The sequence below is a fragment of the Lysinibacillus sp. NPDC092081 genome, from assembly GCF_044755845.1.
In the GTDB taxonomy this organism is placed as follows: Bacteria; Bacillota; Bacilli; order Bacillales_A; family Planococcaceae; genus Lysinibacillus.
Window position 1 is genome coordinate 57,672 of sequence record NZ_JBIVRU010000010.1, and the last position, 57,671, is coordinate 115,342.

The 57,671-nt window shown below is 37.5% G+C and carries 60 protein-coding genes and 1 pseudogene (2 of these 61 cut by a window edge); 53 read left to right on the forward strand and 8 right to left on the reverse strand.

The window, feature by feature from the left end; genetic code table 11:
• Both ACIQLB_RS15185 and ACIQLB_RS15190 read left to right on the forward strand, forming a co-directional pair.
• Window positions 1-123 carry the end of an ABC transporter permease gene (locus ACIQLB_RS15185; RefSeq protein WP_400727252.1) on the forward strand. It extends 609 nt beyond the left edge of the window, so 123 of the gene's 732 nt are visible here — the last part of the coding sequence; its start codon lies beyond the left edge, outside the window; its stop codon occupies window positions 121-123.
• A 68-nt stretch (window positions 124-191) separates the two neighbouring features.
• Window positions 192-1,100 (forward strand): NAD(P)H-dependent flavin oxidoreductase, encoded by a 909-nt coding sequence (locus ACIQLB_RS15190; protein ID WP_400727255.1) that lies wholly within the window; start codon window positions 192-194, stop codon window positions 1,098-1,100.
• A gap of 58 nt (window positions 1,101-1,158) precedes the next feature.
• On the opposite strand, the gene ACIQLB_RS15195 is transcribed toward ACIQLB_RS15190, so the two are convergent.
• Complete coding sequence (locus tag ACIQLB_RS15195; RefSeq protein WP_400727258.1) at window positions 1,159-2,091, reverse strand: DUF1385 domain-containing protein; 933 nt, start codon at window positions 2,089-2,091, stop codon at window positions 1,159-1,161.
• Between the two features lie 169 nt (window positions 2,092-2,260).
• Here ACIQLB_RS15195 and ACIQLB_RS15200 point away from each other — a divergent pair, with 169 nt between their 5' ends.
• The 14 genes from ACIQLB_RS15200 (at window position 2,261) to ACIQLB_RS15265 (ending at window position 11,355) form a co-directional block, all read left to right on the forward strand.
• Entirely contained in the window at window positions 2,261-2,686 is a 426-nt protein-coding gene (locus tag ACIQLB_RS15200; RefSeq protein ID WP_400727261.1) for a hypothetical protein, read from the forward strand.
• 60 nt (window positions 2,687-2,746) lie between these two features.
• Window positions 2,747-3,181, forward strand: a complete 435-nt coding sequence (gene aroQ / locus ACIQLB_RS15205; protein ID WP_400727264.1) for a type II 3-dehydroquinate dehydratase — start codon at window positions 2,747-2,749, stop codon at window positions 3,179-3,181.
• 2 nt (window positions 3,182-3,183) lie between these two features.
• On the forward strand, window positions 3,184-4,245 hold the full coding sequence (locus ACIQLB_RS15210) for a M24 family metallopeptidase (RefSeq protein ID WP_400727267.1): 1,062 nt from the start codon (window positions 3,184-3,186) through the stop codon (window positions 4,243-4,245).
• Between the two features lie 17 nt (window positions 4,246-4,262).
• The gene (gene efp / locus ACIQLB_RS15215; RefSeq protein ID WP_400727270.1) at window positions 4,263-4,820 is read left to right on the forward strand and encodes an elongation factor P; all 558 of its coding nucleotides are present in this window, start codon (window positions 4,263-4,265) and stop codon (window positions 4,818-4,820) included.
• Window positions 4,821-5,020: 200 nt separating this feature from the next.
• Entirely contained in the window at window positions 5,021-6,028 is a 1,008-nt protein-coding gene (locus tag ACIQLB_RS15220; protein ID WP_400727273.1) for an NAD(P)H-dependent flavin oxidoreductase, read from the forward strand.
• Window positions 6,029-6,200: 172 nt separating this feature from the next.
• Window positions 6,201-6,410 (forward strand): hypothetical protein, encoded by a 210-nt coding sequence (locus tag ACIQLB_RS15225; RefSeq protein ID WP_008179863.1) that lies wholly within the window; start codon window positions 6,201-6,203, stop codon window positions 6,408-6,410.
• Window positions 6,411-6,415: 5 nt separating this feature from the next.
• Window positions 6,416-6,793: a hypothetical protein gene (locus ACIQLB_RS15230; RefSeq protein ID WP_400727276.1), complete on the forward strand. Its 378-nt coding sequence runs from the start codon at window positions 6,416-6,418 to the stop codon at window positions 6,791-6,793.
• Between the two features lie 12 nt (window positions 6,794-6,805).
• On the forward strand, window positions 6,806-7,717 hold the full coding sequence (locus ACIQLB_RS15235; protein WP_400727279.1) for a stage III sporulation protein AE: 912 nt from the start codon (window positions 6,806-6,808) through the stop codon (window positions 7,715-7,717).
• Window position 7,718: 1 nt separating this feature from the next.
• Window positions 7,719-7,862: a hypothetical protein gene (locus tag ACIQLB_RS15240; RefSeq protein ID WP_199777723.1), complete on the forward strand. Its 144-nt coding sequence runs from the start codon at window positions 7,719-7,721 to the stop codon at window positions 7,860-7,862.
• Between the two features lie 62 nt (window positions 7,863-7,924).
• On the forward strand, window positions 7,925-8,344 hold the full coding sequence (locus tag ACIQLB_RS15245; protein ID WP_400727283.1) for a hypothetical protein: 420 nt from the start codon (window positions 7,925-7,927) through the stop codon (window positions 8,342-8,344).
• Complete coding sequence (locus ACIQLB_RS15250) at window positions 8,345-8,902, forward strand: SpoIIIAH-like family protein (protein WP_400727286.1); 558 nt, start codon at window positions 8,345-8,347, stop codon at window positions 8,900-8,902. It begins immediately after the preceding gene.
• Between the two features lie 202 nt (window positions 8,903-9,104).
• On the forward strand, window positions 9,105-9,602 hold the full coding sequence (gene accB / locus ACIQLB_RS15255; protein ID WP_400727289.1) for an acetyl-CoA carboxylase biotin carboxyl carrier protein: 498 nt from the start codon (window positions 9,105-9,107) through the stop codon (window positions 9,600-9,602).
• A 13-nt stretch (window positions 9,603-9,615) separates the two neighbouring features.
• Window positions 9,616-10,974 carry an acetyl-CoA carboxylase biotin carboxylase subunit gene (gene accC, locus ACIQLB_RS15260; RefSeq protein WP_400727292.1) on the forward strand — a complete coding sequence of 453 codons (1,359 nt, stop codon included), beginning with the start codon at window positions 9,616-9,618 and terminating at the stop codon, window positions 10,972-10,974.
• 156 nt (window positions 10,975-11,130) lie between these two features.
• Window positions 11,131-11,355, forward strand: coding sequence for a hypothetical protein (locus ACIQLB_RS15265; protein ID WP_400727295.1), 225 nt, complete (start codon window positions 11,131-11,133; stop codon window positions 11,353-11,355).
• A gap of 245 nt (window positions 11,356-11,600) precedes the next feature.
• Here ACIQLB_RS15265 and ACIQLB_RS15270 read toward each other — a convergent pair whose 3' ends face one another.
• Window positions 11,601-12,029 (reverse strand): hypothetical protein, encoded by a 429-nt coding sequence (locus ACIQLB_RS15270; protein WP_400727297.1) that lies wholly within the window; start codon window positions 12,027-12,029, stop codon window positions 11,601-11,603.
• 225 nt (window positions 12,030-12,254) lie between these two features.
• Here ACIQLB_RS15270 and ACIQLB_RS15275 point away from each other — a divergent pair, with 225 nt between their 5' ends.
• The 3 genes from ACIQLB_RS15275 (at window position 12,255) to ACIQLB_RS15285 (ending at window position 13,899) form a co-directional block, all read left to right on the forward strand.
• Window positions 12,255-12,416 carry a hypothetical protein gene (locus tag ACIQLB_RS15275; RefSeq protein WP_249105571.1) on the forward strand — a complete coding sequence of 54 codons (162 nt, stop codon included), beginning with the start codon at window positions 12,255-12,257 and terminating at the stop codon, window positions 12,414-12,416.
• A gap of 292 nt (window positions 12,417-12,708) precedes the next feature.
• Entirely contained in the window at window positions 12,709-13,164 is a 456-nt protein-coding gene (locus tag ACIQLB_RS15280; RefSeq protein ID WP_400727300.1) for a hypothetical protein, read from the forward strand.
• Window positions 13,165-13,488: 324 nt separating this feature from the next.
• The gene (locus ACIQLB_RS15285; protein WP_400727303.1) at window positions 13,489-13,899 is read left to right on the forward strand and encodes an Asp23/Gls24 family envelope stress response protein; all 411 of its coding nucleotides are present in this window, start codon (window positions 13,489-13,491) and stop codon (window positions 13,897-13,899) included.
• A gap of 84 nt (window positions 13,900-13,983) precedes the next feature.
• On the opposite strand, the gene ACIQLB_RS15290 is transcribed toward ACIQLB_RS15285, so the two are convergent.
• The gene (locus tag ACIQLB_RS15290) at window positions 13,984-15,153 is read right to left on the reverse strand and encodes an MFS transporter (RefSeq protein WP_400727306.1); all 1,170 of its coding nucleotides are present in this window, start codon (window positions 15,151-15,153) and stop codon (window positions 13,984-13,986) included.
• Window positions 15,154-15,783: 630 nt separating this feature from the next.
• Between ACIQLB_RS15290 and nusB the strand changes: the two genes are divergently transcribed.
• The 16 genes and pseudogenes from nusB to ACIQLB_RS15370 form a co-directional block, all read left to right on the forward strand.
• The gene (gene nusB, locus ACIQLB_RS15295) at window positions 15,784-16,164 is read left to right on the forward strand and encodes a transcription antitermination factor NusB (protein ID WP_400727309.1); all 381 of its coding nucleotides are present in this window, start codon (window positions 15,784-15,786) and stop codon (window positions 16,162-16,164) included.
• A gap of 33 nt (window positions 16,165-16,197) precedes the next feature.
• The gene (gene folD, locus ACIQLB_RS15300) at window positions 16,198-17,064 is read left to right on the forward strand and encodes a bifunctional methylenetetrahydrofolate dehydrogenase/methenyltetrahydrofolate cyclohydrolase FolD (protein WP_400727312.1); all 867 of its coding nucleotides are present in this window, start codon (window positions 16,198-16,200) and stop codon (window positions 17,062-17,064) included.
• A 160-nt stretch (window positions 17,065-17,224) separates the two neighbouring features.
• Window positions 17,225-18,040 carry an undecaprenyl-diphosphate phosphatase gene (locus tag ACIQLB_RS15305; protein ID WP_400727314.1) on the forward strand — a complete coding sequence of 272 codons (816 nt, stop codon included), beginning with the start codon at window positions 17,225-17,227 and terminating at the stop codon, window positions 18,038-18,040.
• A 718-nt stretch (window positions 18,041-18,758) separates the two neighbouring features.
• On the forward strand, window positions 18,759-20,111 hold the full coding sequence (xseA, locus tag ACIQLB_RS15310; protein WP_400727317.1) for an exodeoxyribonuclease VII large subunit: 1,353 nt from the start codon (window positions 18,759-18,761) through the stop codon (window positions 20,109-20,111).
• A 2-nt stretch (window positions 20,112-20,113) separates the two neighbouring features.
• Entirely contained in the window at window positions 20,114-20,347 is a 234-nt protein-coding gene (gene xseB / locus ACIQLB_RS15315) for an exodeoxyribonuclease VII small subunit (RefSeq protein WP_053483717.1), read from the forward strand.
• A gap of 3 nt (window positions 20,348-20,350) precedes the next feature.
• A complete protein-coding gene (locus ACIQLB_RS15320) occupies window positions 20,351-21,232 on the forward strand; it encodes a polyprenyl synthetase family protein (protein ID WP_400727321.1) in 882 nt (293 codons plus the stop codon).
• Between the two features lie 164 nt (window positions 21,233-21,396).
• Window positions 21,397-23,298: a 1-deoxy-D-xylulose-5-phosphate synthase gene (dxs, locus tag ACIQLB_RS15325; RefSeq protein WP_400727324.1), complete on the forward strand. Its 1,902-nt coding sequence runs from the start codon at window positions 21,397-21,399 to the stop codon at window positions 23,296-23,298.
• Entirely contained in the window at window positions 23,298-24,116 is an 819-nt protein-coding gene (locus tag ACIQLB_RS15330) for a TlyA family RNA methyltransferase (RefSeq protein ID WP_400727327.1), read from the forward strand. The genes dxs and ACIQLB_RS15330 overlap by 1 nt, the downstream gene beginning before the upstream one ends.
• 100 nt (window positions 24,117-24,216) lie before the next feature.
• Window positions 24,217-24,666, forward strand: a complete 450-nt coding sequence (ahrC, locus tag ACIQLB_RS15335) for a transcriptional regulator AhrC/ArgR (protein WP_053483721.1) — start codon at window positions 24,217-24,219, stop codon at window positions 24,664-24,666.
• 35 nt (window positions 24,667-24,701) lie between these two features.
• The gene (gene recN, locus ACIQLB_RS15340) at window positions 24,702-26,393 is read left to right on the forward strand and encodes a DNA repair protein RecN (protein WP_400727330.1); all 1,692 of its coding nucleotides are present in this window, start codon (window positions 24,702-24,704) and stop codon (window positions 26,391-26,393) included.
• 120 nt (window positions 26,394-26,513) lie between these two features.
• Entirely contained in the window at window positions 26,514-27,461 is a 948-nt protein-coding gene (locus tag ACIQLB_RS15345; RefSeq protein WP_400727333.1) for a SpoIVB peptidase S55 domain-containing protein, read from the forward strand.
• Between the two features lie 329 nt (window positions 27,462-27,790).
• A complete protein-coding gene (gene spo0A / locus ACIQLB_RS15350; RefSeq protein WP_400727336.1) occupies window positions 27,791-28,582 on the forward strand; it encodes a sporulation transcription factor Spo0A in 792 nt (263 codons plus the stop codon).
• Between the two features lie 183 nt (window positions 28,583-28,765).
• Entirely contained in the window at window positions 28,766-29,041 is a 276-nt protein-coding gene (locus tag ACIQLB_RS15355) for a hypothetical protein (protein ID WP_400727339.1), read from the forward strand.
• Between the two features lie 352 nt (window positions 29,042-29,393).
• A complete protein-coding gene (locus ACIQLB_RS15360; protein WP_400727342.1) occupies window positions 29,394-29,564 on the forward strand; it encodes a hypothetical protein in 171 nt (56 codons plus the stop codon).
• Between the two features lie 884 nt (window positions 29,565-30,448).
• Window positions 30,449-30,796, forward strand: coding sequence for a site-specific integrase (locus ACIQLB_RS15365; RefSeq protein WP_400727345.1), 348 nt, complete (start codon window positions 30,449-30,451; stop codon window positions 30,794-30,796).
• Between the two features lie 1,742 nt (window positions 30,797-32,538).
• Window positions 32,539-33,249, forward strand: a pseudogene (locus ACIQLB_RS15370) (transposase); the annotation flags it as partial.
• Window positions 33,250-33,855: 606 nt separating this feature from the next.
• Here the strand turns inward: ACIQLB_RS15370 and ACIQLB_RS15375 are convergent.
• Entirely contained in the window at window positions 33,856-34,008 is a 153-nt protein-coding gene (locus ACIQLB_RS15375) for a hypothetical protein (protein WP_400727348.1), read from the reverse strand.
• Window positions 34,009-34,047: 39 nt separating this feature from the next.
• Window positions 34,048-34,713: a hypothetical protein gene (locus ACIQLB_RS15380; RefSeq protein WP_400727351.1), complete on the reverse strand. Its 666-nt coding sequence runs from the start codon at window positions 34,711-34,713 to the stop codon at window positions 34,048-34,050.
• 635 nt (window positions 34,714-35,348) lie between these two features.
• Here ACIQLB_RS15380 and ACIQLB_RS15385 point away from each other — a divergent pair.
• The 4 genes from ACIQLB_RS15385 to ACIQLB_RS15400 all read left to right on the forward strand — a co-directional run bounded on the left by ACIQLB_RS15385 (window position 35,349) and on the right by ACIQLB_RS15400 (window position 38,613).
• On the forward strand, window positions 35,349-35,729 hold the full coding sequence (locus ACIQLB_RS15385) for a PH domain-containing protein (RefSeq protein ID WP_400727354.1): 381 nt from the start codon (window positions 35,349-35,351) through the stop codon (window positions 35,727-35,729).
• A 75-nt stretch (window positions 35,730-35,804) separates the two neighbouring features.
• A complete protein-coding gene (locus tag ACIQLB_RS15390) occupies window positions 35,805-36,002 on the forward strand; it encodes a hypothetical protein (protein WP_400727357.1) in 198 nt (65 codons plus the stop codon).
• A gap of 321 nt (window positions 36,003-36,323) precedes the next feature.
• Window positions 36,324-37,895, forward strand: coding sequence for a flagellar assembly protein A (locus tag ACIQLB_RS15395; protein ID WP_400727359.1), 1,572 nt, complete (start codon window positions 36,324-36,326; stop codon window positions 37,893-37,895).
• Complete coding sequence (locus ACIQLB_RS15400; protein WP_400727362.1) at window positions 37,888-38,613, forward strand: glycerophosphodiester phosphodiesterase; 726 nt, start codon at window positions 37,888-37,890, stop codon at window positions 38,611-38,613. The genes ACIQLB_RS15395 and ACIQLB_RS15400 overlap by 8 nt, the downstream gene beginning before the upstream one ends.
• Before the next feature lie 70 nt (window positions 38,614-38,683).
• On the opposite strand, the gene ACIQLB_RS15405 is transcribed toward ACIQLB_RS15400, so the two are convergent.
• Window positions 38,684-38,920 carry a DUF2627 domain-containing protein gene (locus tag ACIQLB_RS15405; protein WP_132356638.1) on the reverse strand — a complete coding sequence of 79 codons (237 nt, stop codon included), beginning with the start codon at window positions 38,918-38,920 and terminating at the stop codon, window positions 38,684-38,686.
• Window positions 38,921-39,219: 299 nt separating this feature from the next.
• Here ACIQLB_RS15405 and ACIQLB_RS15410 point away from each other — a divergent pair, with 299 nt between their 5' ends.
• The 10 genes from ACIQLB_RS15410 to ACIQLB_RS15455 all read left to right on the forward strand — a co-directional run bounded on the left by ACIQLB_RS15410 (window position 39,220) and on the right by ACIQLB_RS15455 (window position 52,654).
• Window positions 39,220-40,314 (forward strand): Leu/Phe/Val dehydrogenase, encoded by a 1,095-nt coding sequence (locus ACIQLB_RS15410; RefSeq protein ID WP_400727366.1) that lies wholly within the window; start codon window positions 39,220-39,222, stop codon window positions 40,312-40,314.
• A 144-nt stretch (window positions 40,315-40,458) separates the two neighbouring features.
• Window positions 40,459-41,886, forward strand: a complete 1,428-nt coding sequence (lpdA, locus tag ACIQLB_RS15415; RefSeq protein WP_400727369.1) for a dihydrolipoyl dehydrogenase — start codon at window positions 40,459-40,461, stop codon at window positions 41,884-41,886.
• A gap of 117 nt (window positions 41,887-42,003) precedes the next feature.
• Window positions 42,004-43,020, forward strand: coding sequence for a thiamine pyrophosphate-dependent dehydrogenase E1 component subunit alpha (locus ACIQLB_RS15420; RefSeq protein WP_400727372.1), 1,017 nt, complete (start codon window positions 42,004-42,006; stop codon window positions 43,018-43,020).
• Window positions 43,020-44,003 carry an alpha-ketoacid dehydrogenase subunit beta gene (locus tag ACIQLB_RS15425; protein ID WP_400727375.1) on the forward strand — a complete coding sequence of 328 codons (984 nt, stop codon included), beginning with the start codon at window positions 43,020-43,022 and terminating at the stop codon, window positions 44,001-44,003. The genes ACIQLB_RS15420 and ACIQLB_RS15425 overlap by 1 nt, the downstream gene beginning before the upstream one ends.
• A gap of 290 nt (window positions 44,004-44,293) precedes the next feature.
• Window positions 44,294-45,637: a dihydrolipoamide acetyltransferase family protein gene (locus tag ACIQLB_RS15430; RefSeq protein ID WP_400727511.1), complete on the forward strand. Its 1,344-nt coding sequence runs from the start codon at window positions 44,294-44,296 to the stop codon at window positions 45,635-45,637.
• 132 nt (window positions 45,638-45,769) lie between these two features.
• Window positions 45,770-47,461: a methylmalonyl-CoA mutase family protein gene (locus tag ACIQLB_RS15435; protein WP_400727378.1), complete on the forward strand. Its 1,692-nt coding sequence runs from the start codon at window positions 45,770-45,772 to the stop codon at window positions 47,459-47,461.
• The gene (scpA, locus tag ACIQLB_RS15440) at window positions 47,458-49,611 is read left to right on the forward strand and encodes a methylmalonyl-CoA mutase (protein WP_400727381.1); all 2,154 of its coding nucleotides are present in this window, start codon (window positions 47,458-47,460) and stop codon (window positions 49,609-49,611) included. The genes ACIQLB_RS15435 and scpA overlap by 4 nt, the downstream gene beginning before the upstream one ends.
• Entirely contained in the window at window positions 49,611-50,708 is a 1,098-nt protein-coding gene (gene meaB, locus ACIQLB_RS15445) for a methylmalonyl Co-A mutase-associated GTPase MeaB (protein WP_400727383.1), read from the forward strand. The genes scpA and meaB overlap by 1 nt, the downstream gene beginning before the upstream one ends.
• Window positions 50,709-50,836: 128 nt before the next feature.
• The gene (locus ACIQLB_RS15450) at window positions 50,837-51,277 is read left to right on the forward strand and encodes a BrxA/BrxB family bacilliredoxin (RefSeq protein WP_049664240.1); all 441 of its coding nucleotides are present in this window, start codon (window positions 50,837-50,839) and stop codon (window positions 51,275-51,277) included.
• A gap of 399 nt (window positions 51,278-51,676) precedes the next feature.
• Window positions 51,677-52,654: an aromatic acid exporter family protein gene (locus ACIQLB_RS15455; RefSeq protein WP_400727387.1), complete on the forward strand. Its 978-nt coding sequence runs from the start codon at window positions 51,677-51,679 to the stop codon at window positions 52,652-52,654.
• A gap of 20 nt (window positions 52,655-52,674) precedes the next feature.
• Here ACIQLB_RS15455 and prli42 read toward each other — a convergent pair whose 3' ends face one another.
• Window positions 52,675-52,770, reverse strand: coding sequence for a stressosome-associated protein Prli42 (gene prli42, locus ACIQLB_RS15460; RefSeq protein WP_370081649.1), 96 nt, complete (start codon window positions 52,768-52,770; stop codon window positions 52,675-52,677).
• 125 nt (window positions 52,771-52,895) lie between these two features.
• On the opposite strand from prli42, the gene mce reads away from it, so the two are divergent.
• The 3 genes from mce (at window position 52,896) to ACIQLB_RS15475 (ending at window position 55,973) form a co-directional block, all read left to right on the forward strand.
• Window positions 52,896-53,309: a methylmalonyl-CoA epimerase gene (mce, locus tag ACIQLB_RS15465; protein WP_337989624.1), complete on the forward strand. Its 414-nt coding sequence runs from the start codon at window positions 52,896-52,898 to the stop codon at window positions 53,307-53,309.
• A 5-nt stretch (window positions 53,310-53,314) separates the two neighbouring features.
• Window positions 53,315-54,862: an acyl-CoA carboxylase subunit beta gene (locus ACIQLB_RS15470; RefSeq protein ID WP_400727391.1), complete on the forward strand. Its 1,548-nt coding sequence runs from the start codon at window positions 53,315-53,317 to the stop codon at window positions 54,860-54,862.
• Between the two features lie 145 nt (window positions 54,863-55,007).
• Entirely contained in the window at window positions 55,008-55,973 is a 966-nt protein-coding gene (locus ACIQLB_RS15475) for a hypothetical protein (protein ID WP_400727394.1), read from the forward strand.
• Between the two features lie 464 nt (window positions 55,974-56,437).
• On the opposite strand, the gene ACIQLB_RS15480 is transcribed toward ACIQLB_RS15475, so the two are convergent.
• The gene (locus tag ACIQLB_RS15480) at window positions 56,438-57,208 is read right to left on the reverse strand and encodes a YheC/YheD family protein (protein ID WP_400727397.1); all 771 of its coding nucleotides are present in this window, start codon (window positions 57,206-57,208) and stop codon (window positions 56,438-56,440) included.
• Window positions 57,209-57,526: 318 nt separating this feature from the next.
• Between ACIQLB_RS15480 and aepX the strand changes: the two genes are divergently transcribed.
• Window positions 57,527-57,671: the 5' portion of a phosphoenolpyruvate mutase gene (aepX, locus tag ACIQLB_RS15485; RefSeq protein WP_400727400.1), read on the forward strand. Its footprint extends 758 nt past the window's final position; 145 of the gene's 903 nt are visible here — the first part of the coding sequence; its start codon is at window positions 57,527-57,529; its stop codon lies off the right edge, out of view.

A 57,671-nucleotide genomic window follows, 5' to 3' on the forward strand; every position in this document is an offset into this window, starting at 1 on the left:
GCAGTACTTAGTGGAGCATATTCAGATGTTTTCGTTCCGTTCGCTATCGTTTTAGGTTATACGGCCTTTATTTTTATGATTGCTACCCTGTTATTTCAACGTAAGATGCGGGGTGAGAATTAAAATTTAAATTTTTTAGTAGGATTTTCAGGGAATCTCTCGAAATATTTAAGTATAAAGGGGGAGAGTGTATGTCTAGTTTGCCTATTATAGTAGCTCCGATGTTTTTAGTTTCTAACCCTAAGATGGTTATTGAAGCTAGTAGAGCAGGGGCTATTGGTTCTTTTCCATTATTAAATGCAAGACCCGCTTCAGCGTGTGCTGAGTGGCTTGAAGAAATAAAAAAGGCGCTACCTACTGAGCAATGGGCAGTCAACTTTATATGTCACCCTGTAGCAAATACACGTTTTGAGGAAGATTTACAGTTAATTGAACAATTCCAGCCACCAGTTGTCATTACTTCACTTGGAAATCCAAAGAGAGTGATAGACATTGTACACGGCTATGGTGGGAAGGTCTATGCAGATGTTGCGAACGTTAAGCATGCCGAAAAATCTGCTGCCACAGGTGTAGACGGACTAATCCTTGTTTGTGCAGGAGCGGGTGGGCATGGTGGGCAACTGAACCCATTTGGCTTTGTATCTGCGGTTAAGAAATTCTTTTCGGGAACACTCATTTTATCAGGCTCCATCTCTAGCGGTGCAGACGTACTAGCTGCTCAAATAATGGGAGCAGACTATGCCTATATGGGTACTCGTTTTTTAGCTTGTGATGAAGGAAATGCACCTGAGGAGTATAAAAATATGGTAATTGACAGTGATACCTCGGATATTTTATACACCGATGCTTTTAGCGGTGTCCATGTCAATGTGTTAATTCCATCCTTATTGAAGGAAGGCATTGATCCTGCAACATTGAAGCCAAGAGAGGACATTGATTTAACACATCTTGTCAATGTCAAAGCATGGCGAGATATCTGGTCTGCCGGACATGGCATTACCAATATTGCCAAACGAGAGTCAGTTCGTGAAATACTCATAACATTGGAAGCAGAGTACGAGAAAGCAAAGCAACAAATCATTTCTGTACAGCCATTGTAAAAACTATTAAAAAGGGCAAGTCCAACCAAATGCATCAGTTGGACTTGCCCTTTAATTTTTAATCATGATTCAAAGTAGCGGCGATTTCTGGTTGCTGCTCAACTCGAAGTAGCATATTGAAGGATGCGATGGCTACTTCTACTTGCTCATCCTTAGGCTCACGTGTTGTCAGTAATTGTAGCCATAAGCCCGGATAGCCAAGAAAGCGTAACACTGGGATATTACGGCACGCATTTGTAGCCTGAAGAACCTCAAATGAGATACCAAGAACAACTGGAATTAATAGAATACGGTCCAAAATGCGTAACCAAAGTGGATCAGTTGGCACGAAGAAATATAAAAACATGCCTACAAACACAGTGAACAGCATAAAACTACTACCGCAACGATAGTGTAAGCGTGATTGTGCTTGTACATTTTCCACTGTTATGTCCATACCAGCTTCATAGCAATTTATAACCTTATGTTCTGCACCATGATATTGGAATACTCGTTTAATTAGCGGAGTTAAAGATATAAAATATAAATAGGTAAGTAGTAAAAATAGCTTAATGCCGCTTTCAAGTAAAATTTGACCGGTTTTGCCCTCTATCCATTTAGAGAAAAAATCTGCAATAAATACAGGAATTAAAGTAAAGGCAAATTTACCAAATAAAAAGGAAAGAATACCTACAACTGCAACTCCTAAAATCATTTGAAGTCTCGAGCCTTCCTCTTTATGATCTTCTTCTTCGCCAGGTGTAACGTCATAACGGTCCCCTGAAAATTGCATATGGCGAGAGCCTAAACCAGCTGATTCAATCAGTGCTACAACGCCCCGTACCAATGGAATTTTTTTAAGCTTTCGTAAAATAGGGTTTTGAACTTTTTTAAAATGATAATAATCAATGGAATCATCGTTACGGCGAATAGCGGTAATCGTATGTTCCTTTCCTCCGAACATTACACCCTCTAATTGTGCTTGTCCCCCGTATACAGGTGAATTGCTCAAGGCTAACACCACTCTCTTTATATATTTCAACTGTACCATTGTACTAAATTTAGTGAAAAACCTCTAGAGTTACGCATAGTAAAATTTCTATATGGTTACACTAATCGTACAGTTTAGGAAATGATTAACGTTTGAAAAAAACTCGTGGTACAAGTTAGGAGGATTTTGCTTGAAAGTAGCTAGTATAACATCGCTCGTCAGTGCACTTGTTTTAGCATTGTGTTTGAAGGGACTTCAATACTTTCATCTCATTAAATGGAATCCAATAGGTTTTTATAAGAAGTGGGATATATTTGAAGGTAGTTCAAAACTATTTCAATGGAGCTTTCTCATCCTAGTCTTATTTTTTATTGGATTTTTATTATTTATTACATTGAGATATGTCTATATTATCCCAGCTGTGCTATCTTCTTTTTTGCTCGGCCTTTTTTTTTCCATCACATTAGAATGGATTGTTCTTGATTTGCCTTTACAATCTTCTTCCTTTAAAAAACTATCGATCCCTTTCATAGTCATTGTTATTTGTCTATTACGTTTCTTGCTTGAAACTGCAAATTTTCATCAGAAGGAGCACACAGCACAAAAAGGAAATTAGTTGCTGTATGCGCCTTGTATGATAAAATAATGGCAAGTACATAGAAAGAGGCGAATATACGTGAAGTTATTATGTTTGAATGGACCTAACTTAAATCGACTAGGTAAACGAGAGCCACATATTTATGGTTATGAAACATTAGAAGATGTGAAAAACAATGTTCAGAATCTTGGGGCTTCTTTCGGTGCCACTGTCGAGTTTCGTCAATCTAATCATGAAGGGGTACTTGTTGATTGGGTGCATGAAGCAGAGGACGAAAAATATGATGGTATAATCTTTAATCCGGGTGCATATACCCATACAAGCATTGCGTTACATGATGCAATTGCAGGGATTTCTGTGCCGGTTATAGAAGTACATATTTCAAATATCCATAAACGTGAGGCTTTCCGTCATCATTCTTATCTCGCTCCGGCATGCCTTGGTCAAATCAGTGGACTAGGTACGAAAGGCTATGAACTGGCACTACGCACATTTATTGAGAGGGAGAAGTGATTATGATGAAATTACAAAAGCTACGTAAGGCACTTCAGGAACAAAACATTGACGGCATTTTAATTACGAACGAGTACAATCGACGTTATATGACTGGTTTTACAGGGACAGCGGGCGTAGCGATTGTGTCTCAAACTGATGCTGTGTTTATCACGGACTTTCGTTATACAGAGCAAGCAGCTGCGCAAGTACAGGACTTCCGAATTGTAAAGCATGAGGCGACGATCATTGAAGAGATTGCAACACAAGTAAAAAATATGGGTATCAAATTATTGGGCTTTGAGAAAGATACTGTTAGCTATGGCACATATGAGTTGTATAAAAATAAAATTCAAGCTGATTTAGTACCGATTTCTGGGCTAATTGAAAAAATTCGCTTGATTAAGACGCAACAAGAGATTAATATTATTAAGGTTGCGTGTGAAATTGCTGATCACGCATATACACATATCTTAAACTTCATCAAGCCAGGTAAAACAGAGCTTGAGGTTTCGAATGAATTAGAATTTTTCATGCGTAAACAAGGAGCAACTCAGTCCTCGTTTGATATAATTGTTGCGTCGGGTCTTCGCTCAGCTTTACCACATGGCGTTGCAACGAATAAAGTAATTGAAAAAGGCGACTTTGTCACATTAGATTATGGCGCGCTGTACAATGGCTATATCTCGGATATTACACGTACTGTGGCAGTTGGCGAGCCGTCTGAAAAATTAGTGGATATGTACAACGCAGTACTTGCTTCCCAGCTTTTAGCACTTGAAAAGGTTGGCCCTGGCTTAACAGGGATTCAAGCAGATGCGATTGCACGTAACTACTTAACAGAAAAAGGCTATGGCGCAGCATTTGGTCATTCATTAGGACACGGGATTGGTCTTGAAGTACATGAAGGCCCTGGCTTATCAATGCGTTCTGAAGTGGTGCTAGAGTCAGGTATGGCCGTAACGATTGAACCAGGAGTGTATTTACCAGGAATCGGTGGTTTACGTATTGAGGACGATATTTTAATCACAGAGACAGGTAATGAACTGCTAACTCATTCGTCAAAAGAACTTATTATTTTATAAACTATGGAGGAACACAAATGATTTCAGTAAACGATTTCCGTACAGGTCTAACAATTGTTGTAGATGGCCAATTATATCGCGTGTTAGATTTCCAACACGTTAAACCAGGTAAGGGTGCTGCGTTCGTGCGCTCTAAATTACGTAACCTACGTAACGGTTCAGTAAATGAAAAAACTTTCCGTGCTGGTGAGAAAGTTGAAAAAGCGCAAATCGATAACCGTAAAATGCAATACCTTTATGCACAAGGTGACGAGCATGTTTTCATGGATCTAGAATCATATGAGCAAACTGAACTTGCTTCAGCTGCAATTGAATATGAATTAAAATTCTTAAAAGAAAACATGGAAGTTCATATTCAATCATACCAAAGTGAAATGCTAGGTATTGAGTTACCAAACACTGTTGAGCTAGAAGTAGCAGAAACAGAGCCTGGTATTAAAGGTGATACAGCTTCTGGTGGTACAAAACCAGCAACTCTTGAAACAGGTCTTATTGTACAAGTGCCATTCTTCGTAAACCAAGGTGACAAATTAATCATCAATACAGAAGAAGCTTCTTACGTTTCTCGTGCGTAATGAATAAATATATAAAGCCTACTCTTTTCTAACAAAAGAGTAGGTTTTTACTTATACATATAAAGCTAAAGCAAACGAATTTTGTGACAATAGATAGAGAAATAGCAACCTTTTTTACTAGTATAAAAATTCGGTTCTATCATTTGATATATGGTCATATTTGGAAGAGTTGTTTACAATAATAGTAAGGAGTGAATTCTATGTTACAAACAACTTTTGAGATAATATATCCAATAATACAGGCACCAATGGCTGGTGTAACTACGCCAAAATTTGTGGCTGCCTGTGCAGAGGAAGGTATTTTAGGCTCGATTGGAGCGGGCTATTTAGATGGGGAGCAGACGAAAAGCTTTATTCAGGAAGTGAAAAAGCTAACGAAAAAGCCATTTGCTGTTAATTTATTTGTACAGGAAGAGCCACGTATTGATATCGATGTACTTCAAAAAGCTCGAATGGCTTTACAACCGATTTATGATGAACTAGGACTTTCACCTGTACAAAGTGTCATGTCAAAGGAAGTATTTGAGGGACAAGTACAAGCTGTTCTTGATGAAAATGTAGCCATTTGTTCCTTTACATTTGGCATTCCTTCAGCAGATGTCATTCATCGTTTAAAGGACAATAATGTTTATGTTATTGGTACAGCTACTACATTAGAGGAAGCAAAACGTGTAGAACAAGCAGGGATGCAAGCTGTTGTCCTTCAGGGTGGGGAAGCTGGTGGTCATCGTGGTTCCTTCACTGAACCTATGCAATTAATTGATTTACATGATTTACTTCAGCAAGTAGTGGGGCAAATTTCCATACCGATTATTGCTGCAGGAGGTATTGTGACGAAGGAAGATGTAAAAAAAGCACTAGCAATAGGTGCACAAGCAGTTCAAATTGGTACAGCCTTATTAGTAGCAGATGAGTGTGAAATTTCACCTCTCTATAAAAATGCCGTGCTTCAATCAAAAGAACAGCAGACGACAATTACTCGTGCTTTTTCTGGTAAACCAGCAAGAGGCTTAGTGAATGGTTTTACGGAACGTATGAAGGATGCTATTGTAGCACCTTATCCATTGCAAAATGATCTAACTACAACTATTCGTAAAGAAAGTGCAAAACAGGGCAAAGCCGAATATTTATCGATGTGGATGGGTGAAAATAGCTATTTAGTGCAACAACCAGGTACTGTCAAAAATATTATTGAAAAATTACTTTAACTTCTTTCCGTTAGTCTCCTACCTCTATAGGTGTGGGTTAAGTGACAGTGTGTCCAAACATCCGCTAAAAAAATTAAAGATTCATAAAAATACTAAGATCTCTATACGTATGTATGGAGGTCTTTTTTTTTTGGTAGCAACATATATTGCTGTACACGAGGGGGCGTATGAAATGGAATTACAAGACGTATTAAGAGTCGCTGGAGTGGGACTAGTAGTTGCGCTTCTTCATGTCTTCTTTGATCAAACAGGAAAGAAAGAATTTTCATTTTTCCTATTTTTCATTGCCTACTTATATATGACAGCGGAACTACTGCGATTTTTACGTCTATTTTTCACTGAAATCCTTACATTCTTTCAATGGCTGACCTCTTCTGGGTAGTGTAAATGGAAATAGTCATCGTAGCTGTTGTCATGCTGCTTTTATTATTGCTTATAAAAGAAGTCATAAGGCCACTCCATGCGCTAATTAGTGTAATGTTTTCGTTTTTACTGTTCGGTATGTTGTTCTCGACACTCCTATTGCCATTCATCAAGCAATTGCTTGAGACATTAGCCTTTTTGCCTTATGCGAAAGCAATTGTGGTAAGTGCTAGCCTTTTTTATATAGGGCAATGGGTGTCTATTTTACTTGTAGAACAAAACTATAAAGTACTCGGGCATATTGTCTATGATGGGGTCAAGATTGTTATTTTAATGTACTGGTTTAAGGAATTTTTGGCTGTTTTACAGGAGGTGTCGGCCATTTTACAACGGCTAAACTAAGGGGCGAAGACATTGCTAGAGCAAATATTTTCGTTTTTAACTGATCCATTTTTTCTATTGCTGAAGATGACGCTTATTTTGTGTGGCTACGTCATTATTATTTTGATTGTCAATATGATATTACCAGAATTTGAAAAAGGGACAAGGATACTTTTTTTTCTTATTGTACTTGCAACAATAGGACCTGTCGTTGTGAATTCATTTAATTTAATAGACGAAATAGCACAGGGACTTGCACATATATTTACTGCATTTTATCCCATTCTTACTTCAAGCTTTCTTTTATCAAGCAGTATCACAGCGATTGCTTCTTGGCAGCCTTTTTTACTTTTTTTTGTACAAGTCTTAACGATTATTAGTAGTAAATGGCTTATTCCGGGAGTGCTTTTTGCCATTGTTTTCGATGTTTGCAGTGTCATTGTTAAAGAAATTTCGTTTACGAGAATTGCTGAATTGATTCGTTTTACCATTATGAGTATCGTCTCGGCATCTGTTATTTGTTACATCATTTTAATGTCGGCGAGTGGTGTTGCCGCATTTAGTGTCAACGCAGCTGTTGCAGAGCCTGTGAAGAAATTAATAGAGGAAAATATTCCAGTTGTTGGTTCCTTTATAGTAGATAGTTTTTCGATGTTCCAGCATATGACACAATTTTCCTCTTCTATTACTAGTATTTCTGCTTTTATAGCAGTTATTACCGTGTCGTTCATTCCAACAGTTCAGCTTGTTGTCAGTGCGTATTCGTTGAAAATGTTAGCTGCTATTTTAGAACCAATTGCCTTCGATGATATTTGTAAACTACTTGATCATGTTAGTAAATCTCTATTTACATTATGTGCTGTATCATTTCTAATTGCTTTTTCATTTATGTTTTCTTGTTTATTCCTCATCGTTTTTGTGCAAGTTATGGCTGGGGGGAGATAGATTGATTCTTTTATTGGCAATGCTCTTTATCTGTCAGATATTTGTGTTTCTAACAGAAGATAAAGAAATAATTTCACTTACAAAGCTTGTTATTACGTTAGTATTTTTGCAATTGCTATTAAAGATTCCATTTATCAATTCATAGGAGGAAACAAGCGTACATACACTTGAAAAAGAGAAGATGAAAGGAGGCAATGTACAAGTGATGTGGAAAAGAAACGAAAAAAAACAACGTCATTTATAGTCTTAATGCTTATCGCTGCCTCCGTGGGAATTTTCATCATTTTACCAATGTATCAAACGAGTACAACGAATGGGCAAGTAACATCGATGACCAATGAAGAAAAGCTTGAGCAGACACTGAAGGCTATGAAAGGTGTTGGGGAGGTTAAAGTCTATTTTTATTACGGAGATATGACAGATGCGAAGGATGACAATAAACTATTCAGTCAATATTTTCGAGGAACTGAACAAGGCGCGAAAGAAGTAACAGGGATGCTAATTGTTTCAGAAGGAGCATCAGATATCTTTGTGAAAAATGAAATTCGTGCTGTTGTTAGTCAAGTAATGCAATTGCCGATTCATCGAATTATTATCGTTCCAATGGAGAATAAGGAGGAAAAGTAAATGCGCGTACGTAGAAGAACAGTTTGGTTTATGACATTATTAAGTCTAGTAGCGGTTATCTCAGTGTATTATTTGGTTGATCCAGCAAAACAATTTAATGGACTAACTATTTTCACAGATGACTCATTACAGCAAACTGCAGTAACGGGTGTGACGGATCAAGAAGCAACGAAAGAGGGAGAGACGAAAGAAGTATCTTCTCCAAGTCATTTATTTGAAGAAATGCGCATGCAAGTTAGTGATGAAAGAAGCCAACTTCGCCAACAATTAACACAGAAGATCGGTTCACAAGATTACTCAGCAGAAGATAAAAGTAAGGCTTATAATGAGATGGATAACCTTATAAAACAAGAATCCTCTGAAGCAATGTTAGAAATGCTTATTAAATCTTTAGGTTACTCCGATGCGTTTGTAAAAGCAGATGGTGATAAAGTATCGGTAACTGTTATGGCGGAGGAGTTATCAAAAGCTCAAGCAAATGAAATTATTTACTTGGTAAAAACAGAGATGGAAGGCGCAAATGACGTCCAAGTAAAATTCAGCGCAAATAACTATTAAAAGAATAGAAAGAAAAAGATGAATTTTCTGTTTACTTGATAACGTTGTTATATATCAGTATAATGAAAAGGCTTTCGTTTAGTAAAGGAAAGCCTTTTATTTTGTTCATATTTACTTAATTTGCATTAAAGTATTTCAAATTGTTCGAAAAAAATATAAAATAGTGTTTGTAGTAGATTTTATTTCATAAGGAGAGTTAGAAATGTTCAAAATTCAAGAAATTCGCGAAATTATCAAATTAGTAGATTCTTCTTCAATTGACGAGTTCGTTTACGAAGTAGATGGCGCAAAAGTTAAATTAAAAAAGAATGGTGTAGTTGTTACTGAAACTGTAGCACCTAAAAAAGAAGTTGTTGCGCCTGTTGTACAACAGTCTGCACCTGCAGTAGCACCAGCTACTCCAGCACCAGCAAAAGCTGAAGAAGCACCAGCTGCAGCACCAGCAAATAACGACCCATCGTTACATAAAATTGTATCACCGATGGTTGGGACTTTTTATCAATCTTCAAACCCTGATTCACCAGCTTACGTTAAAGTGGGGGACAAAGTTGGTAATGAAACAATTGTATGTATCGTAGAAGCTATGAAACTATTCAACGAAATTGAAGCAGAAGTTCAAGGGGAAATCGTTGAAGTACTTGTTAAAGACGGTGAATTAGTAGAATACGGTCAACCATTATTCCTTGTAAAAGCTGAGTAAGGAGTGCACAATCATGAAAAAAGTATTAATTGCAAACCGCGGCGAAATCGCTGTGCGTATCATTCGTGCTTGTAAAGAGTTAGGTATTCAATCTGTTGCCGTATACTCAGAAGCAGACAAAGACGCATTACACGTGAAATTAGCAGACGAAGCATATTGTATCGGGCCAAAGCTATCAAAAGATTCATATCTTAGCTTCCCGGCTTTACTTAGCGTAGCAGAAAAAACGGGTGCAGACGGTATCCACCCAGGTTACGGTTTTGTATCTGAAAACGCTGATTTCGCTGAAGCTTGTGAAAACGCAGGCATTAAGTTTATTGGACCTTCATCAGATTCTATTAAAATTATGGGTATTAAAGACGTTGCACGTACAACAATGGAAGCAGCAGGTGTTCCACTTGTTCCGGGGACTGGTATCGTTCCAGATATCGAAACAGGTAAAGAATGGGCTGCTAAAATTGGTTACCCAGTTATCATCAAAGCAACTGCTGGTGGTGGCGGTAAAGGTATCCGTGTAGCTCGTACAGAAGAAGACCTTGTAAAAGGCATTGACATTACGCAAAAAGAGGCTGCCGCAGCATTCGGTAACCCTGGCGTATATTTAGAAAAATTCATCGAGTACTTCCGTCACTGTGAAATCCAAGTATTAGCGGATGGCTATGGTAATGTTGTACATTTAGGTGAACGTGATTGTACTGTTCAACGCCGTATGCAGAAATTAGTAGAGGAAGCTCCATCTCCAGCGCTATCTTCTGAGCGTCGTGCTGAAATGGGTGCCGCTGCAGTAAAAGCTGCAGAAGCTTGTAACTATGAAGGTGCTGGAACAATCGAGTTTATTTATGACTATCAAGAAGATAAATTCTACTTCATGGAAATGAATACTCGTATCCAGGTAGAGCATCCAGTAACTGAAATGATTTCTGGTGTAGATCTTGTACAACAACAATTAAAAATTGCATCTGGTGAAAAACTTCCTTTCACTCAAGATGATATTAGAATAAATGGTTGGGCAATCGAATGCCGTATTAACGCAGAAAATGCTTATAAAAACTTCATGCCATCAGCTGGTACTGTAGATACTTATGTAACTCCAGGTGGCTATGGTGTACGTATTGACTCTGCTGTGTATGCTGGCTATACAATCCCGCCATACTATGATTCAATGGTTGCAAAACTAATTGTTCATGCCAATACACGTGAAGAAGCGATTGCGAAAATGAATCGTGCGCTTAGCGAATTTGAAGTATCTGGTCCTGGGATCAATACGACAATTCCATTCCACCAAGCATTGATGAACAATGACGTTTTCAAATCAGCACAATTCAATACGAAGTTCCTAGAAGAGAATGATGTTTTGGGGACAAGCAAGTAAGGCATATCAACGGTTTAACCGTCTCGGCTCATAGTCGGGAAGCTTGCGAAATAGTTGTGCGATATTTGTCAGCGGAATAGAATTAGGAATAAAACAAAACGGAATATCCGATTTTTAGACCCTTTAACGAAACTGATTCGTTAGGGGGTCTTTTTTGTGCGTAAAAATAGTCAGCGTACAGGTATTTACGATTTAGAAAATATAAATTCGATCGAATTAAAAATGATTAATCCTATAAACGAAAATAATGAGCCACTAATAACAGCGCCAACAATTATATATATGAGTAACTTTATTCATTTCCGCGATGCAGTACCAATTTTAACAATTTATAAATGTGGTTTACGTATGAGTACGTTAATTCAATTAGAAGAAAAATAGATTGATTTTGATAATCGAATGTTAATTATCGAGGGAGACTATGAAGACGTTTTAAAACTACCATTCGGTGATGAATTAGAAATGTATTTGAAAGGGTTATTTAAACAAAACGATATTATCCGTAATCATTATAAAAAACGTAACAGATATATTTTTATCAGTAAATTTGGAGACTCATTAGACGTTGAATCTAAGCCGTGCGCCAACATTGACCAAAATAAAACTAGAGGCGGTTGCATTCGTCTCTAGTCATTTTTAAATATTAGCTTTCTTGATTTTACATCATAAATTTCATAATCCATATTAAACATATTGTCTTTTGTAACTGTCAACCTACAATAGTAAGGAATTGACTTACCATAAGCATCCATTTCAGGGGTATCGAAAGAGGTATATTCTTCACCAGTTTCGATCATTTCAAAAGTTGCTGATGTACGGCGTCCGAATGATCCAACTTCAATCGTACAATCTCCACTAATAACGTCATAATCTTTTTGAATAACAGATTTTAGACTTGGTAGGGTAATCGCTAACAACGCAACACCTACTAAAAAAACCAAAAGAGACTTACATCCATCAAAGGATAGAAGTTCTTTGTCTTGATACATAAAAATTAATAATATACCTTGCGAGAGAGCGAGTATTAATCCTATTGAGAGTACTATATAATACAATTCTTCACTTCCTATGTATAACTGTTGAATATTTCCTTGTAGCAAATTTAAAGTTAGCCTAACAGATTGTATCGTTTTATTCTTATCAAGGTAAACAGGATTATTAATCCATTAAATATTATTATTCATAATTAATTTGAAGCATGTTTTTTGGATGTTATAATCAGATTTGTGAAGAAATGTACATTAACGGTGCAGTATGGTTAAATGAAATAGGGGGGACAGATGATGGATAATCAATATGTCGTAGGTTGGGGTACATTGGCGTTGATAAATGCTGCACTTGCACAAGGGAAGAATAGAACGGGGTTAAATTGGTTTTTACTTTCTCTTGTGTTAGGTCCATTGGCAACACTAATTTTGTTATTTGTTGAAAAGAGACAGTAACACTACATATTCACAATAATTTATATAAGTTAATAAAGTGAGAAGCGTGGTAATGTAGACTCTCACTTATTTAACAATTGGGGTGTTTAATAAATGTAAGTCGATTATTGATCGGCTTATTTTTTATATACTAGTGTACTTATTAACGCTTAAATAAAATATTTTTGGAAAAAGATACAATAAACATAATTCAGGGTCAACACCAAAATATGTACTTGCAATTTAATAGACTGGATATGGAGTGGAAGGTGGCGCAACGAGGTAATTACAATTAGTGGAAGGGGGATGTGGTATGAAGAAATATTTTTTATATTTAGTGGCTCTTTTTGGACTTATCATAATGGGGTGTTCAAATACTAATGGATTGTCGGGAGGAAAGCCTCCTAAAACCTATATAGAGATTGATAATAAAAAATTTGAAACTACACTTGGAACTTATTGTTGGCAAAGTGGATGCGTTGATACTGCTGGACCAGTTGAACTTTTAGAAGGTAAAAAGCCTATAAAAATTAAATCTGGTGAAAATATAACTCTTGTGATGGATTACGAACCAAAACCAAATGAATTTAATGTTGTACAAATAAGTGATAACGAAGAAACTGAAGTCATGGTCAAAGACAATCATTTTACCGCACCAACACAGCGTGGAGTTTATTATTATTCTTATAGCGTATGGTGGTTGGATGAAAAGGAAGCGAATTTATCTCATGGCGACGCTTTCTACTCCTTCGTTTTAGAAGTAGATTAGTTATTCCGTTAAAGGGAGCTAATATTGAACGTATATATTTTTTATTTGAAGAAAAAGAATATTGTTTATGGCGAAGAAATCTATGAAGATTTCTTCGCTTTTCATTTTTTGAATTTATCGATAAACTTTGTTAATTTATCGAATAAAACTTCGGATTTATCGCCTAACTTTTTATATTTATCGCCCAACTTTTTAAATTTATCGACATAAACCTGTCCCAAATAAATTAAAGCGGCTTTACGAAGCCAAACCTTCCTTTTTATAGTATAATAAGCGTAAGTACAGCATTTGTTTGTGATGTGTAAGGGAAAGGATGATATTTGTATGGCAGAGAAAGTAGGACAATCTTTCGTACAACCAACGCCTTCTGGAAAAGAAGAACTTGGGAAAATTGAAGTAGCAGCGGAAGTAATCGAGGTTGTTGCTGGAATCGCAGTGAACGAGGTAGAAGGGGTCGCTGCAACTCGTGGTAATATTGCTACAGGTGTAGTAGAACGCTTCGGTAAGAAGGTTCATAATAAGGGCATTAAATCAGGTGTTACTGAAACTGGTGAGATTGCCATTGATGTATTTTGTTCTGTAAAATACGGCTATACAATCCCAAAAGTGGCGAAGGAAGTACAAACTCAAATTCGCCAAGCGATTTATAATATGACAGTACTTGAAACAGCAGAAGTGAATGTACACATTACAGGTATTCACTTTGAAAAAGAAGAAGTAGCTGTACAAGAATAAAAAAGAAGGGTTGCCTATAGGGCAATCCTTCTTTTTACCATTGTTAACGGAAATGGATCAGCGGTGATTAGTATCGCTACTTTATTATATTTCGATATGCTTTGGCTTTCTCCAGAAGAAAGCGAGTATTACGCCGATTGTTAAAACAATTGTCGCAAAGTAATATGGATAGTTTAAATTAATATCGAACAATACCCCACCTAAAATAGGGCCAAATATATTACCAAGACTTGTAAACATGGAGTTCATGCCACCAACGAAACCTTGTTCATTACCAGCAATTTTCGATAAATAAGAGGTAACAGCAGGTCGTATTAAATCGAATCCGACGAAAATAAAGAATGTGACAAATAATATTGCAAAATAGTGGCTAACAATGGTCATAGCAAAGGTTAAAACAGCAGATAGGACGAGTGAATAACGGATAAGATTAATTTCGCCCATTTTCTTTGTCAGCCCATCGAATAACACTAGCTGAGCAAGGGCCCCGACTACTCCACTCCCCGTAATAATAATCGCGATATCTGAAGGCGTAAATGCGAATTTATGATCCACAAATAGGCTAAATAACGATTCAAATGCAGCTAAACCAAATGATAGTACGAAAATAAGTACGAATGGAATAAGATATAGTGGGCTAAAAATACGCTTCACACTGCCTAAAATTGATGGTGCAGATTCTGCATCATCTGAAGCACGTGTCGGTTCTTTTAACAAAATAAATGACAAGATACCTGCTAAAAATCCAAGTATACCGGCAGCGTAAAATGGTATGCGTGTTCCGAATTCTGCCAAAAATCCACCGATACCAGGCCCGATAATAAAGCCAGTACTAATCGCTGCACTCATATAACCCAATGCCTTTGGACGTTGTGACAATGTTGTAATATCAGCGATATAAGCAGTCACCGCCGGCATAATGAAGGCAGCACTTACACCACCAAGCATACGTGAGATAAAGAGTATTTCAATTGTGCGTCCAAGCCCGAATAGCAGCTCTGAAAAACCGAATATAAAAAGACCCGCAACGATCATAATTTTCCGGCCAACATTATCCACCATTTTACCTGAAATGGGTGACACTATAAGTTGAGTAATAGCAAATGCCGCCACCATATAACCAACGACTGAGCCTGAAATTTTTAGCTCATTCATGATTGTAGGTAGCACGGGTATAACTAAACCAATACCTAAAAAGGCAATGAATAAATTCGATAATAAAATACTTAAGGTTAAAATTTGTTTCTTATTCATTTTGTTCTCCTTCAATCTTTCACGATACATGAATCTAAATCTACTAGAATATTTCCACATAATACAATAAACCCTATAGTAACTATAGGGTCAAAAGATTTGTTTTAATTTTTTCAGTTTTTTATAAGTGTGGGAGTATTAGTTCGCAGTTATACAAGGTGGCACAATAAATTTCTTTTCATACTCCGAATTGTTGTTTCACTATTTAAGTGTTTCCTCCACTAGTAATTCCTAAAGAAGTTTCTTATGGCATCAAAACGAATTTTATGTTTACAATCCTCGCAGTAAAATAAACGGGATTTGCGTTCTTTGCATTGCTTATACTGTTCCTCGCCTTCAAATAATTTGAAAGTTCTATTACAGCTTGTACATCTAACTTCATAATGCATAATGAACACCTCAAAAGATGAAATTATTTTCCTTAATTATAACATTCTTGTTATTTAAACAATAATGGTGGATTTTCATTTTTCTACATTTAAATTTAGTAAAGTTGATTGAAGGGTGTAAAATAAGCAAAAAGTTGCTTGATAAAGGTATCAGATTATTGAAAACTTGCTTGAATTCGTGTTTCTCGTACGAATTTATGCTATTATAAACCTTAATGCCACTTAAGAAGGAGAGCTTTACATGAAACGACATGAGGCACGCGAAAAAGCGTTGCAAGTTTTGTTTCAGCTAGACAATACTGATCTAACAGTAGAAGAAGCAATGGGCCATATTAAAGGCCAACCAACAAATGTCTTCTACGAAAAGATTATTACTGGAACAGTTGAACATTTAGAGGAAATCGATGCTACTTTAGAGCAGCATCTTGAAAAGTGGTCACTTGCCCGTTTACCCAAGATTGAAAGAACGGTTTTACGTCTAGCTGTATACGAGATTTTATACATGCCAGAAACACCAAAAAGAGTAGTACTTAATGAAGCAATCGAGTTATGCAAAACATTTGGCGACGATGGCTCGTCGAAATTTGTTAATGGCGTACTTTCTAAATTTACAGAACAATAAAATGTGTTGAATTGGAAGGAGTAACTAAGGTTTATGTCAAGTGCAATTATTAATGGTAAAGAAATTGGTCAAGAAATTCGTAATTCAGTAGCAGAGCGAGTAACGCGTTTAAAAGAGCAGGGATTAACACCAGGCTTAGCGGTTGTTTTAGTAGGAGACAACCAAGCCTCGGCTACATATGTGAGAAATAAGCAAAAATCTTGTGAAGCCATTGGTATGTTTTCTGAGCTAATCAAACTACCAGAAGAAACTACACAGGAAGCATTATTAGCACAAATTGAATTATTAAATAATCGTGAAGATATTCATGGTATTTTAGTACAATTACCACTCCCAAAACATATTGATGAGGATACTGTTATTGCCACAATTGCTGTTGAAAAAGACGTTGATGGCTTCTCACCAGTAAGTGTTGGGAAAATGATGCTTGGCCAAGAAACATTTTTGCCTTGTACACCGTTTGGCGTAATGAAGCTTCTTGAATATTCAGGAATTGAAATAGCAGGAAAGCATGCGGTCATCGTGGGTCGTAGTCATATCGTTGGGAAACCAATGGGACAACTTCTTCTACAAAAAGATGCAACCGTTACATACACGCATTCCAAAACACCAAATTTACCTTCATTCACTAAACAAGCAGATATATTAATTGCGGCAGTTGGACGTGCAAACTTTATTACGAAGGAACATGTTAAAGAAGGCGCAGTTGTTATAGATGTTGGAATTAATCGTAATGAAAACAACAAGCTTTGCGGTGATGTTAACTTCAGTGAAGTCGATGGTATTGCTTCTCACATTACACCTGTACCAGGCGGTGTAGGACCAATGACAATTACTATGCTACTATTCAACACAGTTCAAGCAGCAGAAAATAAGCTTGCACATATAGTTAAGTTATAATTTTGAATGTCTCTTTCGTATGCAAAAAGCTATCTCAATATTTTTATTGAGGTAGCTTTTTTTGCATTATTTTACTTTCCGGGTATTCTTTGTGAATTTTTACATTGCCTTCAACGTCTAATGTAACGTTTGGGTCATACATATTAAAAGGGAGGTTTTTATGGAAAACATAGATTTAATACTTGTAATCAAACATATCATTATCGGTCTTGTACAAGGATTTACTGAGCCAATTCCTGTATCATCGAGCGGACATGTTATGATTGCTAGCGAAATTCTTGGTCTTGGTGAGCAAGGATTTACTTTTGCTATTTTAACGAACACAGCTTCTTTACTAGCTATTGTTTATATTTATCGAGCGGATATTGCCCGACTCATTACAAACTTTTTCTTGTATCTCAAAACAGGAAAGAATCGTTATAAAGCTGATTTCCGTTTTGCCGTTTTCATTGTGATTGGTTCTATTCCAGCAGGCGTTTTAGGTGTTTTATTAAGGGATGTTATTGCAGATAATGTTAGTATGACTACGATAGCACTTATGCTATTTGTGACAGGTATTGCCCTATGGCTAATCCGTAATATGCGTGGTACGAAAAAGGATGCGGATTTAACTGCAAAAGACGCCATCATCGTAGGTCTTGGTCAAGCTGTAGCATTAACACCTGGTATTAGTCGTTCAGGAGCAACCATTATTTCAGCCATTGCAGTTGGTATGAAACAAGAAACCGCTTTGCGATTTTCCTTCATGCTCTATATTCCTGTAAGTCTTGGTGGGGTTGTTCTTGGGATTTCTGATTTTTTAGATGAGCCAAATAAAGGTGCATTAGCAATTCCTTATGCTGCGACATTTATTGTGACATTATTTATGACTTATTTTGCGATGCGTTGGTTTATGGGAATCATGAAAAGTGGCAAGCTTAGCTACTTTACATATTATTGCTTTCTTGTAGGTACTCTCTTATTAATATTTTATTAATTTAAAAAGCCTCATAACTATATTAAGTTGTGAGGTTTTCTTTTGATTTTATCCGTCGCTCTGGCTGCTTTAACCGTCGCTTCGTCTTCGTACCGTCGCTCAGGTGTTTTCATCCGTCGTTCGGGCAGTTCTAACCGTCACTTTGGCAGAATGATCCGTCGCCTCAGCTGCTCTTTCCGTCGCTTCGGCCTCTTACCGTCGTTTTGGCAGTTCAATCCGTCGTTCGGGTAGTTCTAACCGTCACTTTGACAGAACGATTCGTCGCCCCGGCTTATTTATCCGACGCATCGTCTTCGTACCGTCGCTCTGGCATTTCCATCCGCCACTTCGACTGTTTTATCCGTCGTCCAAGCAGTTCTAACCGTCGCTTCGTTTTCTTTCCGTCACTCTAGTGGTTCAATCTGCCACTCCGACAGTTCAATCCATCCCCTGGAAAGCGCCCAATCGGAACGGAAATCAACCCCTCGCTTTGCAGGAAAGTTATAGTGAAATTTCAGAATTTGTAAATCTGATACATTTTGCACAAGCAGTCATATCATTTTATAGAAGCTTTATTGAGGTAACTATTATATAGAAATGTTATAGTAAGGTTTTCAATACTATGAAAGACAGTCGTTTTTTCTAACGAAACTGCATTTTGACACGTCAGGCGCAATAAAAAATGTTATGATAGGTGTAGTTTTGTGAAAAACTTGATTTTAGTAAAGGAGCCGGAAAAATGTCATCTGCTTCTTATTTAACTGTAAAAGCATTAACAAAATATATTAAACGGAAATTTGATGCTGATCCGCATTTACGTGAAGTCTATGTAAAGGGTGAGCTATCTAATGTCAAGATTCATCAATCAGGGCATATTTACTTTACATTAAAGGATGATGGAGCACGAATTGCGGCTACCATGTTTAAAACAGCAGCCACAAAATTAGCGTTTGAACCGAAGGAAGGTATGCAAGTATTTATCCGTGGTGATGTAAACGTTTATGAAGGCTACGGTACATATCAATTATATGTACAGGAAATGCAACCAGATGGAATTGGTAGCTTGTTTGTTGCCTTTAACCAGCTGAAAGAGCAGTTACAAAAAGAAGGGCTTTTTAAACATGAGTGGAAACAACCAATTCCGAGGTTTCCAGAAAAAATTGGTGTTTTAACGTCGACAACAGGTGCCGCCATTCGAGATATCTGTACAACATTAAAGAGACGCTATCCACTTGCTGAAGTTTTTATTTATCCAACCCTAGTACAGGGAGCACAAGCAGCGCCAAATATTGTTCAAAATATTGAGCGAGCAAATATCGATGAGAGTTGCGATGTACTGATTGTTGGGCGGGGCGGTGGATCGATTGAGGATTTATGGGCATTTAATGAGGAAGCTGTAGCACGAGCGATTTTTGGAAGCCGTATCCCAATTATTAGTGCAGTAGGTCATGAAACTGATACGACTATCGCGGATTATGTAGCTGATTTGCGTGCACCGACACCAACAGCAGCGGCTGAAATGGCTGTACCTGATCAACAAGATTTATTTCAACGTGTACTTACACAAAAGTCACAGCTTCATCAAATCGTAAGAGCGCAACTTATGGCAGAACGGCAGCGTCTAAATAAGCTCCAACAATCTTATCCTTTATCGATGCCAGAACGCTTATATCGACCTTTTACGGAAAAGCTAGCACAACTTGAGTTGGGATTGCAAAAAGCGATGCAGGTCGATTTGATGAAGAAAACAGCGCAGTTTCAACAATTACATAGTGCGGTAGAGCAGCACTCACCGAAAAAGGCATTAGCTTTCCATCAACGAGAGCTAGAAACTCACGTCCAACAATTAACTCGTGCTGCGACGCATTACGTAACGAAGCAAAAACAACAATTTGAGGCAACTGTCAGAACTTTAGAGGCATTGAATCCACTTGCCATTTTAACAAGGGGCTTCACAGTAGCTTATAAAGATAATCAAATGTTAAAATCATCAGTCGATGTAAAGCCGCATGATCAGTTAACACTATCCTTCCATGATGGAAAGGTTATAGCTGATGTAGTAAAGATCTTGCCAAAAAATGAGGGGGAATAATTGTGGCAGAGAAACAACAAACTTTCGCAGATGCAATGACGGCACTTGAGGAAATTGTCCGTCAGTTAGAGCAAGGTGATGTGCCTCTAGAAAACGCGATTGATTTATATAAACAAGGTATGGAGCTATCACAATTTTGCCATAGCAAGCTGCAACATGCTGAGGAGCAATTAATTTCTATTGTCCAAGAGACAGGTGAGACTACGGCATTTGATCCACTAAAGGGAGAGAACTAAGAAATGAACGAGCAATTAAAACCTTTTATTGAAAGCAGCGTACCACAAGTTGAAGCTGAAATGTTTGCACTAGTTGAGGAAATTGATGCACCAGCCAATTTAAAAGAATCAATGCTTTATTCATTAAAAGCTGGAGGTAAACGTATTCGCCCTCTTTTCGTATTGGCTGTTCTTGAACTATACAATAAGAATTTGAAGGATGGTTTAACTGTAGGATCAGTTGTTGAAATCATCCATACGTATTCGTTAATCCATGATGATTTACCAAGTATGGATAATGATGATTTCCGTAGAGGTAAGCCCACAAATCATAAAGTTTATGGTGAGGCATTAGCGACACTTGCAGGCGATGCATTGAATACACTTGCGTTTGGCATTTTAGCACGCATGGATGTATCAGCTGAAAAACGCATTGAACTAGTCAATCTGTTAAGTCAAGCAGCTGGTGCAGAAGGTATGGTTGGGGGTCAAGTACTCGATATGGAAGGTGAGAAGCGTCAGCTAAACTTAACTGAGCTTGAGCATGTCCATATCAATAAAACGGGCGCTCTTTTACGATTTAGTATTGAAGCGGGAGCAGTGTTAGCTGATGTAACGCAAGAAAATCGCGAAACTTTAAAGGAATATGCGCATCATATTGGTCTTGCCTTCCAAATTCAAGACGATATTTTAGATATTGAGGGTACTACAGAAGAACTAGGTAAAACTGCTGGTAAAGATGTAGCAAGTGATAAAAGCACATACCCAGCTCTATTATCTTTAGATGGGGCAAAAGAAAAGCTTGCTGAGCATTATCAGCATGCCATTAACGCACTAGATAAATTGGAAGTAGATGCCAGCTTATTGCGTGAGTTTGCAGCCTATATTGTGCATCGTAAAAACTAGGGTAAAAACGAGGCGTTAACGGCATATAATATGCTAGAATAGGTGAGGGCGTTTGCAGATGTGCAAACAGTAAAGTGTTCGTACTTTTAGCATATTAATAACACTGTTATAATGGTGGAAACACAATTACGGTGAATAATTTATTGAAAAGGTGTGTGAGAAAGGTGGATTTAAATAAGATAACTAGTCCAGCCTTTTTAAAAAACTTAGATAAGAAGGGTCTTGAGCGACTTGCACAAGAAATTCGTACCTTCTTAATTGAAAAATGTTCTGTCACAGGTGGTCATATCGGACCGAACCTAGGTGTTGTGGAGCTTACGATTATGCTCCATAAAATGTTTGACAGTCCACAAGATAAGTTTTTATGGGATGTTGGCCACCAAGCTTACGTGCATAAAATTTTGACAGGTCGTGCAAATCAATTTGACACATTACGTCAGTTCAAAGGGCTTTGTGGTTTTCCAAAGCGTGTGGAGAGTGAACATGATGAGTGGGAGACAGGTCATAGCTCGACATCTTTGTCAGCAGCCATGGGTATGGCAGCAGCACGTGATATCAAAAATGAAAAGAACTTCGTGATACCAATTATTGGAGATGGAGCCTTAACTGGCGGTATGGCACTGGAGGCATTAAACCATATAGGCCATGCTGAAACAAATATGATTGTCATTTTAAACGATAATGAAATGTCAATCGCTCCAAACGTCGGAGCGTTACACAATGTATTAGGACGTCTTCGTACAGCCAAGGAATATTCAAAAGCAAAAGAAGAACTGGAATCGCTCATTAATAAGATTCCTGTATTAGGTGGTAAGCTTGCTTCAACGGCTGAGCGCTTAAAAGATAGCTTAAAATATTTAGTGGTATCAGGTGTGTTCTTTGAGGAGCTAGGCTTTAAATATCTAGGACCGATTGATGGACATGATTTCGATGCTCTTGAGACAACATTATCACAGGCTAAAAAAGTAAAAGGCCCAGTGCTCGTTCATGTTATTACGAAAAAAGGCAAAGGATATAAACCTGCTGAAGATGATACAATTGGTAATTGGCACGGAACAGGTCCTTATAAAATTGAAAATGGTGCCTTTGTAAAGTCAGAGGCGAAAGGCCCAGCTTGGAGTAGTTTGATTGCTGAGACAGTTCGCAAAATTGCCCATGAGGATAAACGAGTTGTCACAATTACTCCCGCAATGCCAGTGGGCTCGAAATTACAAGGTATCCAAAAGGATTTCCCAGAACGTTTCTTCGATGTGGGAATCGCTGAACAACATGCAGCAACGATGGCAGCAGGTCTAGCAACACAAAAAATGAAGCCATTTTTAGCCATTTACTCAACATTCCTTCAACGAGCTTATGACCAAGTATTACATGATATCGCACGTCCAAACCTAAATGTCTTTATTGGCATTGACCGTGCAGGCTTAGTTGGTGCAGATGGTGAAACACATCAAGGCGTATTTGATATTGCATTCCTTCGTCATATACCAAATATGACAATTATGATGCCAAAAGATGAAAATGAAGGTCAGCATATGGTGAAAACAGCCATCGACTATGATGGCGGTCCAATTGCGTTACGTTATCCACGAGGTAATGGTATAGGCGTTCCATTAGATGATGAGCTTATGACGTTACCAATTGGCAGCTGGGAAGTGTTACGTGAAGGTAAGGATGCAACGATTTTAACCTTTGGTACGACGATTCCTATGGCAATGGAAGCAGCCACTATTCTAGCACAGCAAGGTGTAGAGATAGAAGTAGTCAATGCTCGTTTCATTAAACCGATGGATGAGGATATGCTTCACCGTATATTAACAAGCCATAAACCAATATTGACGATTGAAGAAGCAGTCCTACAAGGTGGTTTTGGTAGTGGTGTAATAGAATTTGCCCATGACCATGGCTATTTAAGTGCAATAATCGATCGCATGGGAATACCTGATCATTTTATTGAGCATGGTAATGTAGATCAGCTTCTCGCTGAAATTCATATGACGGCTGAGGATACAGTGGCACGTATGCATGTGTTACTTCAACAAAAACAGCAAGTAGGTTTGAATAAATAATGACAAAACAACCAAAAGAACGTGTAGACATTTTACTTGTAGAGCGTGGGCTATGCGAAACGCGAGAAAAAGCAAAGCGCTCTATTATGGCAGGGCTTGTTTTTTCTAACGAAACTCGCATCGATAAGGCGGGGGAAAAAATTGCTATAGATGCACCACTACAAGTAAAAGGCTCTGATTTAAAATATGTTAGTCGTGGCGGCTTGAAACTTGAGAAAGCGCTACAAATTTTTGATATGTCTGTAGAGGGGAAGCTAATGCTTGATATTGGCTCCTCTACAGGAGGGTTTACCGATTGCGCACTACAGCATGGTGCAAGACATGGTTATGCACTGGATGTTGGTTCCAACCAACTAGCATGGAAAATCCGATCTGATGAACGTGTAACTGTAATGGAAAAAACGAATTTCCGTTATACGACAGCGGCAGATTTATCAGAGGGCTTACCAGAATTTGCAACAATTGATGTTAGCTTTATTTCATTATCGCTTATTTTACCTGTCTTAAAAACATTGTTAATGCCAGGTGGCGATGTAATGGCACTGGTGAAGCCTCAGTTTGAAGCTGGGAAAGATAAAGTTGGTAAAAAAGGTATTGTTCGTGATAAAAAAGTACATTTAGAAGTTTTAGAAAAGACAGCTGCAATGGCGACAGAGGTTGGCTTTGTCGTAAAGGATGCTTCGTTTTCGCCAATTACAGGAGGCGAAGGAAATATTGAATTTTTATTCCATTTAGTGAATCCTATTGGTAATGAAGAAATTCCTGCATATACAGCTTTTAATGCACTCGTTGAAGAAGCGCATAGTGCACTAAAATAACACGTGCTCGTTTATAGAGCCGTGTTTTTTCTTGTGCTTTTATGTTTAAAATGGTAGTGTAAATATACAAATATCTAACTATTTATAAGAGGTGACCGATATGAACAAAGGACAAAGACATATACGAATTCGGGACATTATTGCCAACCATGAAATTGAAACACAAGATGATTTAGTCGATTTTTTAAAGGATGCAGGCTATAATGTGACACAAGCAACAGTATCACGTGATATTAAAGAACTCCATCTTGTTAAAGTGCCTTTACAGGATGGACGCTATAAATATAGCTTGCCCGCAGACCAGCGTTTCAATCCTATACAAAAATTACACCGTGCGTTAGCCGATGCTTTTGTCAGCATTGACGGTGCATCACACTTTTTAGTAATGAAGGCACTTCCAGGTAATGCCAATGCTATTGCGTCACTACTTGACCATTTAGATTGGCCTGAAATTTTAGGTACTATTTCTGGAGACGATACTATTTTAATTATTTGTCGTAACGAAGATGAGCGTGAAAATACAAAAAATCGCTTATTAGACATGCTATAAAATAGCAAGGTAATTTGATACAGAGGTGACATTTTGTGTTAAGAGAGCTTAGTATTCGAAACTTTGCCATCATTGAGGATTTAACAGTTAGTTTTTCAGGTGGTTTAACTGTTTTAACAGGTGAAACAGGTGCAGGAAAATCAATTATTATCGATGCAGTGCATTTACTTGCTGGCGGCCGAGGGAATTCGGAATTTATTCGTCATGGAGCAAAAAAGGCTGAATTAGGTGGTTTATTTCAAATTTCAAGTTCTGGGCATCCTGTTCATAAAAAACTTGAAGAGGCAGGCATTGAAATTGAGGAAGATACTATTATTTTACGCCGTGATTTAAATGATTCTGGAAAAAGTGTTTGTCGAGTAAATGGTAAACTTGTACCATTATCTGTACTACGTGATATTGGGTCTAGTCTCATCGATATTCATGGACAGCATGAAAATCAAGAACTTATGGATGAAAAACGGCATATCTATTTGCTTGACCATTTTGCTGAAGAACAACTTACACCAATTCTAGATTTGTACAGTTCCCAATATGATGAATATCGTTCACTTAAAAAAGAATTAGCTTCGATTTCGATTGATGAACAGTTAATGGCGCAACGTATTGATTTGTACCAATTTCAAATGAAAGAGCTGGAGGATGCCAATTTAAAACTTGGCGAGGAAGATGAGCTACTTGATGAACGTCGCCGTCTAATGAATTTCAATAAGATTTTCGAACGCTCAAGTGCAGCGTATGAAGCTATTCAAGGTGATTCAAAAGGACTTGACTGGATTGGCAATGCAATGGGTGCTTTAGAGGATGCTGCAACTGTTGACGATCAATTTAAAGAGGCATCAGAATCCGTCACTACTGCATTTTATGCGTTACAGGATGCTGCCTACCAGGTCAAAAATGTCTTGGACGAATTAGAATTTGATCCTGCTCGTTTAAATGAAGTTGAGCAACGTTTAGCCTTATTACAAAATTTGAAGCGTAAATATGGCTCAACAGTTGAAGAGATTTTAGCGTATTACGATAAAATTAAAACAGAGCTAAATGAGCTTTTAAATCGAGACGAAATTTTGCAAGTAAAAGAACGAAAAGTACTGGAAATGGAAGCGGTACTAAATGAGCTTGCTGCAGAACTTTCTACTATACGAAAGAATGCTGCATATAACTTAAGTGAAGCTATTATGGCCGAACTACGTGAATTACATATGGAAAAAGCAAAATTTATTGTTAATTTTGATGAATTACCTTACTTTGATGCGAATGGTAAAGATCAAGTGATTTTTTATATTTCTACAAATGTAGGCGAGCCGCCAAAATCTTTACCGAAAATTGCTTCTGGTGGAGAATTATCGCGTATGATGCTTGCGTTAAAGACGATTTTCTCATCCTCTAATGGCATAACATCTATTATTTTCGATGAGGTAGATACAGGTGTAAGTGGTCGTGTAGCCCAAGCAATCGCAGAAAAAATTGCAGCAGTATCCATTAACTCGCAAGTTTTATGTATTTCGCATTTACCACAAGTGGCTGCGATGGCCGATCATCATTATTTTATTAAAAAAGAAGTAGAGCATGATCGAACATTTACGTCATTGCTGGAAATAGATACGGATGCTCGTATTGAAGAGGTTAGTCGCATGATATCTGGAGCGGAAATTACAGATTTAACTTTGCAGCACGCAACAGAGCTCTTAAAAATGGCTAATGAACGAAAAAAACAAATGAGATAGCTAAGAATCCAGAAACAGCTCGTTGTTTCTGGTTTTTTTCTTTTTGCACAAATATTTACCGCTTATAAGAATGCCACAACAACACATAGTAAAAAGACAAAAACAAAAAGGAGGTGTCGTATGTATCGTCGTTGGCGTCAATTTGTCATTTTGCCTATGCTCATCGTTTTATTATTCATGCCCGTAAATGCTTTTGCTGCAAAAAAGCTTATTCCGATGGGCGAAGCAATTGGAATTCAACTTCATTTATCACATGTATTTGTAGCACATGATGTGCTATTAGCTTCCAATCAATGGATGAAAGGAGGCGCTGTTATTGAAAAAATAAATGATATTACAGTAAAAACGCTTGCAGATGCCAAACAAGCTGTTGCTCGGCAAGGGCAACAGAAATGGACGATAAAAAATGAAGGAAAAGAAGTGACACTTGAGTTACAGGAGCAAGAAGCAGAACATGTTATTTCCTTTCTAAAAGATGAAACAGATGGAGTAGGAACATTGACATACATTGATCCAGAGACAAAAAATTACGGTGCGTTAGGCCACCAAATCGTTGATTCAACTTTACAAGAAGCCCCTATTTTTCATGCTGGCTCCATTTTTTTAGCTTCGATTCAGCAAATTCGTAAAAGTATACCTGGCCAACCTGGCTATAAAATATCCTCCATTGAAAAACATCAGGATCGATTAGGGAGTATAGATAAAAATACAGTTTATGGGATTTTTGGCCGTTGGGAAGACGGTTATCAACAAAGATTACCTAAAGCAATTGAAATTATGCATGAAAAGGATATAAAAACAGGGAAGGCTGAAATCTACACGGCGATCGAGGGCAGTAAGGTGGAAACTTTTTCAATTGAAATTACAAAGGTCGAAAATGAACGCCTTGAATTCATAGTAACTGACAAGAAGCTCATTGAAAAAACAGGCGGTATTTTGCAGGGGATGAGTGGCAGTCCTATCATTCAAGACGGTCGTTTTGTAGGTGCGGTTACACATATGTTTGTGGAGGAGCCGAAAAAAGGAGCAGCACTTACAGTAGCAGAAATGTTAAAAAAATCATCATAAACAAAGGAGCTGCCTAGAGGTAGCTCCATTCTTTCATGAAAATATCTTGTTCACCAAGTATTTCGTTTATTTATGAAGCGATTAGCGATAGTTAAAAAAAACTGTAGTTTTATCTCAATTTTTTCACTAAAATAAATGGTATAAGCATTAGGTATTTATCATAACTTGTCGATATAAAAAGAAAGTATCGGACTACATACTCATTTTTGGAAATAGAAAAGGTTTTTAAAACAAAAATGTCGAAAATTCCACAGTGTGCAAAAAAATGCATTAGGGGATAGGTAACGCTTTGAAGTGATTCAAAGCATAGTTCAGAAGGAGGAATTTAAATGACAAAGGTTAAGGTAGCGATTGCAGATGATAATCGTGAGTTATTAAAAACGATGGAGCAGTATTTTCAAGGGCATCATGAAATTGAAATAATTGCAACTGCTTCAAATGGGAAAGTTTGTTTACAAATGCTAGAGGAATTCACTCCAGATATTTTACTTCTAGATATAATCATGCCACATCTTGATGGGTTAGCTGTTTTAGAGTCGATGTATCAAAATGAAAGAATGTCATCAATTCAAGTTATAATGTTAACTGCTTTTGGTCAAGAAGATGTGATGAAACAGGCTGTAGACTTAGGTGCATCCTATTTCATGCTAAAGCCATTTGAATTTGATCAATTGGTTCAAAAGATCTTACATTGTGCTGGACAGAAGGCAACACTTCCTAAAAAGACAAGTGTTTTACAACCAGCGGCACCTCAAAAATTAAATCAACATCAATTAGACAGCACAATTACAGCCATTATTAAAGAAATTGGCGTTCCTGCACATATTAAAGGTTACTCATATTTGCGAGAGGCTATTCAGATGGTATTCGAAGATATCGAGTTATTAGGCTCTGTGACGAAAATTTTATATCCAGAAATCGCTAAAAAATTCAATACAACGCCATCACGAGTTGAACGTGCGATTCGTCATGCCATTGAAGTCGCATGGAATCGTGGCAATTATGAATCGATTTCATCGATGTTTGGTTATACGGTACATCATTTAAAATCGAAGCCGACAAATAGTGAATTTATCGCGATGATTGCGGACAAGATTCGCATTGATATGATGGCTAGTTAAACGACGACAGGCTTAGCGGAGAATGATCGATAAAACTTATTATTTATTGCAATTATACAACGTATTTTATAACGCCTTTTTAGACAGTTTACGCCGACTGTTTGAGAGGGCGTATTTTTTATGTCTAAAAATCGAAATTGACCGTTATATGTTAGTTTGTTCCGCCTAAAACATTAAAATCGTATGAACAAACGCTTAGACTATTCGCAAGGTTTCTCTTGGATAACTTTGAAATGGATTGACGTTAAGAGCGTCAAGGCAGAGCATGTACGAGCTTGTATTCGTCCGATCGAAGAAAGATGCAAGTTCGAGGTAAGTCCTGATGAAACGCCTGTAAACTATCAAGAACGACGAGGCAATTTTGGTAAGTCGGTGGGTAAAACGACAATAGCGAATTTTGTACGTAATTTAAAAGCGTTTTATTCGCAACAATCCTTTGAAGGATTTAAAGAATGTTAAACCGGAGCGAAAAATCAAAGTTATGCTCGAAGAAAATGAACTAAAATAGTTTTTCCGTTCTTTCGACGTAACGAAATTCGATCAATACCGTGATTGTGTGAAATGTGACGATTGATATTGAAAATTTTCACACAGACTTTGAAGGCAATTTACATAAATTTTTTTGCGAAATTTTTTTATAACATTTTTGAGGTACTACTACATGAATACGAATGAAAAATTGAAGAAAATGCTTACTGAGATTAAAAAACCGAATGGAATGGAGAAAACATGACACTGAGACAGCGGTGAACGTATATTAGATAGATTAGAAAATTTAGATTACCATTTGACAACTTTTAGAAATCGTTTTATGACAGATGAACTTAGCGGTATTCAAATTCCAATACCAATTGAAGTTGTACAAAAATTTAAAGAAGCGTCTGTGGAATTGGAAGAAGTGGTTAAAGAAATTAGAGGCACTAATAAGGATACTGAAGAAAGTGCAAGTGTTAATTGTTGGGTTATCTTATTGATTTCATAAGACTATCTTCTATAAGAGGAAAATTAGGTATTGTAATACAATCGCATATGGAATATTATGAACCTTATGGAAAGGTTGGATATAAATGAATTTAAAGACTGCTAAAGAAGTTATTGAAGAACTACAAGTAACTATGAAATCACATATGTGTTCAGAAGAAAGAATGAAATTGGAAGTTTGGCTTAAAGAGTATTACATAGACGAACTAGTAAAAAAGAAAGTACCGATGAATTCGGATTGCTAGTCATTTAAAAAAGGTAGTATGGGGCACTTCTTCTCGGAGGTGTCCTTTAAATATTCCACCACTTATCGAACCCATGCCCTAACCGCTGCCTAATGAAATAACCGTGTCTAACTTTTAGGGGTCACTTCAAAAAAGCTTATGCTTTTTGATATTTATTGATTTTTTTATCCTCTCCTCAAACATAAAAAAGAAGAATCGATTTCTCAATCCTTTCAATAGCGAACAAGGTTATGATGTAATCGGTATGGTACATAGAGACGAGAATTTGACTGGAGTTAATTTTTATGGTGAATAGTGCGTAATTTCGCCTTCCTCATAATTCGTGGTTGGCATTTTTTTATTGTCAAATAAGAAAGGTTGTTCTATAATGCATGGAGTAGAACGAATGTTCGTTATCTGGTACATCATTTAAAATCGAAGCCGACAAATAGCGAATTCATCGCATGATTGCAGACAAGATTCGTATGATATGATGGCGAGCTAAGCCTAGAGCTACAAGGGATTACAGGACTTATTTAGAGAGAATTTATTGAATTTATACTGACTAACTACAGAGTTCATATAACTAATGTTAATTAATTGAATTAAACTATGAAACACATTCATTTATGGGGAAAATCCCGTTCATGGAGGTGTTTTTTTGACTGATTTCGATATTGAAATAGACCGTTTTATGCTTGATTGTGCGGCAAAAGGGCTAGCTGTAAAAACAATGAAGTCGTACGAACAAACCTTAAAGCTATACGCAAAATGGATGTTTGATGAATTTGAAATTGATTCACCTAAGAATGTGAAGGCAGAGCATTTGAGAAGTTATATGCGAAAATTATCTGAGCGTGGCAAATATGAAATGACGATCAATGACAAAGCAAATAACAATCCAAAGGCTAGAGAAGATTTTGGTAAGAAGATATCGAATAGTACGATTTCAAACTATACAAGAAATATCAAGATGTTTTTTTCTCTTACTTGTATCAAGAGCAGGTGATTCGCACTAATCCAATGAAAAACGTTGAGAATGTGAGGCCTGAGCGGAAAATGAAAGTCATGTTAGAGGATAACCAGCTAAAGCAATTCTTTAAAGCATTTATGTGACAAAGTTTAACCAGTACAGAGATTGGATAGTAGCACGTTTGATTTTTGATACGGAATCTCAGATTGGTGAACTGTTAGATATTGTTCCGTCCGATATTGATTTACGAGCCAATGCGTTGCTTCTCCGCAATACAAAAAATAAGAAACAACGCTTTGTATATTTTAGTGACAAGACTAGGCGCAATCTTAAGTCTTGGTTTGGACTACAAAGATAGATATTCAAACTCGGATTACGTTTTTTCGACAATACATGGAACGAAGGTGAAAGGAGAGGGTGTTGAGGGTTCTTTTCGCTTGCGGAGTAAGGATGTTGGCTTAGAAATATCACCGCATTTACTACGTAATAACTTTGCCAAACGCTATTTGGTCAATGGTGAGACTTAGTGACACTTTCTCGATTATTAGGACATGCAAGTTTAGAAATAACCGGACAAATCTACTTGGATTTTGCGGATAAAGAAGTGATGAAGAAATATCAGAGGCAAAGTCGCACTGAATAATTTAGATGTTTAGAAGCGGTTTTAATCGATTGAACAACAGAATCGACCTTATATACCAAAAATTAATATAGAGAGGTTATTAAGCTTGTAGAAGGCAAATTACAGCATGTTTGAGTGGTTACGGTCACATAGGATACATCACACATCACAATTTTATGACAAATCATAATCTAGTGTAACTATCGGGGGCAGAAGTAGATTAGTAGATTAGTAGATGTATTGTTTGAGAGAACGCATTTAACAAGGACATACGATACGGATACAAGGATATACGGATTCATAAAATTATGCTGAATGTCTTGTCTTGTACCTTTAAGTCATATTTGGTTTATTGAGAACTAGGCAAGGCATTTTTGCAGGAGCCGTTTCAACTCAACCGTCTTCATGATAGGGAGGGCGTAAACAGTTGTCAATTCGAAATAGATGCTTGGTGCAAATTTAAATACTCATGCGATTAGAAGAGCTTATGCTACGCTTGCACGATAATGGTGCAAGCGTAGCATTAAGTCGACTGATTATGTAGTTCGATATTCTACAAATACATTGCTTTTCAAAGAAGATAATATTATTCCAGAGAATACAAGTTGGGTTGAGTTAACATATAAATTTGACATACATAAAATTAATTTTAGAGGAAGAATACATTATAATTTTGTTTCTAATTCACCAACCGAAAATTCATTTGAAATTGAATGTACTATATATGATACAGACAAGACAAATATAGAAGTTAGTGAAGGTGAAATTTTTAATTATGTTAATGGAGAAATAAACATAGGTGATGTAGAAAAGACATTTTTTGATTAAAAAATTTTTATTAAATATCTAGTTAAAATAATTCTTTTCTGGACTTATCAGAAGAGCTTGAGAGAGAGAAGAGGAGCTTCTATCAGCGGGTCTATTAATGCTAGGTGAGGTTTAAACAGCTTGGTAATTGGTTCTAGAGACGAAAAGTTGGCTCCCTTTTTTGTTGTTTAGTACATGGAATCTCTTTTGTGTATATTATTATGTTACTTTTGTGTGTTTCTTGTATTTATTTTAACGAAAAACCAGATTTTTATCAGAGTGTTCCTTTGCGAAATAAATTGCTGATTACTTCAATTCGAATATTAGATGGGAGAGGGAAAAATATGCATTATCAAGAAGATATAAGGACTCGGCTTTCTTTGGTTTCAAAACCCATATTGCGATGAGTGATGAGCGAATCATTACAGCTGCCATTGTCACAACAGGTGAAAAAAGTGACGGACACTATCTTCAAGAATTAATCGAAAAAAGAAAAGAGACAGGGATGGAAATTGATACGGTCATTGGTGATACGGCTTACTCTGGGAAAGATAATTTACAATATGCCAAAGCAGATGCGTTTCAATTAATTTCGAAATTAAACCCAAACATTAGTGGAGAAACTTCACATCGAAAAGTAATCTTTGATTTTAATAAAGACGCAGGCATGTATGTGTGTCCAGGGCACATGGCTATTCAAAAAGCCCGAACAGGAAAGAAAAATCAAGGCGCTAATCAAGCAGAAACATACTCCTTTGACATAGAAAAATGTAAGGTTTGTTCATTACGTGAAGGGTGCTATAAAGAAGGATCCAAAAGTAAAACATACTCTATCAGAATTAAATCTATGGAACATAAAGATCAAATTATTCTTCAAGAAACAGATGAATTTAAAATACTTGCGAAAAAACGGTATAAAATTGAAGCGAAAAATAGTGAATTAAAAAATCCGCCTAAAACAGCGGGCTTATTTGGCATGGAAATACAAGGAGCCTCAACAATATTCGCCGTCAATCTGAAACGAATATTGAAACTTCTAAGTGAAAAAAAGAAGGAATAGACAAAAAAACAAGGTACATTCTGTTCGATTCGAACAAAATGTACCTTGTTTTTATCTAAAAAGTTAAGCCGTCATACAAAACGTATGTTTTTCAGTGACCTCATTTAATATAGGAATCATCTTCTAGTTGCTAAATCTCTTTTTTTATTGTGTCCTTGACCACTACTTTATATTCTTTTTCGTGTGTTTTTATAGAATGTTGTGTTGTTGGATGTCACCATGACTTTGAATGCATTTTCTATTTAAGAGAATCAATAGTTCGAAATATTCTTGAATACAACTCTTGGATGTTTAAGTTGTTCTCCTCATGATCTATAAGCTCATATCTCCAAGTTTCATACTTGATTTCTTTGTCAGTTGAAGTATTTAAATAACCAATTGCATAACTCAAAGGTTGGATGTCAATAAATATATCATAATCCACCCCTTCATTGACAAAAGGGACGTGAACTTTAGTGGATTGTATAAAGAATGTCGGAATCTCTAATTCATTATAGACAGCAACATATTGCTCATCATCTGCTTCTGAAAGAAATTCTTTAGTTATAATAACAGCATCTGAGGTGGTCTGAAATTTTTTGTGTGCTTTTTTCAGATCATCAAAAGTTATTTTTTCAAAGATAACTTTTTCTTCACAAATGGACCGATGATGCCAACTGTTAAACTATTTCCCTTATACATTTTGTTATTTGATATGTTAGTACCATAGCCGACTATTATCAAGAGAGTACCTAGCATAATAGATAGTAGTTTTTTCATTGAACTGCCTTCAATAATGATGAAAAACAAAAAAATGGGCTAGTAACCTAAAACATCACGTTTTGTTAGACCTGTTGTTAATGATGCATAATAACTATTTGAAGAAGCAGCAGAGAAGGATGCGGTGAAGATGTTTCCAACCCCTACTGTACCAGTTAAAGAAGTTGATGTTGAATTATAAAAATTTCCATTGATCAGAAATAAGAAATGACCATTATTAAGTTCCACTCTGATTGAGCCTGAAAAAGAGATTTGATTAGCTACAAATTCTTGTATAAGTGGTTGCGTGTTTGTATTAATATATTTTGTACCACCTGTACTACATATCTGTACATATACTTGTAAAAGGGGTCTGTAAGTTTTTCCGAAAAGCGGGATTTCTGTGTTTGTCGCAAACCATGAACAGGACTCTGCCTTTGGAGAAATGGTTTTATCATGTTTGTTATAATCGGATAATTTTAAGTAAGCTTCTTGAATTGTAACGCCTTTTATTTTTGAATATTGCTCAGCTACCTGTTGGTCAGATAGTTCAACAGTAAACTCTTTATTTGAGTTAAGGAGTTCGTCCAATTCCATTGAGCTAAGTATTCTTCCATCTATTATCTCCGATGTTTCATTATCAACTCTTTCCGCAGCTTTTACATCAGATCCAAAGAAAGATAAAAACAGAACAAATGATAGGAAATAAATCGATATTTTTTTCAAAAAAATTCCTCCTTTTTAAATTGATGACAAATTCCAACAATATAAATATATATAAGATGTAATACATTGTCAATTTTTAATATTCTCTCAATTAAAGAAAAGTGCATAAAGATTGCTATGCTTTCGGGGGTATTAAATAGGAAGGGATCAAGATTATTCTTACATATTATTACCGGGATAAATTAACAAAACAGAATAAAAATAGCAATGATTGCAGACAAGATTCGCATTTATAGGCGTATTTTTATATCTAAGAATCGAAATTGATCGTTAAATTCGAAAGAGATGATATTAAAACGTTGAAGCAGAGCATGGAAGAGCTTATATCTGTTTAATCGAAGAAATAGGCAAGTTCGAGGTAAGTACCAATAAAACTTCTGTAAGCTATTTAGAAAGACGAGGCGATTTTGGTAAACCGGGTGAGTAAAACGACAATAGCGAGTTATGACGTAACTTAAAAGCGTTTTTTCGCTAAATAATTATTCTACAAGTATTCTTAACTACTTAATGGTAGTAATAATTTCATTTTTTAATCAGGAGAATAAACATTTGAAGTTTAACAGTGACGCATTGAATGTATGGAAAAATAATCTCATATTTTAAATGGAGAATGGTCATTTGGAGGGGGAATGAAGATGGGGTTATTTGATGGGATAATAGGTAATGCGAGTGAAGTGAATTTAGAAAAATTACAGGAAGAAGTTAAAGATTTATTAACGCCAAATGAAACAATTAAGAATGCCTATAAAATTATAAGAGACACTTTTATTTTTACGGATAAAAGACTTATCTTAATCTATAAACAAGGAGTAACTGGGAAGAAAACGCAATATCACTCAATTCCATATAAGAATATTCTCCATTTTGCAGTTGAAACTGCGGGAACGTTTGATCTAGATGCAGAGTTAAAAATTTGGGTTTCAGGTAGTGAATTACCGATACAGAAAAACTTTAATAAATCAACAAACATATATAAAATTCAAAGTGTTCTAGCAGAATATGTATTAGGTAAGTAATAAATTTTAACGGCCAAAAGATTGTTGGTCGTTTATTTTTGCTTGAACGTATATAATTCAATCAGGTGATAACATATGAAAAGCGTAAACTTACAACTTGACCAAAATAACTCGTTAGAAATAACGCAGATAGACGATAATAATTTATTTGAGGTGCGGCTTGGGATTAATGGAAGCATTAGCATTTACTATATGACGCGCGAACAGCTTCTAAATTTCGATCAGCTAGGCGCACATATTCGCATTGAGGATATTCTAGAGAATGACTCGTAGCTATAGTATTGAAGGCCTAATGCATATTTGTGAAAATTATGACAGATACATTATCTATTATTTCATTTTGTTGAAGATTTTGTGAATTTCCTGATTTTCAACAGTGGAATTTAAACAATTAAGGTAGCTGGATTTTTGAGATTGAGAAAAACCTTACCTTTTTATAGTATAAATCGACTAATATTGACGTGAAAATTAAAAGGAAGTTTGAATGTATTACTTACAAAGTATGGGTAAATTCTTTCTTAGTAGTGACAATTGTCTCTAAACAAATGTAAATAGATTGTATATACTTACAGTTAGAGGGAAGGAGGAGGTAGCTTGATTCTAGTTCGGAATGATAAATTTGAAATAACGGAAGATAATGGCAAGGTATATATGCTTACTTACAGTGCCGGTTTTCCATTAAAAGAATTTGATAGCATATTACGTAGTCATCCCCGACTTAAATTGTCGAATTTTTCAATATTAAAAAATGTCTTAGCAACAGAAAGCACAAGCCCTGTTGAAATTGGACGCTGGCTACCGAATGTTGAAGCAGAAACTGCACGGGATAAAATGTCTGCCTCAATATTTGTATATGAGACACATGATTATATTCTAAAGAATAAAGAAAAATTAACTCAACAAATTCTGGAAACAATCGAGAATGAACGTATTGTTCATGGAATATTAGAATTTGATATTTCTAAGATTGAGCCAGGAAAAGCATTTTTAATTGCACAAGGAACTCCACCTGTAGCAGGAACAGATGCACAAATTACATACTTACCTAAACCAGAGAGAAAGCCAGTAATTCGCGAAGATGGGAAAGCTGATTATTATGACATGAACTTTATTTCTGAAATTTCCGAGGGTTCATGGCTGGGCGAGAAAATCCCTGCGACATTAGGTAAACCAGGGAAAAATGTACTAGGCGAAATTATGTCTGCTGTACCAGGTCGTGATTTCCCTATACGATACGATAAAAAATCAGCTTATGAAGTAGAAGAGGATGGGAAAATTGTCATCCGTTCAAAAATAGCTGGTGTATTAGATGATGTTAAAGGCATGATTGGTGTTAATAGACATTTACCAATTAATGGGGACGTTGGCGTTGAAACAGGGAATCTCGAATTTAATGGCTCTTTAAGCATTAAAGGAACAGTTACATCAGGCTATACAGTCATTGCTACTGGAGATATTTCCATCGAGGGTGCTGAAGGTGTAAGCGGTGCCAAACTTATTAAATCCATTGAAGGTGACGTTTATATTCGTGGAGGGATTTTTGGTCTAGGCTCAACTCTTGTAGAGGCAGGTGGCAATATTTTCGTTAAGCATGTCAATGAGGCAAATCTAGTTGCAGCTGACAGCATTCATATAGGATTTTATGCATTGGGATCACAGCTCTCTGCACATTCAATCTTTGTGGACGAACGAAAAGGGAAAATTATTGGGGGCCGTGCAGTTGCCAAGAATACAATCGTCACTGCCATCTCGGGAAATCGTTTAGAGCGCCGAACTGACTTGATCATTGAAAGTGTTAATAAACAGGCAAGCTATTCTATTATGCAAGAGAAAGCAACGCAGCTTAAGTCGCTGCAATCAGAAATCTCTGAGCACGAGGGGAAAATTAAAAGCTTACTGCCACTCCTTAGCCAAATGTCTAAGGAACAGATAGCTACATTTGAGGAAACAAAACAAAGCTTAACAAAATTGAAAGCGGAAGCAATGACAATTGATCGTGAGGTAAAGCTAATAGTGGATGAAATGCGTCATGCTGGAAAAGAGGAAATTATTGTAACGAAGGAAGCTCATCCTGGTACCTATATTCAAATTGGTAAAAAATCATCCTTATTAAGCAAGGTGACAAATGGTAAATTTCTTATCGAATTCGGTGAGTTAAATGTCTAGTGAATCTTTCATTCCTGTATTTGCACATCGTGGGGCTTCAGCGTATGCACTTGAAAATACCTTGAAGGCTTTTGAAAAGGCATTAGAGCTAGGGGCAGATGGGATTGAATTAGATATCCAGCTTTCCAAAGAGGGCATTCCGATTGTGTATCATGATCCACAACTGTCAAGATTGGTTGGCATCAATAAGCTTGTGAACGAATGTACGATTGAGGAGCTAGTAAGCTTTAAACTTGGGAAGCCGTGGAGGCGATTATTTTCAACGTATAAAATTCCGACGTTTGATGTAGTTTTAGCATGGGCAAATTCACAACAACTACCTCTTAATATCGAATTAAAATCAACAATCCTCGATAATAAAAGCGCACTTATTCAAATGCTTCAAGGGCTTATTTTACCTGCTGGCAGTCATTTTTCATCGTTTCACTATGAGCTTCTGGAGATTGTGAAACAATATAAGCCGGACTATGAAACAGCACTTATAGCAACAAAAAAAATAAAATGGGATTTGCTTAGTGATTACAAAGCTATTGACAGTGTTCATATGCATAAAAGGTATTATAAACCAAGATATTTAGAGGCCTGTGTAACAAGTGATAAAGCATGTCGTTTTTATGCAATTGATGGGGATGAAACATTTTTATTGAATCCGCATCCTTCTGTCATTGGTTGGATTACTGATTTTCCTGATAAAGTAATTGCGAAACAGCAACGTTAATCATTCTGATGAATGAAGATAAAAATAGCTATCCAAATAAGTCTGTTGAGACTTAATGGGATAGCTATTTTTATTTTTTTTGGAAGCGCGGAGCCACTTTTCCATTTTTTCGATCGCGGTGAAGTAAAAATCCTGCGAAAAAGCCAAAGCCTATAACAAAAAGAATAATGCCAACGACGAATTGTAGCCATAAAAATGGGAAAGGTGAGATGAGCTTACCAAATAATGTATCACGCATAAATTTAATGCCACCTGCAGCCATAAGACCTGGAATAAGCATTACAATAAATGCAGCTAAACGAGCCATGCATGTCCCTCCTTATTCCTTAATTTAATTGTACCTGTGGATATTGGAATGTCAAGGAAGGTTATAAAACTAGGTACCCAACAACAAGTAAGATATAACATAGTATCTGTAACTGAATCTTTAGAAAATTCTTACTTAAACGAGAAAGTGTAATAATGGTTGCTAAATTGTGAATTTGTCAGTATTGTAAAATTAAATGGAACAATATTATCCATTGTTAAACAATTTTAAACATTAAATATACTGAATTGGGATGGGCATTAGGGGATGCACTTTCCTAAGCAAAGGGGCGAGTTTTCATGGAAATCTTCAAGTATATGGAAAAGTATGATTATGAACAATTGGTATTTTGCCAAGATGAAGCATCAGGGTTAAAAGCGATTATCGCTATCCATGACACAACACTTGGACCAGCACTAGGCGGGGCACGTATGTGGACATATGCATCAGAAGAAAATGCGATAGAGGATGCATTACGTTTAGCAAGAGGGATGACCTATAAAAATGCTGCCGCTGGTTTAAACCTTGGCGGTGGAAAAACGGTTATTATCGGTGACCCATTTAAAGATAAAAATGAAGAGATGTTCCGCGCACTAGGACGTTTCATCCAAGGGCTTAATGGTCGCTATATTACGGCAGAAGACGTTGGCACAACAGTGGCAGATATGGATTTAATGCATGAGGAAACAAATTATGTAACGGGAATTTCTCCGGCTTTTGGTTCTTCAGGAAACCCATCTCCGGTAACTGCTTACGGTGTTTACCTTGGAATGAAAGCAGCAGCAAAAGAAGCATTTGGATCTGATTCACTAGAGGGGCGTACTATTTCTGTGCAAGGTCTAGGGAATGTAGCCTACAAGCTTTGCGAGTATTTACATAATGAAGGTGCAAAACTTGTTGTTACAGATATTAATCAAGGGGCAATTGATCGAGTTGTGAATGCTTTTGGTGCGACTGCTGTGGCACCAGAGGAAATCTATTCACAGGATGTTGATATTTTCTCACCTTGTGCTTTAGGAGCGATTTTAAATGATGAAACGATTCCGCAACTAAAAGCAAAGGTTGTTGCAGGTTCTGCCAATAACCAGCTACAAGATTCTCGCCATGGCGATTATTTACATGAATTGGGGATCGTTTATACACCTGATTATGTGATTAATGCAGGTGGAGTAATAAATGTAGCCGATGAATTATATGGATATAACCGTGAGCGTGCGATGAAGCGTGTTGAAGGCATTTATGATAGTATCGAAAAAATCTTCGAGATTTCTAAACGTGATGGTATACCGACATATGTAGCAGCTAATCGTTTAGCAGAAGAACGTATCGCTCGAGTATCAAAGTCTCGTAGCCAATTCCTGAAAAATGAAAAAAATATTTTACACGGTCGTTAAGAACCGCTTATTCGTTTAAAGAAGTCGCTTTGTCGACTTCTTTCTTCTAACTTTATAGTAAATTAATAGTTTAAATGAATTCATTTAACTTAGGTATCAAAGGAACAAGATGCTTTAGCATTTTTCTCATAAGGGGGAATCCATATGGCTCAAAATTATGATGTTGTCATTTTAGGCGGAGGTACAGGTGGCTATGTTGCAGCAATTCGAGCTGCACAGCTAGGCTTAAAAACAGCTATTGTCGAACGTGAGCGCCTAGGTGGAACATGCTTGCATAAAGGATGTATACCAAGTAAGGCCTTACTTCGAAGTGCAGAAGTGTATCGTATGGCAAATAAAACAGCCGCTGAATATGGTGTTGATATTGAAGGAGTTACGTTGCAATTCGACAAAGTGCAGGCAAGGAAGCAAACAATTGTTGAGCAATTGAGCCAAGGTGTGAATACACTGATGAAAAAAGGCAAAATAGACGTTTATCAGGGAACAGGGCGAATTTTAGGACCGTCCATTTTCTCACCAATGCCTGGCACTATTTCAGTTGAAATGAACAATGGCGATGAAAATGAAATGCTAGTTCCAACAAATGTGGTCATTGCAACAGGATCAAAGCCTAGAGGAATGGCGGGATTAACGGTTGACGGTAAATATGTGATGAACTCTGATCATGCACTGGAAATGGAAGATCTGCCAAAGTCATTGTTAATTGTTGGCGGAGGAGTTATTGGAATTGAATGGGCTTCTATGCTTTGTGATTTTGGGGTTTACGTAACGATCATTGAATATGGGCCATCCATTTTACCTGCAGAGGATGCGGATATTGTAAAAGAAGTAACGAAGCAGCTTGAAAAAAGGGGAGTCCGAATTGTGACAAACGCCCGCTTAGATTCGGGAACCTTTAAAATTGAAAATGATAACGTTTTCATTTCTGCAAAGGTTAATGATAAGGATGAATTATTTGAGGCTGATAAAGTATTGCTTTGTGTTGGACGTGAGGCAAATACACAAGGTATTGGATTAGATAATACAGAAATTGAAGTTGAGAATGGGTTTATCAAAGTCAATGATTCGTATCAAACAAAGGAATCACATATGTATGCCATAGGGGATGTTATCGGTGGTTTACAATTAGCTCATGTTGCTTCACACGAAGGGATATCTGCTATTGAGCATATTGCAACGGGTAAAACAGAGGGACTTGATGTTCTAAATGTTCCAAAATGCGTTTATTCTTACCCTGAGGTCGCAAGTATTGGCTTAACAGAAAGTGCTGCACGAGAGCAAGGTTATTCATTGAAGGTTGGTAAGTTTCCGTTCAAGGCGATTGGAAAAGCACTTGTTAATGGAGAGACAGATGGTTTTGTAAAAATTATTGCCGATGAAGAAACGAATGATATTTTGGGTATTCATATGGTAGGACCACATGTGACAGATTTAATTGGAGAAGCATCACTTGCTAAATTATTGGATGCAACGCCTTGGGAAGTTAGTCAGGCTATTCATCCACATCCATCACTGAATGAGGTACTAGCGGAAGCAGCGTTAGCAGTAGATAATCGCGCCATTCATTTTTAATTTCTTTAAGTAGATGTTTATTGAAGCGTCAGGTACAAGTGTTTTATGTAGCGAAAGCGAAGTGTCAGCTACAAGTGTTTTTGTAACAAGAGTGAAACGTCGGGAAGGGGTGTTCCTATGCAAGATGTTCAAATTAAGCATGAGGATTTAGATTTATCAAATGAAGATGTACTTGCAATGTTTGAAACGATGTTAATGGCTAGAAGACTAGATGAACGTATGTGGTTATTAAACCGTTCTGGTAAAATTCCGTTTGTTATTTCTTGTCAGGGACAGGAGGCAGCGCAAGTTGGGGCGGCCTTTGCTCTTGATAATAACAGAGATTATATTGCACCTTATTATCGTGATATGGGTGTTGTTTTACATTTTGGCATGACACCAAGAGAATTGATGTTATCCGCATTTGCTAAAGCAGAGGATCCAAACTCGGGTGGGCGTCAAATGCCAGGTCATTTTGGACAAAAGAAAAATCGTATTCTAACAGGCTCTTCGCCAGTTACTACACAAGTTCCCCACGCGGTGGGAGTAGCTCTAGCAGGGCGTCTACAAAAAGAAGATTTTATTTCTTTTGTTACGCTTGGTGAGGGCTCTTCTAACCAAGGTGATTTCCATGAGGGTGCGAATTTCGCTGGAGTGCATAAGCTTCCGGTAATTATAATGGTAGAAAATAATCAATACGCAATTTCTGTGCCAGTTGAACGTCAATTAGGCTGTGCGAAAGTATCAGATCGCGGGATTGGCTATGGTATGCCAGGTGTTACTGTTGATGGAAAATGCCCGTTACAAGTCTATAAGGTTGTAAAAGAAGCGGCTGATCGCGCACGTAGTGGTCAAGGTCCAAGTTTAATAGAAACAGTGACTTATCGCTTAACGGCTCATTCTTCGGATGATGATGATCGTCAATATCGCACTGCCGAGGATATAGCAGAAGGAAAGGCAAAGGATCCCGTTCTGTTATTTGAAAAGTATCTAATGGATGCTGGAGTTATGACAGAACAGCTACGTGCTGAAATAGAAGAGCGTGTCATGGCCGAGGTAAATGATGCAACAGATTATGCAGAAGCTGCTCCGTATGCAGCACCAGAGCATGCTTTGAAATACGTATATGCACCAGCGGACGGAGGTGACGTGTAATGGCAGTGATGTCTTATATTGATGCGATTACATTAGCGATGAAGGAAGAGATGGAACGTGATGAGCGTGTTTTCGTTTTAGGAGAGGACGTTGGTCGTAAAGGCGGGGTTTTCAAAGCAACAGCTGGTCTTTACGAGCAATTTGGTGAACACCGGGTACTTGATACGCCTCTTGCAGAGAGTGCTATTGCTGGTGTTGGTATTGGTGCTGCAATGTATGGGATGCGCCCAATTGCTGAGATGCAATTCGCTGATTTCATCATGCCTGCCGTTAACCAAATTATTTCTGAGGCAGCAAAAATCCGCTATCGTTCAAACAATGACTGGTCTTGCCCGATGGTTATACGTGCACCATTTGGCGGAGGTATTCACGGAGCGCTCTATCATTCGCAGTCTGTAGAGGCACTTTTTGCAGGAACACCAGGGTTGAAAATTGTTATACCATCAACACCGTATGATGCAAAAGGCTTGTTAAAAGCAGCAATCCGCGATGAGGATCCAGTATTGTTTTTTGAGCATAAGCGTGCATATCGACTTATTAAAGGAGAAGTCCCAGCAGATGATTACACTTTACCAATTGGGAAGGCAGATGTTAAGCGGGAAGGGGAAGATGTTACTGTCATTACGTACGGTTTAGCTGTCCATTTCGCATTACAAGCGGCAGAGCGCCTAGCGGCAGATGGTATTTCAGCCCATATTCTTGACCTACGCACTGTATATCCACTTGATAAAGAAGCAATTATTGAGGCGGCAAGTAAAACAGGCAAAGTTTTACTAGTTACCGAGGATAATAAAGAGGGCAGCATTATGAGTGAGGTTGCAGCAATCATTGCAGAGCATTGTTTATTTGAGCTCGATGCACCAATTCAGCGCCTTGCAGGACCAGATGTTCCAGCTATGCCGTATGCACCAACGATGGAAAAATATTTTATGATCAACCCTGATAAAGTAGAGCGTGCGATGCGAGAACTTGCTGCTTTCTAATATAGGATCTATTTCTGATAGCCACTCATGTGGTAAATAGAAGCTTTTAAAAGAAAGTTTATAAATATCATAGGTATTTTAAGACTCTTCATCGAAAGTTCGGGATGACATTTCTTAAAACGTTATGTCATGTATATAAGTTGATTGGAGTGGAGACTGGACGCCCCTAGGAAAGCGCCCAGTCGGAACGGAAATCAACCCTCGCTTTATGATGATGAGTATATTATAAAGATGATAGTAATTCGATAGATACAATTACACCTAGGCATAATTGATGGGGGGAATAGATGATGGCTATTCAAAATATTACAATGCCACAGCTCGGCGAAAGTGTAACAGAAGGTACGATTGAAAAATGGCTTGTCAAGCCAGGCGATACGGTAAAAAAATATGATCCTCTAGCAGAAGTTGTAACAGATAAAGTAAATGCGGAAATCCCGTCTTCTTTTGAAGGAGTTATTACAGAGCTACTTGCAGAGGAAGGGCAAACGTTACCGGTTGGTGCAGTCGTTTGTTCCGTTGAAATAGCAGGTGACAGTGAGTTGCCTCCTCCGCCTCCACCGAAAAAATCAGCGGTAAGTACGGCAATTTTAAATGCAGGTGTACAAAAGAAACAGGCGACTCAGCAGCCAGCTACAGCTCCGATAGCATCGCAAAAAGCAGTTCGCCAGGATAAAGTACGTTATTCACCTGCTGTTCTTCGACTTGCTCAAGAGTATGAAATTGCACTTGATCAAATCACAGGTACTGGTGAAGGGGGACGTATTACAAGAAAAGATCTTATGAAACTGATTGAAGCAGGAAATGTGCCAACTTCTCTAGTTAAAACACCACCTGCAATCGATTCAGCCGTTCCACAGTCAGTACCTGTTGCGGCACCTGCATCACAGGAAAATACTAAGCCCGCCATATCTGCACAACCAATTCAAGCAGGCGATATTGAAATTCCAGTAACGAAGGTGCGCCGTGCTATCGCTAATAATATGGTGCGAAGTGTTCATGAAGTGCCACATGCATGGATGATGATGGAAGTGGATGTCACAGATTTAGTAGCATATCGTGATAGCATTAAGACAGAGTTTAAGCAAAAAGAAGGCTTTAATATTACGTATTTTGCTTTCTTTGTAAAAGCAGTTGCTCAAGCTCTTAAGGAATTCCCAATGATGAATTCCATGTGGGCAGAGGACAAGATTATTCAAAAACATGACATAAATATTTCCATTGCAGTCGCAACAGATGATGCATTATTTGTTCCTGTTATAAAACACGCTGATGAAAAATCAATTAAAGGTATTGCCAAGGAAATTCATGAGCTTGCAGTGAAAGTTCGTGCCGGAAAACTAACGATGGATGATATAGAAGGTGGTACATTTACGGTCAATAATACGGGTGCATTCGGCTCCGTTCAGTCGATGGGCATCATAAATTATCCACAAGCGGCTATTCTTCAAGTGGAAAGTATTGTAAAAAAACCGGTTGTTTTACCTGGTGGAATGTTCGCTGCACGAGATATTGTGAATTTATGTTTATCTTTAGATCATCGTATTCTTGATGGACTTGTCTGCGGTAAATTCCTAAATAGAGTAAAAGAAATACTCGAAAATACAAATAAATCTTCAACGTCAGTCTACTGATGACTTGTCGGAAGCCTGTTATATAACGGTTTCCGATTTTTTTTTGCTTTTCGAGTCGCAATTTGTCATGTAGAATAACAAATAGAAACTACTAAGGGGGGAAGCTGATTAAGCGTCCGCATGTCAAACAACATGAAAAATATTGAATTTGAAATGCCGTCCTATTCAGAATGGCAAGATGCAGCAATCAAGGCTTTAAAAGGGAAACCATTCGAGTCTCTTTTAACGAAAACGAGTGAAGGTATTACATTAGAACCTCTTTACACCCAAGAAAGTTTAGTAGCAAAACTTGGTGAAGAACTTGATAAACAAGTTGCTACAATCCGTTCCCTACAAAATAACGAAGCATTTCGAGTGGCACAGCAAATATATGCTGATACTAGTGAAGCATTCTTTGCACATCTTGATGATAGCTTAGCTCGAGGCAATGAAGTAGTAACAATTGATAGCCGTGTAAATTTTGAATGGACTGAAGAAATATTGGCACAATTAGCGATTTATTTCTCAGAATATTCGTTTAAAATTGTGGTTGAAAATTCAAATGACCCATTATTAGCAGTGTTCGACAAAATAGCAGTTAATCAGCGAGAAACTGTAAAAGGTTTCATCGTATCGAAAGACCCGATCTCTTTAAATGATTACCCGAGCGTGCGCTCAATCGGTGCAGACACATCAGTTTATCATAATGAAGGAGCAAACGCTGTGCAAGAGTTAGCATATGCACTTGCATTAGCCGCAAAATACGCAAATCAAGAAGAAAACTTTGAAGCGTTCGCGAAGAAATTTTATGTATCCTTTGCAGTTGATACACAGTTCTTTACAGAGATTGCAAAACTCCGTGCCTTTAAAGTACTTTGGAAAGCGTTCTCATCCGCTTATGGAGCATCTAATTGCGTAAAAGTTCCAACTATTGCCGAAACATCGTTAAGAAGCTTCTCGAAGCTGGATGTTTATGTAAACTTATTACGTTCAGCGAATGAAGCTCTTTCAGGCTTAATTGGCGGTGCGGATGTCTTTACAGTTCACCCTCATGATGCATTAGCGAAGCCGACAGATCAATCGATTCGTATTGCACGAAATGTATCGTTAATCTTAAAAGAAGAAACAAATGTTTTAAAAGTTATAGACCCAGCTGGTGGCTCTTACTTTATTGAGTCATTAACAGCAGATTTTGTGAAAGAAGCTTGGGCGTTATTCTTAGAAATTGAAGCAGCTGGAGGCATTGGCGCTTACACTGCATCTGGAAAGCTTACGGAGGAAATAGGAAAATCCTATCAAGCTCGTATCAAAGCGGTACAAACGCGTAAGCAATCATTAATCGGTACAAATATTTATGCTAATCCAGCAGATGTGCTTGAAAGCGAAACAAACCCAGTATTTACGGAAATTAAGCGAATTGCTAAACCTTTTGAGCAATTACGTGCGGTAATGACTGCGGCAAATGTGAAAACAGGAATCTTAGCATTAGGTACACTTAAAAGCTCAAAACCACGTGCTGATTTCGTGTCAGGTTTCTTAAACACTGTAGGCCTAGTACCAGAAAAAAGCGAACCAGTTGCTACAGCTGAAGAAGCATTCGCTTGGTTAAACGCTACAGAAGCAACATATGTGGTAATTGCAGGTAATGATGACGATACAAAAGAATTACTACCAGCAATTTTAGCAGGCAAACCAGCTAACGTAATTGTTGACGTTGCAGGTAAATTTAAAGACGAAGAAGAAGCTTGGTTAGCAAATGGCTTAAACGGCTTTATTTTCGCAGGACAGAACATCATTGAAAAGTTAAATTCAGTGTTCGCTAGCATGAAGGAGGTCCAACGATGAGCAAGCCAAATTTTAGTGCAGTTGAAATCGAAAAAGTTTTAGCAGCTGAGGCACCTCAAGCGTCAGAAGAAAAATTCATGACAAATGAAGGTATCGAAATTAAAGATATATATACAAAAGAGGATATTAAAGAGGCAAAACATTTAAATGATGTAGCAGGTATTGCGCCAAATACGCGCGGTCCATACCCTACTATGTATGTAGCTCGTCCTTGGACTGTTCGCCAATATGCTGGTTTCTCAACAGCTGAAGAATCAAATGCGTTCTACAAACGTAATTTAGCGATGGGTCAAAAAGGGCTTTCAGTTGCCTTTGACTTAGCAACTCACCGTGGTTATGACTCAGACCATCCTCGTGTAACAGGGGATGTTGGTAAAGCCGGAGTAGCAATTGACTCTGTAGAAGATATGAAGATTTTATTCGACCAAATTCCTTTGGATCAAATGTCAGTTTCTATGACAATGAATGGTGCTGTATTACCAGTTCTTGCATTCTATATCGTTGCTGCTGAAGAGCAAGGAGTTACACCAGACCAATTAGCGGGTACGATTCAAAACGATATTTTAAAAGAATACATGGTTCGTAACACATATATTTATCCACCAGCAATGTCAATGAAAATTATTGCAGATATTTTTGAATATACAGCGAAATATATGCCGAAATTTAACTCTATTTCGATCTCTGGTTACCATATTCAAGAAGCTGGAGCAACAAATGACATCGAGCTTGCTTATACATTAGCAGATGGTCTTGAATATGTTCGTACAGGGTTAAAGGCTGGAATCGATATTGATGCATTTGCACCGCGTTTATCATTCTTCTGGGCAATCGGTATGAACTATTACATGGAAGTTGCAAAAATGCGTGCTGCACGCCGAATTTGGGCACAAATGATGTCGACGTTTAATCCGAAAAACCCTAAGACATTAGCACTTCGTACACACTCACAAACATCTGGTTGGTCTTTAACAGAGCAAGATCCATTTAACAATGTGACACGTACATTAATCGAAGCGAATGCGTCTTCAATGGGGCATACACAATCCCTGCATACAAATGCACTGGATGAAGCGATTGCACTACCAACAGATTTCTCTGCACGAATTGCACGTAATACACAGCTGTTCCTACAAGAAGAAACGGCAATGACAAAAGTCATTGATCCATGGGGCGGTTCGTACTATGTGGAAAAATTAACAGACGAAATTACAAAATCTGCGTGGGCATTAATTGAAGAAATCGAAGAACTTGGCGGTATGGCGAAAGCGATCGAAACAGGTCTTCCGAAAATGAAAGTTGAGGAAGCTGCGGCAAAACGTCAAGCGAAAATCGACTCTAAAACAGAAACGATCGTTGGCGTAAACAAATATCGTTTAGAAAAAGAAGAACCTATCGACATTCTTGATATTGATAATACATTAGTTCGTCAAAAGCAAATTGAACGTTTAGAAGCAATGAAGGCTGCTCGTGATGAAGCAGAAGTACAAAAACATCTAGCTCGATTAACGAAAGCTGCGCAAGATGGTGAAGAAAACTTATTAGCAATAGCAGTTGATGCAGCGCGTGCTCGTGCTTCTTTAGGTGAAATTTCTGATGCAATCGAAGTTGTTTCAGGTCGCCATAAGGCAGTAATTCGTTCAATCTCTGGCGTTTACTCTGCAAACTTCTCAGATGAAGAGCAGATTACTGAAATGAAACAAATGACAGAGGAATTCCTTGAAAATGAAGGTCGTCGCCCACGTATTTTAGTAGCGAAAATGGGACAAGATGGACATGACCGTGGTGCAAAGGTTGTGGCAACGGGATATGCTGACTTAGGCTTTGACGTAGATATTTCACCACTCTTTATGACACCTGCTGAAGCAGCTCAAATGGCTGTAGAAAACGATGTTCATGTCATTGGTGTATCTTCATTAGCTGCTGGTCATAAAACACTAGTTCCTGAATTAGTAGTAGAGTTAGAAAAACTGGGCCGCGAAGATATCATTATTATTGTTGGAGGCGTTATTCCAGCACAAGATTATGATTTCCTTTATGAAGCTGGCGCAGTAGCGATTTTTGGACCTGGTACAGTTATTCCTGTATCGGCACAAAAGATTATTGAAGAGATTTATAAACGTTTAGGCTATGAGGAAGTGTCTGAATAATGGACAAAAACAAAGGGATGCCTGAAAGTGCGCTATTTGTTATGGACGGAGTAGAGGCAACTCACGACGGAATGCAATATGGTACACCGAAAAAATTCCGAAAGAAAAAAGCAGACAATTTAAATATACAGGAGCTTGCACGAGAAGTACGTGCAAGCTCTCGTACACACTTGTCAAAAGCTATTACACTCATTGAAAGTTCAAATGTAACACATAAAGTGCAAGCACAAGAACTCTTACAAGAGCTTCTGCCACATACAGGAAATAGTGTCCGTATTGGGATAACGGGCGTTCCTGGTGCGGGAAAGAGTTCGTTCATTGAGGCTTTCGGAACGATGCTTTGTGAGATGGGGAAAAAAGTGGCAGTCCTTGCGATTGATCCAAGCTCTTCTTTATCGGGAGGAAGTATATTAGGCGATAAAACTCGGATGGAGGAGCTCGTGAAAAAGCCTAATGCATTCGTTCGTCCCTCTCCATCAGCTGGTACCCTAGGGGGTGTTCATAAAAAGACACGTGAAACGATGCTTGTTTGTGAAGCGGCTGGCTATGATGTCATTTTAATAGAAACAGTTGGTGTTGGACAAAGTGAAACGTATGTCCGTGGTATGGTTGATTTCTTCTTGCTGTTAGTTTTAACCGGTGCCGGAGACGAGCTTCAAGGCATGAAAAAGGGCATTATGGAGTTAGCGGATGCCATCGTTGTTCATAAGGCTGATGGTGATAATGTTCGTCTGGCTAAAAAAACGGTATCCGAGTATAAGCAAATTTTACATTTTTTACAGCCTGCAACTCCGGGTTGGATGTCCACAGCAATGCCGGTAAGCTCGTGGGAAAAACGAGGCCTCGACAAAGTGTGGAGTACAATAGGGGAGTTTAAGCAAATTGTTGAGACCAATAATTACTGGTCAATCAGACGTCAAAATCAAACAAAAGATTGGTTCCAATCGATGATTACCGACCATTTAATCGATATGTTTTATGGTAATCCAGAACGTAAGGCACAGGTGCAGCTTTTAGAACGCCAAATTTTAAATGGACAGTTGACAGTCACACAAGGTGTAGATCGTTTATTTAGCAATGAACAATCACAGAAATAATACCTTTGATGTGAGCAACTAGGTGCACAAATTCGTCACTAACTGCTATGATAGGAGATGTATGAGCGTCGACTATCTAAAGCTACTAAGTTTAAGATGACGCGAACTTGAAAGGAGCTTATCGCTATATGAATATGGATTACGATTTATTTATGCAAGAAATTTTAAAAACAGCACGTGCAGAAATTGAGGGTGCTGGTTATGAGCAGCTTCGCACGCCTGAAGCTGTTGAAGAGGCGTTTGCTCGTCCGGGTATAACATTAGTCATGGTAAATTCAGTATGTGGCTGTGCAGGGGGTATCGCACGTCCAGCAGCAGCACAATGCGTACATTACGATAAACGTCCAGACCACCTTGTAACGGTATTTGCTGGTCAAGACAAAGAAGCGACTGCAGCTGCTCGTTATCACTTCGGTGAAGATCATTTACCATCCTCCCCATCATTTGTGTTATTAAAGGATGGCCAAGTAGTAGCAGAAGTTGGACGCTATGAAATTGAAGGGCATGACCCAATGTCAGTAGTAACAAACTTACAAGCAAACTTTGAGGAATACTGCGACGAACTATAATTTTATTCATAGAGTTAAAAGAGAAGCTATTCTATAAGTAGGAAGCCCCGTAGTCAACATCTGCGGAGGCTTACTACTTAGCCATGATAGTTAATCCCCGATTAGCATGACCTCGTAGATAACCTTCTTTTACATTCTATTTATTAGTCAATTGGCATTCGGAATATTTGAAATATTGGCTAAATGATTCGCATAAAGTTCGAAATGAATAAAATAACAGGTGTGTTGATTAGAAAAATTGGGCATTATTTGTGGTGAAACCCGTTATTTTCTAGAACAATTATCTATGGAAAGCGAGCAACCCAATACGGACTCAGACTTCATTATGTTGGCAAACTATTGCTAATCAACATGTTTATAAAATTAGTTAAGAGTACTAAAAGATAGGAGGCAGTCGACTTGAAGAAGTTTTCAATCGGCTATCGTACATTAAAAACGGCATTTGGTGCAGCAATCGCTATTGCCATTGCCCAATACTTTGAATTAGCTTCTTATGCATCTGCTGGTATTCTAACAATATTATGTGTACAGCCAACGAAGAAAAAATCTCTTCATTCTGCTTATACACGATTCGTCGCAAGTATTATCGGTATGCTTTATGCATTTTTGAGCTTTGAGCTATTTTCCTATCATCCGCTTACATTAGCATGTATGCTAATCGTTTTTATACCAACAATTGTGTCATTAAAAGTAGCAGATGGCTTTGTCTCAAGTGCAGTAATTATCATGCATATTTATGCAGCTAAAAGCTTTTCATTGGCACTTGTTTCTAATGAATTTGCATTAATGGCAATCGGTTATGGTACGGGAATAGCTATAAATATGTATATGCCAGACATTCAGAAGGAATTAAATTACTATCGAGTTAAAATTGAGGAACTTTACAGTAAGATTTTTTTAGAAATTGCCAACTATTTAAGAGAAGGCGATACATTGTGGGATGGGCAGGAAATTATTGACGCTATTAAAGCATTGAATAGTGCGAAATCCCTAGCGTTTAAAGATGTTGAAAATCATTTTACGAGACGTGAAAATGACTACTACGTGTATTTTGATATGCGTGAACAGCAGCTAGAAATTATAGATAGGGTTCTTCCGAAAATAACGGCACTTCCTGTTATAGTACAAGAGGCGGATATCGTTGCTGACTTTTTACAAGACCTCGGTGAGCATGTTCATTCAGGAAATACGGCTAGTCATTTTAGAGAGAAGTTGGAGCAGGTAAAGCTAGATTTCGCCCAGTTACCTTTACCGAAAAATCATGAGCAATTTCTAGCACAAGCGGCACTCTATCAATTTCTAGAGGAAATGGATCGATATTTAGAAATTAAGCAGTCTTTCAAGGGGTTAAAGGTAAAGAAAGAGCGCCCGCAGTAATGCGGACGCCTAGCTTTTCATTACACAAACATTGATAAGCCGAATGCTAGAGATGAAATTACCATGATTGCGACCATCGTATAAACGACGATCTTTTGAAATTTTTTATTACTCATATGCTCGTTCGCTCCTTCTTTTCTTATAAATAGTTTATCAAATCTGAAAAATTTCTCAAGTAGTAGAGTTTTGACGAAAAAGTCTGTAAAATAGATTATGTACCATAACAGAAGGAGATGTCACCATGGAGAGAGTAGATCATATTGGGATTGCAGTGCGTGATCTTGATGAACGCATTACATATTATACAGAAACTTTAGGCTTAAAGCTGCTGAAAGTGGAAGAGGTAGAATCTCAACAGGTTCGTGTTGCATTCATTGACGCGGGTAATGTAAAAATTGAATTATTAGAACCGATGAGTGAAAAAAGTACTATTCACGGATACATCGAAAAACGTGGAGAAGGTATTCACCATGTAGCTTTCGGTGTAACTGGAATTCGTGAGCGTATGGCTGAGCTTCGTGAAAAAGGCGTACGTCTTTTATCCGAAGAGCCAGGACCAGGTGCTGGTGGTGCAGAGGTTGCTTTCATGCACCCGAAATCATCTTTCGGTGTGTTATATGAATTATGCGATAAAAGTGGAAAAGGGGATAAGTGATCAGTATGGATATGTTCGACAAAATTAATGACTTGTATGACCGTAAGACAGTAATTGAACTTGGTGGCGGCTATGAGCGCATCGAGAAGCAACATGATAAAGGCAAATTAACTGCCCGTGAGCGTATTGAATTATTACTAGACGAAGGTACATTTTTCGAGATCAACCCATTCATTACACACCGTACAGTAGACTTTGGCATGGACAAGATGGAAGGTCCTGGTGATGGCGTAGTAACTGGTTTCGGTAAAATTAATGGACGTTCAGTATACTTATTCTCTCAAGATTTCACTGTATTTGGTGGAGCGCTTGGTGAAATGCACGCAAAAAAAATGGCAACAGTGATGGATCTAGCTGCAAAAAATGGTACACCATTTATCGGTATTAATGATTCAGGTGGTGCTCGAATTCAAGAGGGTGTACTTTCACTTGATGGTTATGGCCATATTTTCTATCGTAATGCAATCTACTCTGGGGTAATTCCGCAAATCTCAGTTATCATGGGACCATGTGCTGGTGGGGCGGTATATTCTCCAGCAATTACAGACTTTATTCTAATGGTTGATAAAACATCTCAAATGTTTATTACAGGACCTAAAGTTATCGAAACGGTAACAGGTGAAAAAATCTCTGCTGAAGATTTAGGTGGTTCTAAAGTAAACAACGCTGTAAGTGGTAATGCACACTTCCGCGCACCATCTGAAGAAGAAGCTATTGATCAAATTAAGAAACTATTAAGCTACTTGCCACAAAATAATAAGGAAAAAGCTCCTCGTCAAGCACGTCCAGAGGGTGATGACTATCGTCCAGAAATCGTGGATACTGTACCAATCGAAACAACTCGTCCTTATGATGTACGTAGAGTTGTTGAGCAAATAGTGGACGAAGGCTCATTTATGGAAGTTCACTCAGAATTTGCGAAAAACGTAGTAGTTGGTTTTGCGCGTATTGCTGGTGAATCAGTTGGTCTTGTATGTAACCAACCTAAAGTATTAGCTGGTGGATTAGATATTGATTCTTCAGACAAGGCTGCTCGTTTCATTCGTACTTGTGATGCTTACAATATACCAATCATCACATTTGAAGACGTCTCTGGTTTCTTCCCAGGTGTTAAACAAGAGCATGGTGGTATCATTCGTCACGGTGCGAAAATCCTTTATGCATATTCCGAAGCAACTGTACCAAAAATTACAGTGATTCTACGTAAAGCATACGGTGGTGCGTACGTTGCCCTAAATTCTAAATCAATTGGGGCAGACTTAGTATTCGCTTGGCCTAACGCAGAAATTGCTGTTATGGGTGCAGCAGGTGCAGCTAATATTATCTTCGCGCGTGAAATTGCAAAATCAGAAGATCCAGAAGCAACACGTGCAGCGAAGATTGAAGAATATAAAGAAAAATTCGCAAACCCATACGTTGCGGCATCTCGCGGTATGGTAGACGATGTTATCGATCCACGTGATACACGTATTAAGCTAATTCAAGGTCTTGATATGTTATCAAACAAACACGAAACACGTCCAGAGAAAAAGCACGGAAACATTCCTCTATAATAATTGTACAAGCCTAGTAGTCATTCGATTACTAGGCTTTTCTTTTTAACCTAACTTTCGATAATAAAAGATTTACGATCAATAACAGATAATTGAAACATATCCTCATTTCATCCGTACATATATGTAAGAGGAGTTGAGATGAATGGAATGGAAACAATTACAAAAAGAGCAAGAGATGATTCATGCACAATTAAGAACTGTTAGTAGACTAAGAGAACAAAAGATTTTAATTGAAAAACAAATCGAGCACGCACAACAGGAAACGTTCAAACATTCAAAAGCACTCAATCAAATTCGTTTGAAACTCGATAAGTTAGAAGGCTTTTCCTTTAGGAATATGATTCGTACGTGGACAGGGCAACAAGATGAGCTGCGTGCAGAAAAAATTGATAAAGCAGCCATTCTTGAATTAAAAATAAATGAAGCAAAGAAGATGGAAGTAGATTTGACAGATGATTTAGGGCAAATTAACACTATACTTACTCGAATTAATGAACAAGAGTTACAAGAAGTTTTACGACAGATAAATGCCAAAAAGAAAGGCTTTTTACAAATACATAAGCCTGAACAGGCAAAAATGCTTGAACAATTAGCACATGAAGAAATGTTAACGAAACAACTAATTACAGATATTAAGGAAGCAGAAGTAGCTGGTGAAACAGCACTTACTAAGCTTGGACAAGCTGCAGAGTCCTTGCATTCTGCAAATGGATATTCAACTTGGGATACTTTTTTTGGTGGAGGACTCGTTGCCACAAGTTTAAAGCATGATGCACTTGATAAGTCCGAAAACTATCTTCACAATGCTCAAATTGCGTTACAGCGCTTTCATAACGAACTACTGGATGTACATGATATGTCAACGAAATCATTGGCAGTTGAAACAGATGGCTTTGTAAAATTTGCGGACTATTTCTTTGATGATATTTTTTCAGCTTGGTCTGTCCATTCTAAAATATCTACCGCAAGAGAGCAGGTTTCTCGTGTACAAGATGATGTACATAATACGCTTTTGCGTTTACAGGATAAACATAACAAGGCAGATGACTATTTGCAGTCTCTGCAAAAAGAAAAAGAAGCGATCTTTCAAAACGTAGATATTAAGTAACTTGTGAAAAGAATCTCCCTCTTTTCACAGGTTAGCAATATGGGATGATTGGTAGTTTCCGTTTCAAGCTAGCTACCCGTTTTCCTGTGAATGAGCATCGGACCGCTGCCTTCGCTTTCGTAAATATTGTTGAATGTTGCTGTCATAACGTTAGCACTACGCTTTCGTACAAATAAAACATTGTTGTTGTCGCTCTTATGCCTTTAATATAGCTCAATGCTATATACATAAGCGCTGTGTCTTTGTTTCTCCCCGAACTTGCACCAACCAGTTCTCGGTTGAAAAGATCGAAAAATAAACATACATAGTGCCATTTTTCCTTAAAGGTAAATTACTAATCGTTCACAAGTAACGGATGCAATTAAGTTTCTTCTTTCCTATAAATATAGTAGGGAAAGTAATTGTTTGATGTCTTCCTATTGAATAGTAATATGCTGGTGACTAACATGAAAAATAGCTACATTTCAAACTTCGCCTTCATTTTGCATTTTCCTAATCTCAACAATGTTCTTCCAAATCGCCCTATCAATTTTGGCAAAACTACTTATGCTTGGCGTTGTATTTACTTCAAATAATATAGGTTCTCCTTTATGATTTATTCCAAAATCAATGCCATATTCTCTACAAGGAAAGTGGGATGCTATTACTTCAGATGCTAAAATGGAATCTTTTTTTAGGGAGTCTATTGTTTTATCTTTCTCTGTATTATCCATCATCATATAAACTGATAATAATTCATCAATCGGTATTACTTGAGAACCCCGATTTGAATTGACAATCCCATGATCCTCAGTTGCAATTCTTCCGTACATTCCACCAATTATCCATTTTCCCTTTAGATTTTGAACAAGAACACGAATGGATATTGAATCCCCATTAGGGGTTAGACTTATGACCCCCTCCTGTATAATATAATTTCCGCTTAATTTACCATGTTTCTCATATGGATGTAGAACTTGATGGAAATCCTCAATTGCTGCTACACACTTATTTATTTCTTCACCTTGCATAGTAAATCCGTTAAAACAATAGTGTCCATCTTTTCCTTTGTAGACTTTATAAATTGCTCTTCCCTGTCCAGTGCTATTATGTTTCACATAAACATGCTCATACCTATTTAATAAATAGATTAGGTTTTCTAGACTGTAAAGTGTTGATTCTGGCATGCAGTTAGTTGTTAAAGGATTTTGTTTTAAAAGTAAGAATTGTTCCCATTTTCCAAGTGCATTTTTCAATAAACGCACCTCATTTCGTAAGATATTTTTATTTCTTTTGAATTAATAGTGTAGTCCTCTCTTCGTATGGCAGTTACTGTATTGTATGTAAATAGATTTATCATGCATGGGTGGGTGAGATTTTGGAACGCGATTTATCTCCTCAATTTTCTGTTAGAGTCCCATAATATTACTACACTAGATAAGTAGCGTTATGATTGTTCTTTATACTTCCATTTTTTTGATTTCAAAATCATTAGTTTCTAATGTATCTGCCCTATAATTCTTTACTTGTAGGCATATGATAATATGATATGTCGAATAAGGAGAGGGAAGATATTGAAAAAAACGACGAAATTAAAAGAAATAATATATTCAGATAAACTTGAGTTTTTAATGGAAGCCCATAACGGTCTTTCCGCAAAAATTGTAGAGGAAGTCGGTTTTAAAGGGATTTGGGCGAGTGGTCTATCAATATCAGGAT

Bases quoted from the DNA above. Each gene is read 5' to 3' on its own strand.
- ACIQLB_RS15250 (WP_400727286.1), top strand. From the start codon at position 8,345: ATGCGCGTACGTAGAAGAACAGTTTGGTTTATGACATTATTAAGTCTA.
- ACIQLB_RS15285 (WP_400727303.1), top strand. From the start codon at position 13,489: ATGGCAGAGAAAGTAGGACAATCTTTCGTACAACCAACGCCTTCTGGA.
- meaB (WP_400727383.1), top strand. From the start codon at position 49,611: ATGGACAAAAACAAAGGGATGCCTGAAAGTGCGCTATTTGTTATGGAC.
- ACIQLB_RS15225 (WP_008179863.1), top strand. From the start codon at position 6,201: ATGGAATTACAAGACGTATTAAGAGTCGCTGGAGTGGGACTAGTAGTT.
- ACIQLB_RS15435 (WP_400727378.1), top strand. From the start codon at position 45,770: ATGAAAAATATTGAATTTGAAATGCCGTCCTATTCAGAATGGCAAGAT.
- lpdA (WP_400727369.1), top strand. From the start codon at position 40,459: ATGGCTCAAAATTATGATGTTGTCATTTTAGGCGGAGGTACAGGTGGC.
- ACIQLB_RS15290 (WP_400727306.1), bottom strand. From the start codon at position 15,153: ATGAATAAGAAACAAATTTTAACCTTAAGTATTTTATTATCGAATTTA.
- ACIQLB_RS15430 (WP_400727511.1), top strand. From the start codon at position 44,294: ATGGCTATTCAAAATATTACAATGCCACAGCTCGGCGAAAGTGTAACA.
- ACIQLB_RS15400 (WP_400727362.1), top strand. From the start codon at position 37,888: ATGTCTAGTGAATCTTTCATTCCTGTATTTGCACATCGTGGGGCTTCA.
- ACIQLB_RS15360 (WP_400727342.1), top strand. From the start codon at position 29,394: ATGACAGATGAACTTAGCGGTATTCAAATTCCAATACCAATTGAAGTT.
- ACIQLB_RS15450 (WP_049664240.1), top strand. From the start codon at position 50,837: ATGAATATGGATTACGATTTATTTATGCAAGAAATTTTAAAAACAGCA.
- ACIQLB_RS15330 (WP_400727327.1), top strand. From the start codon at position 23,298: ATGACAAAACAACCAAAAGAACGTGTAGACATTTTACTTGTAGAGCGT.
- ACIQLB_RS15210 (WP_400727267.1), top strand. From the start codon at position 3,184: ATGATGAAATTACAAAAGCTACGTAAGGCACTTCAGGAACAAAACATT.
- prli42 (WP_370081649.1), bottom strand. From the start codon at position 52,770: ATGAGTAATAAAAAATTTCAAAAGATCGTCGTTTATACGATGGTCGCA.
- ahrC (WP_053483721.1), top strand. From the start codon at position 24,217: ATGAACAAAGGACAAAGACATATACGAATTCGGGACATTATTGCCAAC.
- ACIQLB_RS15410 (WP_400727366.1), top strand. From the start codon at position 39,220: ATGGAAATCTTCAAGTATATGGAAAAGTATGATTATGAACAATTGGTA.
- ACIQLB_RS15405 (WP_132356638.1), bottom strand. From the start codon at position 38,920: ATGGCTCGTTTAGCTGCATTTATTGTAATGCTTATTCCAGGTCTTATG.
- ACIQLB_RS15320 (WP_400727321.1), top strand. From the start codon at position 20,351: ATGAACGAGCAATTAAAACCTTTTATTGAAAGCAGCGTACCACAAGTT.
- ACIQLB_RS15305 (WP_400727314.1), top strand. From the start codon at position 17,225: ATGGAAAACATAGATTTAATACTTGTAATCAAACATATCATTATCGGT.
- ACIQLB_RS15470 (WP_400727391.1), top strand. From the start codon at position 53,315: ATGGATATGTTCGACAAAATTAATGACTTGTATGACCGTAAGACAGTA.
- mce (WP_337989624.1), top strand. From the start codon at position 52,896: ATGGAGAGAGTAGATCATATTGGGATTGCAGTGCGTGATCTTGATGAA.
- ACIQLB_RS15275 (WP_249105571.1), top strand. From the start codon at position 12,255: ATGATGGATAATCAATATGTCGTAGGTTGGGGTACATTGGCGTTGATA.
- ACIQLB_RS15425 (WP_400727375.1), top strand. From the start codon at position 43,020: ATGGCAGTGATGTCTTATATTGATGCGATTACATTAGCGATGAAGGAA.
- ACIQLB_RS15190 (WP_400727255.1), top strand. From the start codon at position 192: ATGTCTAGTTTGCCTATTATAGTAGCTCCGATGTTTTTAGTTTCTAAC.
- ACIQLB_RS15375 (WP_400727348.1), bottom strand. From the start codon at position 34,008: ATGAAAAAACTACTATCTATTATGCTAGGTACTCTCTTGATAATAGTC.
- ACIQLB_RS15475 (WP_400727394.1), top strand. From the start codon at position 55,008: ATGGAATGGAAACAATTACAAAAAGAGCAAGAGATGATTCATGCACAA.
- ACIQLB_RS15420 (WP_400727372.1), top strand. From the start codon at position 42,004: ATGCAAGATGTTCAAATTAAGCATGAGGATTTAGATTTATCAAATGAA.
- ACIQLB_RS15220 (WP_400727273.1), top strand. From the start codon at position 5,021: ATGTTACAAACAACTTTTGAGATAATATATCCAATAATACAGGCACCA.
- ACIQLB_RS15385 (WP_400727354.1), top strand. From the start codon at position 35,349: ATGGGGTTATTTGATGGGATAATAGGTAATGCGAGTGAAGTGAATTTA.
- scpA (WP_400727381.1), top strand. From the start codon at position 47,458: ATGAGCAAGCCAAATTTTAGTGCAGTTGAAATCGAAAAAGTTTTAGCA.
- ACIQLB_RS15280 (WP_400727300.1), top strand. From the start codon at position 12,709: ATGAAGAAATATTTTTTATATTTAGTGGCTCTTTTTGGACTTATCATA.
- accC (WP_400727292.1), top strand. From the start codon at position 9,616: ATGAAAAAAGTATTAATTGCAAACCGCGGCGAAATCGCTGTGCGTATC.
- ACIQLB_RS15390 (WP_400727357.1), top strand. From the start codon at position 35,805: ATGAAAAGCGTAAACTTACAACTTGACCAAAATAACTCGTTAGAAATA.
- efp (WP_400727270.1), top strand. From the start codon at position 4,263: ATGATTTCAGTAAACGATTTCCGTACAGGTCTAACAATTGTTGTAGAT.
- nusB (WP_400727309.1), top strand. From the start codon at position 15,784: ATGAAACGACATGAGGCACGCGAAAAAGCGTTGCAAGTTTTGTTTCAG.
- xseA (WP_400727317.1), top strand. From the start codon at position 18,759: ATGTCATCTGCTTCTTATTTAACTGTAAAAGCATTAACAAAATATATT.
- folD (WP_400727312.1), top strand. From the start codon at position 16,198: ATGTCAAGTGCAATTATTAATGGTAAAGAAATTGGTCAAGAAATTCGT.
- ACIQLB_RS15230 (WP_400727276.1), top strand. From the start codon at position 6,416: ATGGAAATAGTCATCGTAGCTGTTGTCATGCTGCTTTTATTATTGCTT.
- spo0A (WP_400727336.1), top strand. From the start codon at position 27,791: ATGACAAAGGTTAAGGTAGCGATTGCAGATGATAATCGTGAGTTATTA.
- ACIQLB_RS15345 (WP_400727333.1), top strand. From the start codon at position 26,514: ATGTATCGTCGTTGGCGTCAATTTGTCATTTTGCCTATGCTCATCGTT.
- accB (WP_400727289.1), top strand. From the start codon at position 9,105: ATGTTCAAAATTCAAGAAATTCGCGAAATTATCAAATTAGTAGATTCT.
- ACIQLB_RS15355 (WP_400727339.1), top strand. From the start codon at position 28,766: ATGAACAAACGCTTAGACTATTCGCAAGGTTTCTCTTGGATAACTTTG.